The following is a 55,951-nucleotide window of genomic DNA, read 5'->3' as shown; positions in this document are numbered from 1 at the left end:
TTTGGTCGTGGACGGATCGATCCAGCCGATGTTTCCGTCGGGCCGGCGATAGACGATGTTGAGATGGTCGGTTCCGGCATTGCGGAAAACAAGCACGGGACTGTCCTTGGTATCGAGTTCGATGACGGCCGAGGCCACCGACATGGTCTTCAACGTCATGGTCGATTCGGCGACGATGGCCGGTGCGAAATCCTCCGGGATTTCCTCATCGTCATCGGCAAGCGGTGCCATCACCGTGTAAGCGATGTCGGTCAACTCGCCATTGCCATTGCCTGAATTGTGCGATTTCAGACGGCGCTTGTATCGCCGGAGCCGGGTCTCCAGCCGATCGGCCGCGGCCTCGAAGGCGAGTGTCGGGTCCTGGGCATCGCCGGTGGCCTGCAGCGAGGCGCCGGAATCCAGCCGGATCATGCAATCCGCGGAATAGCGCGAGCCCGATTTGATGACGGTGACATGCCCCGCGAAGCCACGATCGAAATATTTGCCGATCGCTTCACCGACACGATCGTTGATGCGTGTACGGAACGCATCGCCGATATCCATGTGCTTTCCCGAAATGCGCAGATTCATCTGAAAACTGACCTTCCTTGCTCAGGCTTCAAACTGGCCCGAGTTTATACTCGTGATCCGTGCGCACAAGCTTTGCGGCGTCACTCGCGCCGATTTAAATCCGAACTTTCCGGTTGATCACAAGCCGCCTTCTTGACCGTCCCGGGTCATTGTCGTGACGGACCATCCGCTAGCGGGCATCAAGCCCGTCTCATGCGGGCGGGCTTCTAGCCACTTCACCGTGGCTTGTCAATGAAACTTGAAAGCTGTGGAAATCGTGAACGCCTAGCGGCCGGCGCTGGCGAGCGCCCGTTTCTCGCGCCGGCGCTGTACCGACGAGGGAATATTCATGCCCTCCCGGTACTTGGCGACCGTGCGCCGGGCGATATCGACGCCGCTTTCCCTGAGCATGTCGACAATAGCATCGTCCGACAGCACATCGACGGGCTTCTCCTCGTCGATCATTTGCTTGATGCGATCACGCACCGCTTCCGAGGAATGCGCATCGCCACCACCCGATGCCGCGATCGAGGCCGTGAAGAAATAGCGCAGTTCGAACACGCCGCGCGGGGTGAGCATGTATTTGTTGGCGGTCACCCGGCTGACCGTCGATTCGTGCATGCCGATGGCGTCTGCCACCGTGCGCAGGTTGAGCGGCTTCAGGTGGCGCACGCCATGGACGAGGAAGGCATCCTGCTGGCGCACGATTTCCGAGGCCACTTTGAGGATCGTCTTGGCCCGCTGGTCGAGGCTCCGTGTCAGCCAGTTGGCGTTCTGCAGGCACTCGGCCAGGAAGTCCTTTTCCGCCTGGTTCTTCGCGTGCGGCGACACCTGGGCGAAATAGATGTGGTCGACGAGCACGCGCGGCAGCGTTTCGGCATTGAGTTCGACGGTCCAGCTGCCGTCATTGGCCGCCCGCACCTCGACATCGGCGACGATCGCATCGCTGGCGCCGCCAGAAAACGCCATGCCCGGCCGCGGGTCGAGCGCCCGGATTTCGGCCAGCATGTCCAGCAAATCCTCCTCGTCGACGCCGCAGAGCCGCTTCAGCGTCTGGAAATCGCGGCGCGCCAGCAGTTCGAGATTGGCGACCAGGGCCTTCATGGCCGGATCGAGACGGTCACGCACGGCAAGCTGCAGCGAAAGGCATTCCGCGAGGTCGCGGGCAAACAGGCCGGTCGGCTCGAAGGTCTGGCACACCGCCAGCACCTCGCCCACCGCCACCTCGTCGGTGCCAAGCCGCGCGGCGATCTCCGCCAGATCGGCCCTGACATAGCCGGCCTCGTCGAGCCCATCGGCAAGTTCTCCGGCGATCAGCCGCGCGACGGGATCGATGAAGGCGAGCGCGACTTGCTCGCCGACATGGTCGCGCAGCGTGATCCCGCTCGCAGCCATGTCGCCGGCGTCGAGCCCCTCGGACGAGGAGCCTCCACTGCCCGAAGCCGATTTCCATTGCGCCGTCAGGTCGGGGCCCAACCGCTCGCTGGTGCCGGGATCGTCGGGAAACAGGTTTTCCAGGGACGTATCGAGCTTTTCCGAGATGGCTTCGGCACTCCATCCCGCCTCGTTCTCGAACCAGTCGCCATCGGCGGCTGCTTGCGGCTCTACGTCGAGCTTCTGCGCCTGGTCGCTCGCGGCATCATCCTGCGGCTCGGCGCGCTCCAGAAGCGGGTTGCGCTCGATCTCCTCGTCGATGAAATGCTCTAACTCGGTATGGGTGAACTGCAGCAGCCGAATCGACTGCATCAGCTGCGGCGTCATCACCAGCGACTGCGACTGTCGGAGCTGTAGTTTGGCCGCCAATGCCATGGTTCGGTTTCAAACGCCTCCTATACGCGTCCCAACTTCCGGAAATGAATTTCACGGCCGGCCATAGAAACTGGCCCGGCTTTTGCTTGTCAAGGCAAAGCCTAGCAAAACCGGCTTACCGGAGCGTTATCCCGGAGCAAAATCGCGGAAAACAGGTCGCCGGCGCGCAAAAAATCGTATCAGAAAACAAATTTCACGCTCAGAGCGTAAAACCCTCGCCGAGATAAAGCCGCCGCACGTCAGGATTTGCCACCACTTCGTCGGCGCGGCCATGAGTGAGCACCTGGCCGGCGTGGATGATGTAGGCGCGGTCGATCAGGCCGAGCGTCTCACGCACATTGTGGTCGGTGATGAGGACCCCGATGCCGCGCGCCGTCAGGTGACGCACCAACTGCTGGATATCGGCGACGGCGATCGGATCGATCCCGGCGAAGGGCTCGTCGAGCAGCATGTAGGCCGGGCGCGTCGCCAGCGCGCGCGCGATTTCCAGGCGCCGCCTTTCGCCGCCCGAGAGCGACATGGACGGCGCCTTGCGCAGATGGCTGATGTGAAATTCCTCGAGCAGTTCGTCGAGGTTGCGCTCGCGGACCTTGCGATCCTTTTCGACCACTTCGAGCACGGCGCGGATGTTCTGCTCGACATTGAGCCCGCGAAAGATCGAGGCCTCCTGAGGCAGATAGCCGATGCCGAGGCGCGCGCGACGATACATCGGCATTGAGGTGACGTCGAAGCCGTCGATCTCGATCGTGCCTTCATCCACCGGCACCAGGCCGGTGACCATGTAGAAACAGGTCGTCTTGCCGGCGCCGTTGGGGCCGAGCAGCCCGACGGCCTCGCCGGCGCGCACGCCCAGCGTGACGCCGCTGACGACCTTGCGGCCCTTGTAGCTCTTGGTCAGACCCTTGGCGATCAAGGTTCCCTTGAACTTCGCCTTGTCGACCGTGGCCGGCGCCGAAAGCTTGCCTGCGGCCCGTCCCGGAAGACGCGCCGTCAGCGACGACAGGCTGACCATCAGGGGTTCGTCGCTCCCGATTTCGGCGGCGGTGTGATCGACATCTGCACACGCTGCCCAGCGCATGGATCGACCTGGGCCAGCCCGGTTTTCATCTGCACGGTGAGCTTGCAGCCGACCAGCACATTGTCGTTTTGCGAAAGGACGACCTTTTTGCCCGAAAGCACCAGCACCTGGCTCTTCATGTCGAAACTGCCCTGATCGCCGGTCGCGACCTGCTGATCCGACTTGATGTAGACCTTGTCGGAGATCTCCAGGTGATCGATGTTGGCCGAGCCGGTCATGGCTGCCGCCCCGGCGGCTTCGGCGCCCTTGGCGCCCGCATTGGGGTCCTTGACGTAGTAGACCATCATCTTGCCGGCCTTCATCAGCGTCGGCCCCTGGACGACGGTGACATTGCCGGTGAAGATCGCGACGCTGTCGGCCTGGTGGACTTCCAGCTTGTCGCTTTCGATCTGGATCGGCTTGTCGCCGGCCAGTTTGAGACCCGACACCTGGCTGGCCGCTCCCGACTGCGCCAGCGACGGCGCCAGGCTGAGCAGGAACAGCGCCGAAGTTGCGGCCGCAAGCCGTGTCGAATTATTGAGCCACATTCGCTTCTTCGCCCTTTGCCTCAGCCGCCTTCAGAACGGCGGGATCGATGTTGACACGAACCTTGTTCTCGAACACCAGGATCTTGCCATTGTCCTGGACCGACATCGAATCCGCCCTGATCTGCGACCCGCCACGGCTAACATCGACGGGATCATCCGTCTTCATAGTGCCTTTGCCCATGTCGAGGAAGACGGATTTGAACTTGGCCTGCATGCCGTCGGTGGTGCTGATGGTGACGTCGCTGTTCAGCTTCATCGTATTGCCGTCGCGATCGTAGGTACCGCGCGAGGCTTTAATCGCCGCGACATTGTCGGGGGCGATCGGCACCTTGGCGTCGATGCCTTCGAGTTCGATGATGCCTTGCGTGCTCACATCCTGGATGGCGCGCAGCGCCGTCATCGAATAGGGCTGCTTCTGCTTGGTGAAACCATTGAGTTTGGGATTGGCCATCACCAGCTTACCGTTCGAGAAGGCGGTGCCTTCGGCCTGCACCGCGACGGAAACGGGCGCGGCGAGGTAGGAATAGACTGGGAAGGCGACGGCGATCAATGCCGCGGCCAAGGGCACGGCGAATTTGAGTACGCGCACGCGGCGTGAATGACGCTGGGCGCGGTCGAAAGCTTCGCCCCGCGTCCAGTCATCCGCCGGGGGAGCCAACTCCGTCTCCGGGCTGGTCGGTTCATTCGGTCGCGCTAACATGACTGCTTTCTTCTAAAACCCTGCCCCGGGAGCACCGCCTATAGGTGGGACGCCAGCGCCCTCGCGCAAGCACAAGCCGACGAAAACCGCAAAAATGTGACAGCTGCCGTGCACAAACGAAACCCGGGTCAGCGCAACAGCCAGTGCTTCATAGCAGAAATAGACGCCCTTGCGTCTTTTTTCACCACCGAAGTTCTTCCCACTTACCTTGCGTCGCCCGCACAGGCCAGTCACAAAACAGACAACACGGACCGCCGCGCGCGGATTGCCGCGCCATGTGCGGGACGGAACTGCTTCCCGATCAAGACATCATGGTCTAAAAGCGTCTCTTCCCGATGACTGTGAGGCTGACGATGGCATTGAGAGCCGACGACCTGATCGACCGCCGCCGCTTGCGGCGCAAGCTGACTTTCTGGCGTGTCGCGGCCTTCGGCATCGTGGCGCTCGGGGTGATTGCGGTGTCGGCCTGGTTCTATGGCGACGATTTCGGCGGCTCCGCCGTCGACCACATCGCCAAGGTCAGGATCGAAGGCACCATCACCGAGGACGACGAACTGATCAAGCGGCTGGAGGCTATCCGCCAGTCGCCGAAAGTAAAAGGCGTGATCCTTGTGGTCGATTCTCCTGGCGGCACCACCGTCGGCGGGGAATCGATCTACGAGGAGGTGCGCAAGCTGGCCGCCGACAAGCCTGTCGTGGCCGAGGTCGGCACGCTCGCCGCGTCGGCGGGTTACATGATCGCCAGTGCCGCCGACCATATTGTCGCCCGCAAGACCTCGATCGTCGGCTCGATCGGCGTGCTGATCCAGTATCCCGACGTAAGCGGCCTGATGGACAAGCTCGGCGTCAAGCTGGAGGAGGTCAAGTCCTCGCCGCTGAAAGCCTCACCCTCGCCCTTCAAGCCGACCAATGACGACGAGCGCGCCATGGTCCGCAAGCTCATTCTGGACAGCTACGACTGGTTCGTCGGCATCGTCGCCGAACGTCGCAAGATGACCCACGAACAGGCGCTGGCGCTGGCCGACGGTTCGATCTTCACTGGCCGCCAGGGTGTTGCCAACGGGCTGATCGACGCCGTCGGCGGCGAGTCCGTGGCGATCGACTGGCTGGCGACCAAGGGTGTCGATGCCAAGCTCAAGGTGGTCGACTGGAAGGACACGGAACGGCGTGGCGGTTTCCTGTTCTCGAAGGCGATGGCACGCACGATCGCCGGCGCGCTCGGCCTGCCGGACTCCGGCGGCGACGTGATCCATGAACTTGGCGCCGACCGCTTGTTTCTTGACGGTCTCGTTTCCGTCTGGCACCCTTGAGACGCGTTGGGACAGCTGAAAAAGCAAATAAAATCATCCTGATAATTTTGGCCGAACTGCTTTCACGGGGACCCGTCTGATGATCAAGTCCGAGCTTGTGCAGATTATTGCCACGCGCAATCCGCATCTTTTCCTGCGCGACGTCGAAAACATCGTCGGCGCGATCTTCGATGAAATCACCGACGCGCTTGCCGAGGGCAACCGGGTCGAATTGCGCGGTTTCGGCGCTTTTTCGGTGAAGAACCGACCTGCCCGCACCGGCCGCAACCCGCGCACCGGCGAATCCGTCGAGGTCGAGGAGAAATGGGTGCCGTTCTTCAAGACCGGCAAGGAGTTGCGTGAAAGGCTGAACGGCGGCAAGTAGGCGCGTCAGCGCTGGACGGCTTTATCGGCCCGCTTGCGACGGAAAACATCATGCTCAATCGCTTCATACTCATCGTGGTCTTCGTGCCCCTGGCGATCATCCTGATCGCTTTGGCAGTCGCCAACCGCGAACTCGTCGCCTTCACGCTGGACCCGTTCAATCCCGGAAATCCGAAGCTGACGCTCACCTTGCCGCTGTTCATCTTCCTGTTCCTGGCGCTCGCCATCGGCATGGTCGTCGGCAGCCTGGCGACATGGGTGAAGCAGGGCCACTACCGCAAACTGGCGCGCCAGCGCGGTGTCGAGGCCGAAAACCTGCGCCAGGCAGTCAGCCGCACGCCCTCGGTGCCGCAGGCATCAGCCCAAGCACCGGCCCAAGGGTCGGCGTTGCCGAAGCCGACCAATTGAGCCGCAGGTCGGCGTTTCTTTTCACGGAGCTTTTCATGCTGACCATTTCGGCCGCTGAGGTCGATCGTGCGCTGACCTTTCCTGGACTGGTCGAGACATTGCGCACGGCATTTCGCGAGGGCGCGGTGCAGCCGGTCAGGCATCATCACACGGTCGAAAGGCCTGACGGCGCGGCGTCGACCTTGCTGCTGATGCCCGCATGGACCGATTTTCACGCCGTGGGCCGTTCCGCCGGCGGCCATATCGGCGTCAAGATCGTCACCGTCTCGCCCGACAACAACGCCGTCGGCAAGCCCGCCGTGATGGGGCTCTATCTCCTGCTCGATGTTAGCACCGGCGAGCCGGAAGCCCTGATCGACGGCCAGCGGCTGACGCAGTGGCGCACGGCGTGCGCCTCGGCCCTCGCGGCGTCCTATCTCGCCCGCGACGATGCCTCGCGGCTGCTCGTGGTCGGCGCCGGCGCGCTGTCACCCTTCCTGGCCAAGGCGCACAGCGCCGTGCGGCCAATCAAGACCATCCGCATCTGGAACCGCACCCCGGCCAACGCCGAGAAAGTCGCGGCCGATCTGCGCGCCGAGGGCTTCGCGGCCAGCGTCGCGACCGATCTCGATGCCGAGCTTGGCCAGGCCGACATCGTCTCCTCGGCGACAATCACCACCACGCCTCTGATCAAGGGCACGTTGCTGCGGCCCGGAACCCATGTCGACTTGGTCGGCGGCTTTACGCCTGCGATGCGCGAAAGCGATGACGACGCGATCATGCGCGCCCGCGTCTATGTCGACACCCGTGCCGGCGCCACCAAGGAAGCCGGCGACATCGTCCAGCCACTGGCCTCAGGCGTGCTAAAACCACAAGCCATCGTCGCCGACCTGCACGAACTGGCGCGCGGCCAAAAGGAAGGTCGCGGCAGCCCGGACGAGATTACGCTGTTCAAGTCGGTCGGTGCCGCGCTGGAGGATTTGGCCGCCGGCATTGCCGTCTACAAGGCGCTCAGGGGCTAGTCAAAGCGAGTTTGGCGCCCATCGTCTCCGCGATCAAAGCGAAATCTGCCACGCTGATCGGGAACAAGCCAAAGCGCAACGGGTAACCCCAGTTCGATTTGCCTGAGGTGAACTCCAGCCTCTCAAGCAATGGCTTGATCGGCGTTTCCTGTGCCTGCGCCCAGTCGACATCGCGGCGGAACGGTGTGAAGCCGCCGCCCATGTCGCCTTGATAGGGCTCTCCTTCCCGCACCATGCCGATCGCCGTGAACGCCTGCAGACCGTCTTTTTCGCTCAAAATTGTGGTCGGCGAATAATAGACAATGCCATCACCGGGCCTGACGCGGCGCGGCGGTGCCGCCTTGCCATGGTTGACCTGCATGAAGCCGCCCTTGCGGCCGCGCCGGACATGTTCGGCCGACGCCACGGCGATCCAATACGCGCTCATTTCTGTTCCTAATTGGCCAGTTGTCCGTCGGCCAACGCTTGCCCGCTAATCGGCCCGCAGTGCCGGAGCGCCAAACGATAGGGCTGGGGCCGCGGCAATGGCAAGTGCGGCCGTTCGGAACGGCTTCGGCCCGGAACCGTTGTTGCGTCATGCGACTATATGGCTTCCTGCTGTTCTGGTCTGTCTTGGCCACCATGATCGCTGCGCTCAGCCTCGGGCCGTCCTTCGCCCATGTCCTGGAATCGGTGCCCCGGCTCACCCGATGGTCCCCGGCGCTTTGGCGCGAGGCCACCGTTTTCAACGGCCAGTTCCTGCTCTTCGCAATCATTGGCGCGCCGCTGGATGTCGCGGCAATCATCTGCCCGGGACTGCTGGCGTGGCTGCTGCGCCAAGATCGGTCGGCGTTCTGGTTCGCACTCGCCGCCACCTTGCTCTATGCGCTATCCCTCGTACTTTGGTTCGTTCTCGTCAAACCGGCCAATTAAGTTCTCGCCACCTGGGTGCCAGGGCCGATTCCAGACAATTTCGACGCCATACGGCTGCGCTGGGAAACCGGCCACATGGCCGTCACGGCGGCCAAGGCTGCCGGCTTCGTTTCGCTGGTTGTCGCACTGCTTTCGATCGGGCGTGGCGGCTAAGCCATCCGCAATCGCCGCAATTGCCCCAATCGCCCCAATCGCGCAGTCGCAATGTCGCGCGGGTTTGTTGCGCCGATGGGCATAGCTGTGGCAGAAGCGGGCCGAACCGCCGGAGAAGCTGTCTCTTGAAGTCTTTTCGCGACAAACGCCGCGACGGCCGCCCGCACCAGCCGGGTAAAGGCGAAGCCGCGCAATCGCGTCCACCGGAAGGTCGCGGCGTGGCCAGGCCGGAGGTCAGGCCGCGGCAAGACCTGAAGCCGGACCAGCCCGCACCGAAATCCACGCCCCGCAACCTTGCCCGTCGCGACGGCGTCCTGCCCGCTGAGCAACTTCCGGTAATCCTCGAAGTGGCACCCAACGCGGATTACGCGCTGCTCGACAGCGGCGCTGGACAAAAGCTTGAACAATATGGCCCCTACCGCATCGTGCGGCCCGAGGGCCAGGCCATCTGGCAGAAAGCTCTGCCGGCAAAGGACTGGGAGCGTGCCGACGCGATCTTCACCGGTGACACCGACGAGGAAGGCATCGGTCGCTGGCGTTTTCCCAGGACGCCGCTCGGCGAAACCTGGCCGATGAAGCATGACGGCATCGACTATCTCGGCCGCTTCACCTCGTTTCGCCATGTCGGCGTCTTTCCCGAGCAGGCGTCGCACTGGGACCATATGGCCGGGCTGATCGCGGCCGCCAGGCGGCCAGTCAAGGTACTCAACCTGTTCGGCTATACCGGCCTTGCCTCGCTGGTGGCGGCGCGCGCCGGCGCCGAGGTCACCCATGTCGACGCCTCGAAGAAGGCGATCGGCTGGGCTCGCGAAAACCAGGAGATATCCGGACTTGGCGGCAAGCCGATCCGCTGGATCGTCGACGACGCGGTCAAGTTCGCCGAGCGCGAGGAGCGTCGCGGCAGCCGCTACGACATCATCCTGTTCGATCCGCCGGCCTATGGCCGCGGCCCCAAGGGCGAGGTCTGGCAATTGTTCGAAGATCTTCCCGATCTGACGGACCTCTGTCGCTCGATCCTGACCCCAAGACCGCTTGCCGTGGTGCTGACCGCCTATTCGATCCGTGCCTCCTTCTTCGCCATCCACGCTCTGGTGCGCGACACGTTCGCCGGCATGGGCGGCAAGGTTGAATCGGGTGAGCTGATCATCCGTGAAAAGTCCGCCGGCCGGGCGCTTTCGACGTCACTGTTTTCGCGCTGGGTGGCCTGACATGAACGAACGGCATGCCGGCGCGCCCGGTCAGGTGAAGGAAGTCACCAGCCTTGCCAATCCGCTGGTCAAGGACATCAAGGCACTTGCCTTGAAGAAATTCCGCGACCAGCAGAACGCCTTCATGGCCGAGGGGCTGAAGCTGGTCATCGATGCGCTCGACTTGGGCTGGCAGATAAGGACGTTGGTTTTCGCCAAGGCAGGACGCGGCAACGCGGCCGTGGAAAAGGTCGCGGCACGCACGGTCGCCGCCGGCGGCACCGTGCTCGAAGTATCGGAAAAGGTGCTTGTCGCCATCACCCGCCGCGACAATCCGCAAATGGTGGTCGGCGTCTTCTCGCAGAAATTCCTGGCCCTGAAGGACATTCGTGCCGACAATGGCGATGTCTGGGTGGCGCTCGACCGGGTGCGCGATCCCGGCAATCTCGGCACCGTCATCCGCACCGTCGATGCCGTCGGCGCCAAGGGCGTCATCCTGGTCGGCGACACCACCGATCCGTTTTCGGTGGAAACGGTGCGCGCCACCATGGGGTCGATCTTCGCCATACCGGTGGCCAAGGCAACGACGGAGGCATTCCTTGCCTGGCGCGGCGGCTTTTCAGGGCTGGTTGCCGGCACGCATCTGAAAGGCGCGGTCGACTATCGCTCGGTCGATTTTTCCCGCGGGCCGGTGCTGCTGATGATGGGCAATGAGCAGCAGGGCCTGCCCGAAAGCCTGGCGGCAAGCTGCGACAGGCTGCTCAGGATTCCGCAGGCGGGCCGTGCCGATTCGCTCAATCTGGCGGTCGCCACCGGCATCATGCTGTTCGAGATCCGGCGCGGCGCGCTGAAGCTCGAACCAATTTCGGACCAGCAATGAGGGTTGCCCAATCGTGAAATCATGGTCTCCCTACGCGCTGCTCGTCATCGTGGCCATCGCGCTCGACCAGTGGATAAAGACGCGGGTCGAAGCCGGACTGCCCTTCCAGGAAAAGCTCGACCTCCTGCCCTTCCTGGCGCTGTTTCGCACCTACAACACCGGCATCGCCTTCTCGATGTTCTCCTCCTTCGGTGACATCGGCCTGGTTGTCATCGCGGTGCTGGTCGTCGCTTTCGTGCTTTACCTCGCCACGCGCACGCCATCGGGCCATGTCATCGCCCGCACCGGCTTTGCCCTGATCATCGGCGGCGCGCTGGGCAATCTGATCGACCGCGCCGTCTATAGCCACGTCATCGATTACATCCTGTTCCACACGCCGGTCTGGTCCTTCGCCGTCTTCAACCTTGCCGATGCCTTCATTTCGGTGGGCGCGGCCCTGGTCGTCTTCGACGAACTCATCGGCTGGCGGCGTGAACCCACGCCTCCGAACGCCAAGCCTTCCGAGGATTGACCCCGCGCGGCCATCGCCGCACAGTCACGCCGAGCAAGTTCGCGGAGAAAAAGATGACCGAAACCTTCAAAGCCATCCTCGTTTCGCGCGATGCCGAGAAAAAACAGTCGGTCGCCGTGACCGATCTCACCGACGCCGATCTGATGGAGGGCGACGTCACCATCGCGGTCGAGGCGACGACGGTGAACTACAAGGATGGACTGGCGATATCGGGCAAGGCGCCGGTGATCCGTCGATGGCCACTGGTGCCGGGCATCGACCTTGCCGGCACCGTCATCTCCTCTACCAATCCCGACTGGCGCAAGGGCGATAAGGTCATCCTGAACGGCTGGGGCGTTGGCGAAACCCATTTCGGCGCCTACGCCGGGCGCGCCCGCGTCAAGGGCGACTGGCTGGTGCCCCTGCCGGAGGGCATGAGCGCGCATGATGCCATGGCGGTCGGCACCGCCGGCTACACGGCCATGCTCTGCGTCATGGCGCTGGAGCGGCACGGCATCCTGCCTGAGCGCGGACCTGTCGTGGTGACGGGTGCTGCCGGCGGCGTCGGTTCGGTCGCGGTCTCGATCCTGTCCAGCCTCGGCTACCATGTCATCGCGTCGACCGGCCGCAACGCCGAAAGCCCCTACCTGATCAACCTCGGCGCCGCCGAGGTGATATCGCGCGACGAACTCAACCAACCCGCCAAGCCGTTGGCCAAGGAGCGCTGGGCCGGCGGCATCGATTCGGTCGGCAGCCACACGCTGGCCAATGTGCTGTCGATGACCTCCTATGGCGGCGCGGTCGCGGCCTGCGGCCTGGCGGGCGGCATGGATCTTCCGTCGAGTGTCGCCCCCTTCATCCTGCGCGGCGTCTCCCTGCTCGGCATCGATTCGGTGATGGCGCCGAAAGCCGTACGCCTCGAGGCCTGGCGGCGCATCGGCTCCGATCTCGATGTGGACAAGCTCGCCAGCCTGTCCACGACCATCGGCTTCGACGGCATCATCGGTGCGGCACACGACATCGTCGACGGCAAGATCCGCGGCCGCGTCGTCGTCGACATGTGACCCGGCTCAGGGGTGGCAGGCGCCGGGCGGAATTGCCACATTGGTGGCAAATACGTCGCCGCCGGGCCAAAAACGCCCGATCCGCTAAAATTCGAACGATCCCCCGCAATTTTCCATAATCTCTGTCTGGCAAAGGATTTCGCATGATCGCGGAATCCGACAGCCAACAGGCCGACGCCGGCGACGACATCGATGCGGCATCGGCGCAACCGCCGGTATCGGCGCGGCGGTTTATCGCCCCCCCGCCGCTGGTCCCTGATCAGCAACCGGCCAAGCGCGAAGGCCTGCCGATCCTGACCTTCGTTGCCGTCATGCTGCTGGCCGGCCTCTCATCCCTGACCGGGGCGCCAGTCTTCATTAGCCTTGCCTTGCTGGCAACCGGCCTTGCTGGCCTGGCCATGCATCTGCGCGCCAGACGCAGCGTACGCCGCACCGCGGTCCTGCTCGGCGAAACCACCGCCCGCAACCGCGCCGAGATCGAGACGCTGGCCGACCGCATGTGGGAGATGCAGGAAAGCGAGGAGCGCTTTCGCGGTCTCATCGACGCGCTCGGCGATCTCGTCATCCATCGCGACCGCGACGGCTACATCGTCTACGCCAACAAGGTGTTCGCCGACCTCGTTGAAACCGATCCGCGCGATCTTGCCGGCAAGACGTTGGCCGAACTCGGCATCGAGGTCGGTATTGTTCCCGATGCGGCTTTCTCGGATCATGAATGCCTGAGTTCCACCGACGTCGCCATCCGCACGCCGACGGGCCCGCGCTGGTTCTCCTGGATCGAGCTGTCGGTGCGCGAAAAGGACAGCGGTGCCGTTTCGCATCGCGCCATCGCCCGCGACATCACAGCACGCAAGCGCGCAGAGTCGTCCATGATCACCGCGCGCGAGCGGGCCGAATTCGCGAGCCAGGCCAAGTCGCGCTTCCTCGCCACCGTCAGCCATGAGATCCGCACGCCGATGAACGGCATCATGGGCATGGCCAGGCTGCTCGCCGACACCAGCCTTTCTCCGGAGCAGCAGACCTATGTCGGCGCCATCTCGACCTCGGCCAGCGCCTTGCTTGCCCTGATCGAGGACCTGCTCGACTATTCCAAGATCGAGGCCGGACGCTTCGATCCTGAACCGCAGCCCATGTCGGTGCGCGAGATCGCCGACAACATCATCGAATTGATGGCCGCGCGCGCCTTCGCCAAGAATATCGGCCTCGGCTGCCATGTCGAACCGGATGTGCCGCAATTGATCACCGCCGATCCGGGCCGGGTCAGGCAGGTGCTGCTCAACCTCATCGGCAACGCCATCAAGTTCACCGACAGTGGGGGCGTGCTGGTCAGCGTAGCGCGCGCCCGAACCGAGACCAGCGACCGCATCTGCTTCACCATCGCCGATACCGGTCCCGGCCTGCGCGACGAGGACATGGAGCGCATCTTCGAGGAGTTCGAGCAGGCCGACGGCACCTCGACGCGCACGCATGGCGGTGCTGGACTGGGACTTGCCATCTCCAAGCGCCTGGTGGCCGCCATGGGCGGCACGATTTCGGTTTCCAGCCGGCTTGGCCAGGGATCGGAATTCGTCTTCGAGATTCCCGCCACATCAGCCACCGAGCCGCCGCAGGGCCGGTTGAACGCGCTTGCCGGGCGACGCGCCGTGATCGTATCCAAGAACACCGTCGAGGCCGACGCCATCGCCCGCACCATCCGCTCCAATGGCGGCGCGGCCGGAATCGCCACCACCGTGGCTCAGGCCGCATCCTTTGCCGACGGCTGCGACGTGCTTCTGGTCGACGCGGCCATGGAAGAGAGTGACGGAAGGCTGCTCAAGCGGCTTCGCCAGCATGGGTTTTCCGATTGCGAAGCCGTCACGCTGATCGCACCCACCGACCGCGGCATGCTGGGCGAGTTTCGTGCCAGCGGCTACGCGACTTTCCTTGCCCGGCCAGTGCGCGGAGGAACACTTTTGCGTGTCCTTTTGAGCAGCCACGCACCGGTCCTGGCCCAGCCGCAGCCGGAAAAACGCCGCGCACCGGCGCTTCGTGCCTCAGGCGAACGCCAGCAGGGCCTGTCCGTGCTGATCGCCGAGGACAACGACATCAATGCCATGCTGGCCCGCGCGACGCTGTTGAAGGCCGGGCATCGCGTCAAGGTGGTCGGCAACGGCAAGGCCGCCGTCGAGGCGGTCACCGGTGCCGGCCACAAGCACCGCTTCGACGTGGTGCTGATGGATCTTCATATGCCCGTCATGGACGGACTGGACGCCATTGCCGCGATCCGCCGCCATGAAGAGGAGGCCTCCGTGCCGCCGGTGCCGATCATGGTGCTGTCGGCCGACAGCCAGGAAAAGACCCGCCATGCGGTGCTCGCCCACGGCGCCAGCGGCTTCGTCACCAAGCCGCTCGACCCCGATGCGCTGGTCAGTGCCGTCGAGGGCCAGGTCGCCGCTTGAGCCATCTTTTCCGGGTGCGTGGCTGGTCAAGGCCGCCAAAAACCAGCCCATTTTCGGCGCCCGCGAACGCGACGCGCCTGGGGTCTTGTGACGCAACGTAGCCGGTTGACCGTTTTCGCCAGCCGACGAAGTATTGCCCGCGACGCCGTATCACGGTACTGTCACAATCCTGTTGCACCTACACCGTATCCCCGTGCCAAGAGGGATGGCTCGAAGGAGAATCACTCGTGCATACAGTTATGCCGGAATGTGACACTCGGCCGAACGCCAGCAGCGCCTTGCTCGCCGGACGTAATGTCGATTCCGTCATAAAGGGCGCGGCGCTCGGCCGTATCGGCAATCTCGAAGTGCGGCTCGCCCGCAACGAGGCCGAGATCGCGGCCGCGCAGGAAGTGCGTTACCGTGTATTCTATGACGAGCTTGGCGCCAGGAAGGATCTGTTCCAGGCGCAGGACCGCCGCGACGCCGACCGCTTCGACCCGCTCTGCGACCATCTGCTCGTCCTCGACACCACGCTTTCCGGCCCTGAGCACCGTCGCATCGTCGGCACCTATCGGTTGCTGCGGCAAGAAATCGCGGCAACCGCCGGAGGCTTCTATTCCGAAGGCGAATTCGAGCTGACCAAGCTCATCGCCCGCCATCCCAGCCAGCGTTTCCTTGAACTCGGCCGTTCCTGCGTCTTGCCGGAATACCGTTCGAAGCGCACCATCGAAGCGCTATGGCAAGGCATCTGGGCCTACATCAATCACTACGAGATCGGGGTGATGACCGGCTGCGCCTCGTTCCATGGCACCGTGCCGGCCGCGCATGCGGAGGCGCTCACCTATCTTGCCCATCACTGCCGCACCAACTCGGCCTGGGACGTGCGCGCTGTGTCGGGGCGCTATTGCTCCATGGACCTGATGCCAATCGAGGCGGTCAACACCAAGGCGGCGATCGCGGCGATGCCGCCTCTGGTCAAGGGCTATCTGCGGGTCGGCGCTCGCATCGGCGATGGTTGCGTCATCGACCGCGAATTCTCCACGGTCGACATTTTCGTCGTGATGCCGGTCAAGGAGATCGGTGCCCGCTACGTCAACTATTATGGCGGGGAAGCGCAGCGCTTCGCCGCGTGAGCGATTAGGCAGTAGTCAGTAGTCAAGACGACAGGATTCGCGCTTCGGCGACTACTGACCACTCCCCTACTCCCTCTCCTCACGGAATGTCTTCCGGCCGCCGGCCGGGCCGGCTCTTGTAGGCTGGAAAGGTCCAGCCGAAACGGAGCGCGCCGCCGCGAACCGCGAACGCCGCGGCGAAGCCGGCCAGCTCTGAAACGATCGGCGGCAATCCTGTGACGTCGCCAGCCGTGAAGATGGCAGCGCCCGTGAGAGCGGCCGTAACATAGATTTCCGGCCTCAGCAGCACCGAGGGTTCGCCGGCCAGCAGATCGCGCAGGATACCGCCGGACGTGGCGGTGAGCACGCCGGTGATGACGGAGACGACCGGCGAACCGGTAATGGCCAGTCCCTTGGCCGCACCCATCACCGAAAAAGCGGCCAGCCCGATGGCGTCGAGCCAGAGCAGCCATTTCCAGCGGGATTCGATACGGTGCGCGGCAAAGAAAACCAGCACAGCGGCCGCCGCGCAAATCAGCACGTAGCTGGAGTTGGCGACCCAGAAAACCGGCAGATTGAGGATGACGTCGCGAAGCGTGCCGCCGCCGATGCCGGTGACGCTCGCCAGGAACAGGAAGCCGATAATGTCGAGCTGTTTGCGCGACGCCGCCAACGCCCCCGTCGCCGCGAAGACGGCAACGCCGGCATAGTCGAGGAGAGCGATCGGGTTCATGGAGTGAGTAGTGAAGTAGTCAGTAGTGAATGGCAATTGGCGAAGCAGGCGCCTCCCCGGCCCGGTCCCTGCTACTCACAACTCTCTATCGCTACCCCACTAATCACGCATCCTTCTCGGCCTGCTCATTGACCGGCCCTGGCTCGACCGGCGCGTCGGCGGCGATTTTCGGACCGCCCTTGGCGACGCCGACCATGGCCGGGCGCAGCACCCGCTCGCCGATCGAATAGCCCGGTTGCACGACCTGGACCACGGTGTTGGCCGGAACATCGGGATTGGGCACTTCAAACATTGCCTGGTGGAAATTGGGATCGAACTTCTCGCCCTCGGGAGCGAGTTTCTTGACCCCATGCCGCTCCAGCGCCGACAGCATGGCGCGCTCGGTCAGGTCGACGCCTTCGATCAGCGCCTTGAAGCCGGCATCCCCCGATGCCTTGGCCTCGGCCGGAATGGCATCCAGGGCGCGGCGCAGATTGTCCGACACGGACAACATGTCGCGGGCGAAATTCGCCACCGCATAAGTGCGCGCGTCATGCACGTCGCGCGCGGTGCGGCGGCGCAGGTTTTCCATCTCGGCCGCGACCCGCAGCGCGCGGTCCTTCAGCTCTTCATTTTCCTTCAGCAGCCGTACAAGCGCTTCGTAGTCGCCATCGGTGCTGCCTTCCGTGCGCTCGGCATTGGCCTCGGCCGCCTCGGCTTCATTGGGCGTGCGTTCGTCTTTTGCCTGGTCGCTCATCGCCGTTTCCCGTCATCTCGAATGGTATGGATTTTGTGCCCGATATCGAGGTTCGCAGGCCAAAAATCAAGGGGAAAGCGACCGCAGGCGCCTGCGACCCGACCAGGAAAGCACGGTGGGGACGCTTCGATTTTAATTCAAATTTTACCGTACTTGCCGGCTTTGCTTGCCACGAGGCGGTGATGTGGGAACCATTCCGCTGCTGGGGGAGTTTCGGAGCCGACGCAGGATTTTTGAAATGATGACCCGCAACAAGCTTGAAAAAGGAGAAAGGCTCGCTGCGGAGGTTCGGCGCCAGTTCGGCGCCGAGGCAGTGACGCGCTTTCTGCGCACCTTGCCAGCCTTCCGCATCGAACCCGACATTCCGGACCGATTTGAGCAATTGCTCGAGCATCTCGACCGGGTCGAGGATGGCGACGCCGGCTGGCGACGGCAGTAGGATCGCCCGGACCTTACGCGACAATTACGCACAGTAACTTTGCGTGATCCCTGGCTTGCGGTGGCGGCGCACCCTGCCTATGCTTCCTGATGAACATGATTTCCCCCGAGGCAGCTGCCAACAGCAAGCGTGCCTGGCTCAAGATCCTGGCGCGCTACAAGAAGCCTGACAGGCGGCGTAGCACACTCGAACTCGCCATCACCCTCGTTCCTTTCGCCACGCTGTGGGCTCTGTCTTCCGCTGCCTATGCCTATGGTCATTGGTGGGGACTGGTGCTGATCCTGCCCGCGGCCGGCTTCCTGGTGCGGATTTTCATGATCCAGCACGATTGCGGCCATGGCTCCTTCTTTGCCAATCGCATTGCCGATGACTGGATCGGCCGGGCGCTGGGAATCCTGACGCTGACGCCCTACGACTGCTGGCGGCGTGCCCATGCCACCCATCATGCCAGCGCCGGCAATCTCGACGAACGCGGCATGGGCGACATCAGGACGCTGACCGTCGCCGAATACCGGCGGATGTCCTGGCGGGGTCGCCTGGCTTATCGCCTCTACCGCCATCCCCTGGTGATGTTCGGCCTGGGGCCGATCTGGCTGTTCATCTTCTCGCAAAGGCTGCCTATCGGCATGATGCGTGGCGGCCTGACGCCCTGGGTGTCGTCAATGACCACCAATCTTGGCATCGCGCTTGCCGCGGCCATCCTCATCTGGGTCATCGGCCCCGGCGCGTTCCTGATCGTCCATCTGCCGATCGTCATTCTCGCCGGTTCGGCCGGCATCTGGCTGTTCTATGTCCAGCACCAGTTCGAGGAGACCGAATGGGCGAAGGATGAGGAATGGGAGTTCCAGCGCGCCGCCCTGCATGGCTCGTCCTATTACGACCTCCCGCCGGTGCTGAACTGGTTCACCGGCAATATCGGCGTTCACCACGTCCACCACCTCTCCGCCAAGGTGCCCGGCTACCGGCTGCAGGAAGTGCTGCGGGATTATCCCGAGTTGCGCGGCATCGGCCGCGTCACGCTGCTCGAGAGCCTGCGCTGCGTCAAACTGGCCTTGTGGGACGAAAGCAGCCACAAACTGGTGTCGTTCCGCGAAGCGCGGATGGCGGCGTAGAGCATACCGCCGCGCCAGCGCGCGGCGGTATTTCCCAAACCTTTCTCAGGCCGCTTGCCGCTCGTCGCGCATCAGGATCTGGCCATGGCGGATCTCCGTGCCCAGCACCTTCAGGCATTCGCGGATGAAATTGGACAGGCCCGGCCAGCCCTTGGCCGAAACGAGATTGCCGTCGACATGGGCCCCGTTCGGCGCGACGTCGATATAGATGCCGCCGGCCAGCGTGACTTCCGGCTCGCAATAGTGAAGCGCCGCCACTTCCCTGCCCCGCACCACGCCGTCGACCGCGATCAGGATCTGCACGCCATGGCAGATGGTGAAGATCGGCTTGCCTGTCTCATGGAAGTGCCGCACCAGCGCCTGCACGCGCTTGTCGATACGGATGTACTCGGGACCGCGCCCGCCCGCCGCGTAGACGGCATCGTACTGGGCCGGATCCACCTCGGAAAACGTCTTGTTGAGGATGTAATCGTGTCCGGGCTTCTCGGTGTAGGTCTGGTGGCCTTCGAAATCGTGCAGCGATGTTTTCAGCACATCGCCCGCCTTCTTGTCCGGGCAAACGACATGCACGGTATGGCCGACCGCATGCATGGCCTGTTCAAAGACGAAAATCTCGTATTCCTCGCTGAACTCGCCAACGAGCATCAATATCTTCTTGCCAGCCATTCCCGGTTCCTCCCTTTGTGGCCATTTATTTCGGGTCGCGAAATAACAGCGGTATCCTAAGGGCAAGATGCCGGAAGGAAAAGCGCAAATCGCACAATTGGTACGACCAGTTTCGGGTGAGAGGGCCTTCGGTCTTCCTAGTTTACAAAAAGCATCAGCTGTTGCGAAGGCGCCGCCAGGAATATTTCGGACCCTTGGTCTCCGTTATGGCGGCCGGCTGGTAATAAAGCCCCAACCCGCCGGTGCGGCCTTCTTCCAGACGCTTCAAGAGCACTGGATTCGAGATCTCGAATTCATCGAAGCCAAGCCGCAGCATGTGCGGCAACGGGTCGACCAGGACCTGCCCAGTGGCACGCAGCGCGCCCGTGAAATGATAACGGCTGCGCAGCAGTTCGCCCTTGGAGAAGGAGCGGCCGTCGCCGAAAGCCGGGAAGGCCAGCGCCACCAGCGACAACTGGTCGAGCAGGTCGGCGATCTTCTCGAGCTGGTCGCCGGGCTGCAGGACGACGCCGAGCCGCTCCTTCGCCGAGCGGCGCACCTCCGGGTCGAGATCGAGGAAGGCCTGCAGCGGCAAGATGAATCGGCCATTGCCGGAAAGCGCGTCGGCGCTTTCGGCATGGCTCCACTCGTCCTCGCGAAAACCCTCCGGGGTCCAGAGCCGGGTCTCCGGTGTCGTCAGTCCAGTCATCAAAATTCCTAAAATTGGAAGAGCTCGAGCGTGTGTTGAAATTCAGGTCAGGTTGCGTCGAAAACGGCTGCTTGCGAGAACCGGAGCGAAACGTACTTGAAGTCCGTGAGCACCGGAAGCTGCCGTTTGCAGCCCGGCCTCACCTGAATTGCAACATACCTTATAGTGATGCGTCGGTCAGCGACACTTCCAGTCCCGACAGATGAATGCCGCACTCGGTCTTGGCGTGGCCGGCCCAGCGGCCGCTGCGCGCATCCTCGCCCGGCTGCACCGGCTGCGTGCAGGGAAAGCAGCCAATCGACAGGTAACCATAGGCAACCAGTGGGTTTTCGCGCAGCGCATGCGCGCGCATGTAGTCGGCCTGGTCCGACGTCGTCCAGTGCGCCAGCGGATTGATGCGAATGCGAGGGCCGACGGCCTCGAACACCGGAAGTGCGGCCCGTGTCGGGGCCTGGAAGCGTTTGCGGCCCGTGAACCAGGCGCGAAAGGGTGCGACGCCACGTGCCAGCGGCTCGACCTTGCGCGCGTCGCAGCAGGCATCGGTATTGTTCTGGTGCAGATTGCCGGTCGGGTCGATCCGTTCGAGCGCCGCTTCGTCCGGCTTGATCACCCGGATGTTGGTCAATCCGAAATCGGCGACCAGCGCGTCGCGATAGCCGAGCGTCTCCTCGAAATGCTTGCCGGTATCGAGGAAGATGACCGGCAGCGTGCGGTCGATCTTGGCGATCATATGCAGCAGCACCGCCGAATCCGCGCCGAACGAAGACACGGCGGCGATCTCGTCGTGAAACAGATCGTTGGCCGATCGTTCGATGATCTCGATCGGGCTGAGATGACCGTAGAGCGCGTCAAACCCCGCCGCTTTGGCGGCGATGCCGTCATCGGCATCGGCAATATGGTCAAGCGGCCTTGGCTTCGCCAGCATAGAGCGCCTCCTTGAACGGCGCGGGACCGACACGGCGGTAGGCGTCGATGAATTTTTCCTGCGGGTTGAGCCGAAGGCCGAGATAGGTGTCGACGATCTGCTCGATGGCGTCGGTGATTTCTTCCGAAGAGAAGCCACGGCCGATGATCTCGCCGACCGAAGTGTTCTCGTCGGCCGAACCGCCCAATGTCACCTGGTAGAGTTCGGAGCCCTTCTTCTCGACACCGAGGATGCCGATATGGCCGACATGGTGGTGGCCGCAGGCATTGATGCAGCCGGAGATCTTCAGCTTCAATTCGCCGATCTCGCGCTGCCGCTCCAGCGAGGCGAAGCGGCGCGAGATTTCCTGTGCGATCGGGATCGAGCGTGCCGTCGCCAGCGCGCAATAATCGAGGCCCGGGCACGAGATGATGTCCGAGATCAGGTTGGAATTAGCCGTCGCCAGCCCGATGTCGACCAGCGCGTCATAGACCGCCTTGAGGTCGGCACGCGCCACATGCGGCAGGATCAGGTTCTGCTCGTGGCTGACGCGAAGCTCGTCGAAGGCATATTTCTCGGCAATGTCGGCGACCGCTTCCATCTGGCTGTCGGTCGCATCGCCCGGCACCTCGCCGAAACCCTTGAGCGAGATCGTCACCGCCGCGTAGTCGGGGTGGCGGTGCGTCACCACGTTCTGGTCGAGCCAGTCCGAGAAGCCCTTGGAATCCAGCCGCGCCACCTTGACGGCTGCGTCGCCGTCCGGCCGCCCGGTCAGCGCCGGCGGTGCGAAATAGGCCTCGATCGCGCGGATGTCCGCCTCGGGCAGCTTCAGCTCCGCGTCCTTCAATTCCTGCCACTCGGCCTCGACCTGCCGGGTGATTTCCTCGGCGCCGGTCTCGTGGACCAGGATCTTGATGCGCGCCTTGTACTTGTTGTCGCGGCGGCCATAGAGATTGTAAACGCGCAGGATCGCCGTGCAGTAGGAGAGAAGGTCGGCTTCGGGCAAGAAGTCGCGGATCTTCCTCGCCACCATCGGCGTGCGGCCCTGGCCACCACCGACATAGACGGCGAAGCCGAGTTCGCCGGCGGCGTTCTTCTTCAGGTGCAGGCCGATGTCGTGTGTCTGGATGGCGGCGCGATCGCGCTCGGCTCCCGTCACCGCGATCTTGAACTTGCGCGGCAGGAACGAGAATTCCGGATGCACCGAAGACCACTGCCGCAGGATTTCCGCATAGGGACGCGGATCGGCGACCTCGTCGGCGGCAGCCCCGGCAAAATGATCGGCGGTGACATTGCGGATGCAGTTGCCGCTGGTCTGGATGGCGTGCATCTCCACGCTGGCCAGGTCCGCCAGAATTGCCGGAATGTCCGACAGCGCCGGCCAGTTGAACTGGATGTTCTGGCGCGTGGTGAAATGGCCGTAGCCCTTATCGTATTTGCGGGCGATGTGGCCGAGCATGCGCAACTGCTTGCCGTTCAGCGTGCCGTAGGGCACCGCGATGCGCAGCATGTAGGCGTGCAGCTGCAGATAGACGCCGTTCATCAGCCGGAGCGGCCGGAACTGGTCCTCGGTGATCTCGCCGGACAGCCGGCGCTCGACCTGGTCGCTGAACTCGGCGACGCGGGCCTGGACAAAATCGTGGTCGAACTCATCGTAACGGTACATGCTTCGTCTTTCAGGGCGCGTCCGCCCGTTCACCTGGTGTCCTGGCTATGCCGCCCGCTCGGCCTGCTTGCCGAGGTCGTTGCGGATGGTCGGGCCGGCGGCGCGGATCTTCTCGCGCAGCCGCACCGGCTCGACAACGCCATCGACGATGTCCGCGTCGATCAGATTGACGTCGACCACTTCATTGTCGGCATGGGCCTTGGCGCCGATCGCCTCCAGCCGATCCTCGGCCGCCTTGTCCTGGGCAAGGTCCGCATGGTCCACCGTCTCGGCCCAGCCGCCATCGGCGTACCACACGGCAATGCCGTCGCCGAGGCGATTGGCGGTCAGTATCTTCATGGCTGAACTCCCTCGGCGGCTGCTACGGGTGCGCTCTCGTGCCTGTGTGCCGCGAGCGGCTCGGACCGCTCGAAATTGGCGCCGGCGACGGCGTCGCCGATGATGGTCATGACCGGGCCCGACAGATCGGCGCGCGCTTCCAGCGACGGCAGGTCGGCAAGTGTGCCGTGGAAGCGTCGGCGATTGGCCAGGCTGGCATTCTCGACCACGGCGACCGCCGTGTCCGGCGACAAGCCCGCCTCGATCAGCCGGCCGGCAACTTCGGCCGCGACCGAGCGGCCCATGTAGACGGCAACGGTAGCGCCGGAAATCGCGAGCTTGGCCCAATCCGGCAGTGAATTGCCCTTGAGATCGTGGCCGGTGGTGAACACCATCGAGGAGGAAACGCCGCGCAGCGTCAACGGCAGTTCGAAATCGGCGGCAGCGGCAAAGGCCGCTGTGACGCCTGGAACCACCTCATAGGCGATGCCGGCGTCACGAAGCGCGGCCATCTCCTCGCTGGCGCGGCCGAACACCAGCGGATCGCCCGATTTCAGCCGCACGACGCGCTTGCCCTGACGACCGAGATCCACCAGCAACGCATTGATTTCGGCCTGGCTCTTGGTATGGCAGCCCTTGCGCTTTCCCACCGGCAGGCGCTCGGCATCGCGGCGGCCCATGGCGACGATCGCCTCCGGCACCAGCGCGTCATGGACGATGACATCGGCCTCCATCAGCAGACGATGCGCCTGCAGGGTCAGCAGGTCCTCGGCGCCGGGACCGGCGCCCACCAGGGCGATGTGGCCGCGAATGGGCGCGTCGGACAACAGCAGATCGGTGGCGGCTTCGCGCGCCTGTGAAAATTCGCCGGCCTCGACGGCGCGTGCTGGCGCTCCGCCGAAGAAGTCGCTCCAGAAACGGCGGCGTACATTGCCCCTGGGCAATCTCTCGGCGGCATTGCGGAATGACGCCGCAAGCGCTGCCAGTGGCCCGAGCGAGGGCGACAGCATGCGGTCGATGCGGCTGCGCAGCATCTGGGCAAGCACGGGCCCCGCGCCTTCGGTACCGATCGCCACGGCGACCGGTGCGCGGTTGACCAGCGCCGGAGTGAAGAAATCACAGAGGTCCGGCCGGTCGACGGCATTGACGGGAATGCCCAGCCGGCGCGCGTCGGCGGCGACGCGACGGTCGAGCGCCTCGTCGCCGCTGGCGGCAAACACCATCACGGCGCCTTCAAGCTGCGAAGCATCATACGCGCCGGGCATATGGTTCGCGCCCGTCTCGGCGATGAAGGCCAACAGATCCGGTTCGGCATCCCCAGCGATGATGTGCAGGACCGCGCTCGACTGGGCGATCAGCCGCGCCTTGGCCAAAGCCTCCTCGCCGCCGCCGACAATGGCCACGGCTTCGCCCTCGACCCGCATGAAGACGGGGAAGGCGTTGAGCTTGGTGGTGGCTTGCGACATGACAAAGCAGATCCGGGAACAGGGTCGCAGTTTTACGCCCAAGCGTAAAAAAGCAGAAGCAAAGCACTCGCGCATCCGGTGATGGCAGGCAATCGCTTTTCCGCAACCGCGAAGGGCAGGAGAAAAATATTCCATGCCCATGCACCGGGAGCGCCGGGGCTGCTGAAACGCGCCTTGATTTCAGGCACTTTTAGCTGCCGGCGACCGATCCCACAAAACAGTTTTTTCTAATTTCTACCAATTCAGTAGATTAAAGTCGTCCGGTGGTGATTTCGTATTCAGCGCCTGTCTGCACGGCCACTCGGTCCTCCGTTCGGGTGGAACGTTGACGGGTCAAAATGCGTTCCCGGTATAGCCACCACTCAACAAGGAGCGTCCCTATGAACACGATCAAACTGAAGCATGGCATTTGGGTTTTGGTGGCCGACGGCGAAAAGGCGCTCCTGCTCAAGAACGCCGGCGACACCAAGTTTCCCAACCTTGAAGTCGTGCAGGTGATGGAACAGGAGAACCCGCCCACACGCGAACAGGGAAGCGACAGCCCCGGTCGATACAATGACGGCCCATCCGTGCATCGCAGCGCGGTCGAGGAGACCGACTGGCATCGCATCGGCAAGGAACGCTTCGCCGAGGAGATTGCCGCCCGCCTCTACAAGCTTGCACATGAGGGTGCATTCGACAGCCTTGTGCTTGTCGCCCCGCCCATGGTGCTCGGCGCGATGCGCAAGAAGCTGCATAAGGAGGTTGGCGACAAGGTGACGGCCGAAATCCCGAAGACCATGACCAACCACGCCATTTTCGAGATCGAGGCGTTGCTGCAGGCAGCCTGACCACGCGCGGCGAAGGCGCCTATCGGGTCGCAGCACGGTCGCCACTGATCCCAGGCACCTGACCGGCAGTCACTCAGCTGCCGGTCAGATTTTTGCCGTCTCGACGTTGATTCGCGGCTTTGCGGGTTGCATCGCCGACACCCCGTCCACCATATTGCAAACAGGCGGCGGCTTAGGGCGGCGCATATCCGACATCGCTGGCTTGAAAGGCGCTCCATAGACAATGCCGCATGACACGCCCCTTATCGCCACCATCGTCGCCGGTCTGGGGCTGGCTTTCGTCTTCGGCGCCCTCGCCAATCGGTTCCGCATTCCGCCACTGGTCGGCTATCTCGTAGCCGGCGTGCTGGTTGGGCCGAACACACCCGGTTTTGTCGCCGACGCCGGCCTTGCCAACGAATTGGCCGAAATCGGCGTCATCCTCCTGATGTTCGGCGTCGGCCTGCATTTTTCGTTGAAGGACCTTCTGTCGGTCCGCGCCATTGCCGTGCCGGGCGCCATTGTCCAGATCGGCTTTGCCACGGCGCTCGGCGCCGGGCTGTCCTGGATGCTCGGCTGGTCGATGGGGGCGGGCGTGGTGTTTGGCCTGGCGCTATCGGTCGCCTCGACCGTGGTGCTGCTGCGCGCGCTTCAGGAACGCCGCTTGATCGAGACCGAGCGCGGCCGCATCGCCGTTGGCTGGCTTATCGTCGAGGATCTGGCCATGGTGCTGGCGCTGGTGCTGTTGCCGGCCCTTGCCGGCGTACTCGGCGGCCAGGAACAGGCCGATGCCCATTCGAGCGGCCTGCTGGCGCTGCCGGCCAGTTACGGCATCTGGGGTGTCGTCGGCATCACGCTGGCGAAGGTCGCCGCCTTCGTCGTCGTCATGCTGGTGGTCGGCCGCAGGGTCATTCCCTGGATCCTGCACTATGTCGCCCATACCGGGTCGCGCGAACTGTTCCGCCTCTCGGTGCTGGCAATAGCGCTCGGCGTCGCCTTCGGCGCGGCAAAACTGTTCGGCGTCTCGCTGGCGCTGGGCGCCTTCTTCGCCGGCATGATCATGAGCGAATCCGAGCTCAGCCACCGTGCCGCGGAAGAATCGCTGCCGCTGCGAGATGCTTTCTCGGTGCTGTTCTTCGTCTCCGTCGGCATGCTGTTCGACCCGTTCAGCCTGTTCAGCAACGGCCTGCCGATCCTGGCGACGCTGGCCATCATCGTCATCGGCAAGTCGCTGGCGGCGTTCGTCATCGTCGTCGCCTTCGGCTATCCGCTGGCCACGGCCTTGATGATTTCGGCCAGCCTTGCCCAGATCGGCGAATTCTCCTTCATCCTGGCCGAACTCGGCGTCGGGCTGAAACTTCTGCCCGAACAGGGACGGGACCTCATCCTGGCCGGCGCCATCCTGTCGATCGTGCTCAACCCGCTGATGTTCCTGGTCATCGATTGGATGAAGCCGTGGCTCGAGGCCCGCGCCGCCAGGACGGCGCCGCCGGCGGACGCCAAGCCGGTTGGTCCTGCGACGGAACCAGGCCATGTCGCCTCGGTCGCCATGGCATCCAAAAAGGAAGACGGCCCGCCACCAAGGACGGCGCTCACCGGTCATGCCATCCTGATCGGCTACGGCCGCGTCGGCGGCATCGTCGGTGCCGCGTTGAAAGAAGCAGCACGGCCTTTCCTGGTCATCGAGGATGCCGACAAGACGCTGGCGAAGCTGAAAGCAGACGGCATCGAAACCGTCGCCGGCAACGCCGCCAACGCCGAAGTCTTCGCCGCCGCAAATCCCGAAGGCGCCACGCAGCTGATCCTTGCCATTCCCAACGCGTTCGAGGCCGGCCAGATCGTGCTGCGGGCACGCGCCGCCAATCCCAACATCAACGTCGTCGCCCGCGCCCATTCCGACGCCGAGGTCGAGCATCTCAAGGGGCTCGGCGCCGATACGGTGATCATGGGCGAACGCGAGATCGCGCGCGGCATTGTCGAAGAGGTGCTTGGCCACAAGCCGCGGGTCGCTGAACCGTCCGCTGCCTGAGCCGGCGCTGCCCACAGGCGCGTTGATCAAGCCACGAATGAACTGCGAAGGCTGTTGTCACCCTGGCCAGATGAGCGGACCTTGGCTCGACCAGTTCACACGTGCTGGCCGCCATTGATGTGGATTTCCGAGCCGGTCACGTAGGACGCTTGGCTCGAGCACAGGAAGAAGATGATATCGGCCACCTCAGCCGTGGTGCCCAGGCGCCGCAGTGGGATGGTCTCGACGATTTTTTCCGTGCCCGGCGACAGGATCGCGGTGTCGATCTCGCCTGGCGCGATGGCGTTGACACGGATGCCGTGGGGGCCGAAATCATGCGCCATCTCGCGCGTCAGCGAGCCGAGCGCGGCCTTCGACGTCGCATAGGCGGTGCCGGCGAAGGGATGCACGCGGGTGCCGGCGATCGACGTCACATTGACGATCGAGCCCTTGGCCGCCGCCAATTCCTTGAATAGGCCGCGCGCCAGCATGATCGGCGCGAAGAAATTGACCTGGAACACGTCGCGCCAGACATGCATCGGCGTGTCGATCGAGTTCATGCGGCTGTTGCCGTCCTTGAGCTTGGGCGAAATGCCTGCATTGTTGACCAGCGCGTGCAACTGGCCACCATGTGCTTCCAGCCGATGGCGGATTTCCGAGACCGCGATGCCGACATCCTCCTGGTCGGCGAGATCGACCTTGATGTGATCTTCCGGCCCTGCCGGCCACGGACAATCCTCGGCAAAAGCCTGGCGCGAGCAGGTGATGACGCGCCAGCCCTCGCGCGAAAAGCGCTTGACGGTGGCATGGCCGATACCGCGGCTGGCGCCGGTCAGCACGATGGTTTTTCTGGTGCCGGTCTCGGTCATGTCGCGGTCTCCGGGCTGGACATGTAGCCGAATGCCGCCGAGGTGGCGAGAGGCGGATTGACGCCGCCAGCCGGCTGCTCAGCCGCCGCCAAGGATATCCAGGATCGACGTCTGCCGTTTCTTGAGCCGACCGCCGACGCTGCCTGGCGGCACCGGATGTCCGACCGAAGCGGTGGTGCCGTCATCCGCCGGCATATCGAAGCCATCGGCATCGACGGTCTGGGCAGGCCGCGCCGCACGGACCGGCCCTGGCGTCGCCTGTGCCGCGGCCTGCGCGGCTGGCGCCTGCTGGCCGACGGACGCCGACGGAACCGGTGCCGGCTGGTTGTTGCTGGCAGAGGGAATCTCGTCGGGGACGATGGTGTCGGCCGGCGTCGATTTCCAGGTGCCGGGCAGCGGCCGCACCGGCACGCCCTCATGCGCGGCGACCATGAACTCGTGCCAGGCCTGCGCCGGCAGCGCGCCGCCGGTGACCTTCTTCATCGCCGTGCCGTCATCATTGCCGAACCATACGCCGGTGGTCAGATTGGCGGTGTAGCCGACGAACCAGGCGTCGCGCGAATTCTGGCTGGTGCCGGTCTTGCCGGCCGACGGCCAGGCGAAAGCCGCCTTCCTGGCGGTGCCGACCTCGACCGTGCCGGTCATCATCGAATTCATCATGCCGACGATCTCGGGCTTGATCACGCGCGGTGCGCTGCCGCCGGCGCTGTCGTAGAGCACCTTGCCGTCTGACGTCGTCACGCGGCGGATGAAATGGATGTCCGGCTTGTAGCCGCCATTGGCGAAGGGCACATAGGCCGAAGTCAGCTCCAATGGCGTCACTTCCGAGGTGCCGAGCGCGATCGAGGTGTTGGCCTGCAGGTCGGACTGGATGCCCATGCGGTGCGCGGCTTCCACCACCGCGTTCGGGCCGACTTCCATGGTCAGCTGCGCGGCAACCGAGTTCAGCGATTTTGCCAGCGCTGTCGCCAAGGTGACCTTGCCAAAGTACTTGCCGCCGTAATTGTCCGGCGTCCAGTTGCCGATCTTGATTGGCGCATCGTTGCGGATGCTGTCAGGCGTGCGGCCGGCCTCAAGTGCCGCCATATAGACAAACGGCTTGAACGCCGAGCCCGGCTGCCGGCGCGCCTCCGAGGCACGGTCGAACTGGCTGGTCGAATAGTCGTAGCCGCCGACCATGGCGCGTACCGCGCCGGAATCGTCGATCGATACCAGCGCGCCCTGGGTGACGTTGAGCTTCTTGCCGCTGTCGTCGATCAGCCGGCGTATCGACTTTTCGGCAAGTTTCTGCAGGTTCAGGTCCACGGTAGAATCGATGACGATATCGCCGCGCACGTCGCCGATCAGGTCGGGCAATTCTTCCATGATGGTGTCGGCGACATAGTTTTCCGAACCGGTCCAGTAGGATGGCGAGCGCGTCGCCGGTGCGCTGAGCGCCGTTTTCAACTCTTTCTCGCTGATCTTGCCCTCCTCGCGCATGGCGCCGAGCACCAGCTGCGAACGCTCCTCGGCGGCCTTGGGATCGCGCGCCGGCGACAGCCGCGAGGGCGCCTTCAAGAGGCCGGCAAGCAGGGCGGCTTCGGACAGCGTGACGTCGCGTGCGCTCTTGCCGAAATAACGGCGCGAGGCCGCCTCGACGCCATAGGCGCCGGAGCCGAAATAGACCCGGTTGAGGTACATTTCGAGGATCTGGTCCTTGCTGTGCTTGTGCTCGAGCCACAGGGCCAGCAGCACCTCCTGCACTTTACGCTCCAGTGTACGATCCGGCGTCAGGAACAGGTTCTTGGCCAATTGCTGCGTCAGCGTCGAACCGCCTTGCGAGAAATGCCCGCCGATGAGGTTGGTGACCATGGCGCGCGACAGGCCGATCGGATCGACACCGAAATGCGAATAGAAACGGCGGTCCTCGATGGCGATCACCGCCTCGGGAATATAGGGGGACATTTCGTGCAGGCCGACCGCCTCGCCGCCGCTCATGCCGCGATTGGCGAGCAATTGTCCATCGGCCGAGACGATCTTGATGTTGGGCGCACGATCGGGGATCGACCAGGTCGTGGCCGCCGGCATCTTGGCGCCGTAGTAGATGACGACGCCGGCCACCGCGATGCCGCCCCAGATGGCGAGCACGAAGCACCAGTAGAACAGCCGGCCGAGCACGCCGAACAGCCCGCGCCCGCCTCCGCCGCGCCTCCCCCGCGGCGATTTCGCCTTCGATGATTTGCGTTTGGCGGAGGCTTTGCGGTTGCTCGGCACGACGCGGTCCTCCTCGCTCACCGAAAGACCCGTCTGGGATCTCGCTCGCGGCGGTCCCTCGAAGCTGGGCTCGATGCGACTGTCTCTGCGGTTCGCCATGCGCTGCGCTTGATGTCCCCGGTGCCAATGGCGCTCGGGTTGAAGAGTAGATGCGGCGATTTAAGGGCGGGTTAAGCAGGCCTTCGACCAAACCTCTGAATTCCGTAGGGATTTGTTAATCCTCTTCTCTCCGACACCGTCGGTTCGCCACCGGGAAACGTCCGGCGCTCAGCCTGCGCTTAAAAGCGCGCCAAGCCTGGCTCGATCCCCGAGCTTGCCGTTCCGACAATCGACGCCGGCGGATAGAAGGCCAGCGCCTGCTCCTCGCAGGTGACAGCAACGACATTGTTCGAGCGGTCGACGGACCCCGATCCTTCTAGATCGGCTCGAACTTCACATCCAGATGGTCAGGACCCGCAGCTTGCCGCAACAAGGCGACAAGTTGTTCGCGCCTGTCAACCGGCTGCCTTCGCCAGTTCGAGGCATTGGTTACATGCAGCCAGCCGTCGACCGACATGAAGAAATCCTCGTGCTCGTCATCGCCCTCGCCGCAGCGCAGCAACTTGTTCTCGGTAAATCTGACCAGCGCCTGGTCGACCGTGCGGTAGAGCAGCGGCCAGTTGCCGCCACCCGAGTCCATACGGAATTTGTAGCTCGGCGCGAAATCCAGCCGCTGCCGCAACAGGCTTCCGTCGAAAAAACAGAAGGCGGGCCACAAGAACCAGCCGCCCGGCGTCGGAGTGTCGCGCCGGACACTGCCGTAAACGCTCTTGCCCTTCAGCCGGTCGCGGATTGAAAAAGATTCCGTCGGAAAGATGTCATGGTCGATGAAGCCGAAGACCTTCGGGGCCAAGCCGGTCATGAAATTGCGCACGATCCAGTTGAGCGCCTGGCCGTGCGATCTGCTGACCGTCAGCCTGTTCCTCGGCAACGCTACATAGGGGACGTGCTGGCGCAGGCAGAGGTCGCGGATGGCTTCCCTCGCCTCCTCCTTCTTGCTGTTGTCGAAGACGATATAGCTCTCGTGCTCGGCCAGGTGTCGGCGCACGAGGTGGATCTGCCATGCGATCACATCAGGCCGGTTGAAGGCAACGCTGGCGACGATCGCGTCACGGAACGATTGCTGTCGTCCCTGCAATTCGCTGACCGGCGCGGATGTCCTCAGGAAGCGAAAAGTCCGCCAGTAATAGCGCAGCAACGCCTCGCGTCGTGGCGGCCGGTTCAGCCTCTCCCATTCCGCCACGGTAATCCTGGGCCGCTCTCCGCTCTGCCACGCGTCGGAAGCCCCCATGTCACGCTCCTGGATCCCGGCGGGTTCAGTTCTGCTGGATTGAAATGCCCTTGTCGTCGATCTTGAGTTCGACGCCTTTCGGCCTGGCCTGCTCGCGGTAGACGTAGACGCCCAGCGCGACGACCACGACGATGAGCGCGCCAATGATGAGATAGAGCGTATTCTGCTTCATGGCGCGCCTTTTGTCGTGCCGAACCTCAGGCTCGTTTCAGCACCCTGACCAGAACCAAAAGGATGATGGCGCCGATCGTGGCGTGGATTATGGAGGCGATGATGCCACCACCGATCGAGAAGCCGATGCGCGGAAACAGCCAGCCGGCGATGAACGCGCCGATAATGCCGACGATGATGTTGCCGATCAGGCCGAAGCCGAAACCCGAAACGATGAGACCGGCGAGCCAGCCGGCGATGGCACCAATGAGGATGAAGACGAGAAGGCTTTCGACACCCATGGCGGGTTCCTCCGTGCAAGAGGGCGGGTGCGGAGCGGAAGGCTCCGAATCGGCCCCGATATTAACGGCTTCAGGCTAGTCGAAAGCAGCCGGCCTCGCCAGCGGCGCTCACTGGTCGTCGTCGCTGGCAGCAGGCCGCCAGCTGGTCGGCTCGACCTTCTTCTGCGTATGGCTGTCGGTGTAGACCCACCAGCCGCCGTCGCGGTATTGCGCTATGGATTCGTTGAGGACGCCGTCGCTGTCCTTCCAGGTGACGGTGACCTTGGAGCCGTCGGTCGGCGCAGTCGATATCGGCTTTCTGTCCGCCATTTCATCCCTTTTCTCAACTGTGAGCGAAGATATCCTCTTCGCCCCAGCCCATCAGGTCAAGCTTGGCCCGCGTCGGCAGGAAGCGGAAACAGGCATCCGCCTCCTTCGTGCGGGCCTCGCGCGCCAGCCGTCCCGCCAGCGCATCGCGCAAACGATGCAGATAGAGCACATCGGAGGCGGCGTATTCGAGCTGTTCGGGCGACAGCGTTTCGGCCGCCCAATCCGACGATTGCTGCGCCTTGGACAGACCGACGCCGAGAAGCTCGAAACAGATGTCCTTCAGCCCGTGCCGGTCGGTGTAGGTGCGCGTCAGCCGCGAGGCGATCTTGGTGCAGAACACCGGCTCGGCCATCACGCCAAACGCGTGGTAGAGCACAGCGAGGTCGAAGCGACCGTAGTGGAACAGCTTGGTCACCCTGTCGTTTGCCAGCAGCTTGACCAGGTTTGGTGCTTCCTTCTGGCCCGGCGCGATCTGGATGACATCGGCGCTGCCGTCGCCAGGCGAGATCTGCACCACGCAGAGCCGGTCTCGGTGCGGGTTGAGGCCAAGCGTTTCCGTATCGATCGCCACCGCCGCGACATCGTAATGCGAAAGGTCGGGCAGATCGTTTTTATGGAAGCGGATATCGCTCATCGTTTTCTCCGGGTCGCGGCGTTACCCGTCCTCGCCGCGATCCGGTGAAAAATCAACAAGAAAACGTGTTTTCCGCACTCAGCGTGTCAGCGCATCCAGAATGCGCGCCCAGGAGCGCTGGCCCTTGTGGAAGGAGCTAAGCTCGTATTTCTCGTTGGGCGAGTGGATGCGATCGTCATCGAGCCCGAACCCGACCAGCAGCGATTCCATGCCGAGATAGGTCTGGAAGTCGCCCACCACCGGAATGGAGCCGCCGCTGCCGGTCGTCACCGCGGGCTTTGGCCATTCGTCGGAAAGCGCTGTCTTGGCCTTGGCCAGGAAGGGCGAGTCGTAAGAGAGCTGGATTGCCGGTGAGCCGCCATGGGCATGGAATTCGACCGAACAATCGGCCGGGATGCGTTCCTTGACGAATTTCTGGAAGGCCGCGCGGATCTTGGCCGGATCCTGCTTGTGGACAAGGCGGAACGAGATCTTTGCCGAGGCTTCCGCCGCGATGACGGTCTTGAAACCCTTGCCGGTATAGCCGCCGATGATGCCGTTGAATTCGGCGGTGGGTCGCGCCCAGGTCAGTTCCAGCACCGAGCGGCCTTTTTCGCCCGATGGGATGGACAAGCCGACAGGCCCAAGGAAGGTCTCGGCCGTCTCGCCCAGCGTCTCCCATGATTTCAGCACCTGCGAGGGGGTTTCCTCGACGCCGTCATAGAAGCCCGGGATGGTGATATGGCCGTCCTTGTCGTGGATGTCGGCCAGTACCTTGGCCAAGATGCGGATCGGGTTGGCGGCAGCCCCGCCATACAGGCCCGAATGCAGGTCGCGGTCGGCGGCCTTCACCGTGATCTCCTCGCCGACCAGACCGCGTAGCCCGACGCAGATCGACGGCGTGTCGCGGTCCCACATGCTGGTATCGCAGACCAGCGCGAAGTCGGCCTTGAGCTCCTCGGCATTGGCCTCGAGGAACGGCTTCAGCGAGGGCGAGCCGGATTCCTCCTCGCCTTCGAACAGGATGGTGACCCGGCACGGCAGGCTGCCGTGCACCTGTTTCCAGGCACGGCATGCCTCGACGAAGGTCATCAGCTGGCCCTTGTCGTCGGCCGAGCCGCGCCCGGTGATGATCTTGTGACCAGGTCCCACCTCCTTGATCGCGGGGGCGAAGGGATCGTTTTCCCACAATTCGATCGGGTCGACCGGCTGCACGTCGTAGTGGCCGTAGAACAGCACATGCGGCGCGCCAGCCGGCCCATCATGATGCGCAACCACCATGGGGTGGCCGGGCGTGTCGCGCACACTGGCGTCGAAGCCGATCAGTTTGAGTTCCGCCACCAGCCATTCCGCCGCCTTGCGGCAGTCGGCGGCGTAGGCTGGATCGGTGGAGATCGACTTGATCCCGAGCAGGCCGAAGAGCCGTTCCAGGCTCTGGTCGAGATTCTTGTCGAGACGGTCGAGGACGGGGGAGACTGCGGACATTTGCAATAGCCTTTCGGTTCAGTGTCGGAACCGTAAAGGCAGAGCGGCGAAACGAAAAGCCCGGGACGATTGGACCACGACCCGGATGGCCGCCGCGGGCAAAAAAATGCCGCCGTGGTGGAGGGGGAACCACGGCGGCCTTTTACTCGAAACGATGCGGCAGCCCGGAGAGGGGGGATAGGCTGCCGCAATTGTCCGGTATAGGCGGGGGACGGGCCTTGCTCCGGACTTCGGCGAAAACTGCCGATGACGTGTATTTGGGTCTGTGAACGTGGCGATTCAAGGGCGTCAACGTTACACTTTTGTAACGTGCCCGTGAGCGGGCCTGTATGCCTCCGATCGGTCAGGGTCGCGATCTGTCAGGGTGTTGTATCTGGCGATGTCTTTGGCATGGACCAAGCCATCGCGCCGCGCTATCCCTGCCGCATGAAAAAAGGCGATCATCTCTTCCTCATCGACGGCTCGGGCTACATCTTCCGCGCCTATCATGCGCTGCCGCCGCTGACCCGCAAGTCGGATGGCCTGCCGGTCGGTGCGGTTTCCGGCTTCTGCAACATGCTGTGGAAGCTAATGCAGGACGCCCGCAACACCGATGTGGGAATTGTGCCGACGCATTTCGCCGTCATCTTCGACTATTCCTCGAAAACCTTCCGCAACGACCTTTATCCCGAATACAAGGCCAACCGTTCGGCTCCGCCCGAGGATCTGATCCCGCAGTTCGGCCTGATCCGCCAGGCTACCAGGGCGTTCAACCTGCCCTGCGTCGAGATGGAAGGCTTCGAGGCCGACGATCTCATCGCCACCTATTGCCGGCTGGCCTGCGAGGCCGGCGGCGACACCACCATCATCTCCTCCGACAAGGACCTGATGCAGCTGGTTGGCGAAACGGTCGGCATGTACGACCCGATGAAGGACCGGCAGATCGGCATCCCCGAAGTCGTCGAGAAATGGGGCGTGCCGCCGGAAAAGATGATCGACCTGCAGGCGCTGACGGGCGACTCAGTCGACAATGTGCCTGGCGTGCCCGGCATCGGGCCAAAGACCGCGGCGCAACTGCTCGAGCAGTTCGGCGACCTCGACGGATTGCTCGCCCGCGCCGGCGAGATCAAGCAGGAAAAAAGGCGGGAATCGATCATCGCCAACGCCGACAAGGCGCGGATCTCGCGCCAGCTGGTGACGCTGAAGAACGATGTGCCGGTGGCAGAAGGACTGGACGATTTCGTCCTGCATGCCCCCGACGGACCAAAGCTGATCGGCTTCCTCAAGACCATGGAATTCACCTCGCTGACGCGCCGTGTGGCGGAAGCGACCGGCACCGAGGCCGGCGACGTCAAGGCTGTCGCGGTGCCCGTCGAACGCGCCGATAACGCCCATGGCCCCGATGTCGGTGCCGGAACACCGCCCGTTGCCCGGAACGGGACGGGCTCCGAGCCTGGCCAGGCTGCTGAAATCGAGACGACGGAGACGCCAAAACAAGGTGACACCCCTTCCCTCCTGGCCGCATTGCGGCTGGAGAGAGCGGCGACCGCCAAGATCGATACCTCCGCCTATCAGTGCATCCGCGATATCGCGACGCTGAAAGCCTGGGTCGCGGAGGCGCGGGAGGCCGGTATCGCTGCCTTCGACGTCAGGGCCACCTCGGCCGATCCGATGCAGGCCGAACTGATCGGCTTGGCCATGGCCACAGCGCCTGGCCGCGCCGGCTATATTCCCTTCGCCCATAAGAGCGGCAATGGCGACCTGCTTGGCGGCGGCACGCTCGAAAACCAGATTCCGCTTCGCGAGGCTCTGGCGGTCCTCAAACCCCTGTTCGAGGACAGGTCGGTCCTGAAGATCGCGCAGAACCTGAAATATGATCTGGTCATCCTGAGCCGCTACGGCATCGATGTCGCGCCGTTCGACGACACCATGCTGATCTCCTACGTGCTCGACGCCGGCACGCCGCATGGCCACGGCATGGATGCCCTTGCCGACAAATGGCTTGGCCATAAACCCCTTCAACTCAAGGACGTGACCGGTTCCGGCAAGAACTCTGTCGGTTTTGACCAGGTCGATATCGACAGGGCGACCGCTCACGCCGCCGAGGATGCCGACGTGACGTTGCGGCTGTGGCGGGTGCTGAAGCCCCGGCTTGCCGCCAAGGGCCTGGTCTCGGTCTATGAACGCCTGGAGCGGCCACTGGTGCCGGTGCTGGCGCGCATGGAACAGCGCGGCATTTCGGTCGACCGGCAGATCCTGTCGCGGCTGTCGGGGGAACTGGCGCAAGGTGCGGCCCGGCTCGAGGAGGAAATCTACCTGCTCATCGGCGAGCGCATCAACATCGGCTCACCCAAGCAGCTCGGCGACATATTGTTCGGCCGCATGGGCCTGCCCGGCGGCTCCAAGACCAAGACCGGCCAGTGGTCGACCTCGGCGCAGCTGCTCGAAGACCTTGCCGCGGAAGGGCACGAACTGCCGCGTAAGATCGTCGATTGGCGCCAGCTGACCAAGCTGAAATCGACCTACACCGACGCCCTGCCCGGCTTCGTCAATCCCGACACGAAACGCGTCCACACCTCCTACGCGCTCGCCGCGACGACGACGGGCCGTCTGTCGTCTTCCGACCCGAACCTGCAGAACATTCCGGTGCGCACGGCTGAAGGCCGCAAGATCCGGACCGCCTTCATCACCGACAAGAGCCTCCGGCTGGTGTCAGCCGACTACAGCCAGATCGAACTGCGCGTGCTCGCCCATGTCGCTGAAATCCCGCAATTGCGGCAGGCCTTTGCGGATGGCGCCGACATCCACGCCATCACAGCGTCTGAAATGTTCAACGTGCCCGTGGAGGGTATGCCGTCGGAAGTGCGCCGCCGCGCCAAGGCGATCAATTTCGGCATCATCTATGGCATCTCGGCCTTCGGTCTCGCCAACCAGCTGTCGATCCCGCGCGAGGAGGCGAGCGCCTACATCAAGAAATACTTCGAGCGCTTTCCCGGCATCCGCGATTATATCGAGGAGACCAAGGCCTATGCCCGCGAGCACGGCTTCGTCGAAACGATCTTCGGCCGCCGCATCCACTATCCCGACATCAGGTCCTCGAACCCGTCGCTGCGCGCGTTCAACGAGCGCGCCTCGATCAACGCCCGCCTGCAAGGCACCGCCGCCGACATCATCCGCCGCGCCATGATCCGCATGGAGGAAGCCTTGGACAAGGCCAGGCTGTCGGCCCGCATGCTCCTGCAGGTGCATGACGAACTGATCTTCGAAACGGTCGAGGCGGAAGTCGAGGCGACGATCCCCGTCGTGCGCCATGTCATGGAAAACGCGGCGATGCCGGCGGTCTCGATGTCGGTGCCGCTGCATGTCGACGCGCGGGCCGCCAGCAACTGGGACGAGGCACACTGACGCGCTGGCGAAGGCCCTCAGGCCGCTTGCGCCAAACATTTCGCGCAGGTCCCGCGAAATTCGATCACCGCCTTCTTGGCGGCGAAGCCGGTCGAGTTGACCCATTCGTTCAGCCGGTGATCGACGTCGTGATCGGACATTTCGGTCACCTGCCCGCAAGTATCGCATATGGCGAAGGCGGTCATCGAGTGGCTATGGTCGTGCGGCTCGGCGCAGGCGACGAAGGAATTAATGCTTTCCAGCCGGTGCACGAAACCTGATTTCACCAGCGTGTCGAGCGCGCGATAGACCTGCAATGGGGCGCGAAAACCGCGCTCGCGAAGCTGATCGAGCAAGGTGTAGGCGCTGAGCGGCCCGCTGGCGATCTCGAGTTTCTCGAGCACGCACAACTGGTTTTTCGTCAGCACATCCCTTGCCGCCATGGTCCTGTTCCACTTGTCCTGCACTGTTGGCGGGCTGTCTGCGCATGCAAACGGCCCGATCCCATTCAGATAGCGACGAACCGCCCTCTTTGCTACTCTTCTGTTGTTGTCCCGGGCCAATCGATGACGCGCGGGCACATTGGCAGAAATCTCGACGAGGGTAGCCAAGGGTGTGCTAGGCACCATTGGCCTGCCGACCCACGCGGCGATCAACGCCGCCTCAGGGAGGCCGGCCACGCCCTGACTTGACTTCATCCGCGAAGGCCGGCGCGAGCAATTCCGCCAGCCTTCATTAGCCGGCTTCAGCTATTTCCTCGGCGGGCCTTTGCGCTCGGCGGAAGCAGCCCACAGGTTGATGTCGGACTCGCGCGCGTATGTATCGATTTCGGCCAGTTCGGCGTCGCTGAAGTCGAGCACCTTCAGCGCCCCGACGCAGTCCTCGACCTGCTCGGGCCGGCTGGCGCCGATCAGCGCTGAGGTAACCCGGCCCCTGCGCAGCACCCAGGCCAAGGCCATCTGGGCCAGCGTCTGGCCGCGCTTGCCGGCGATCGCGTTGAGCGCCTTGATGTTGGCAATGGTGCGATCGTTGATGAAAGCTGTTTTCAGCGACTTGCCCTGGGAGGCCCGGCTGCCATCGGGAATGCCGCCGAGATATTTGTCGGTCAGCATGCCTTGCGCCAGCGGCGAGAACACGATGGAGCCGACGCCGAGCCCCTCGAGCGTGTCGAGCAGTCCGTCCTCCTCGACCCAGCGGTTCAGCATCGAATAGCTCGGCTGATGGATGACGCAGGGCGTACCGAGTTGCCTCAATATGTCGGCGGCCTCGCGGGTGCGCTGCGAATTGTAGGACGAGATGCCGGCGTAGAGCGCCTTGCCCGAACGAACCGCATGGTCGAGCGCGCCCATGGTTTCTTCGAGCGGCGTATCGGGATCGAAGCGGTGCGAATAGAAGATGTCGACATAGTCGAGGCCCATCCGCTTCAGGCTCTGGTCGAGGCTGGCCAGCATGTATTTGCGCCCGCCCCATTCGCCGTAGGGGCCGGCCCACATTTCGTAGCCGGCCTTGGTCGAGATGATCAGTTCGTCGCGATAGGGGGCAAAATCAGTACGCAGTATCTCGCCGAAAGCCGTCTCGGCCGAGCCGGGCGGCGGCCCATAATTGTTGGCGAGGTCGAAATGGGTGATGCCAAGATCGAAGGCCTTTCGCACGATCGCCTGCTTGGTCCGATGCGGCGTGTCGTCGCCGAAATTGTGCCACAGCCCGAGCGAGATCGCCGGCAGCTTGAGGCCGGACCGACCGCAGCGGTTGTAGATCATTTTCTCGTAGCGGTTTTCAGCGGCGATATAGGGCATCGGGAAATCCTCGAATCTGAACGGACAGGGCACCGTCATCGCAGAGGCGATGGGCATGCCCGTACCCGTACCCCATCCTTTACCCCCTCCCCGGAGGAACGGGGAGAGGGGTAAGGCAAAATTATCGATAATCCATGCGACTACTTCTTCTTGGCCAGCAGCTCCTTGGCCTGCTTGACGCCAAGCGCGGCCGGACGCTCGCAAGTGGTCTGCATGGCGACGAACTTGCCGGTTTCGCCGGAGCGCAGGAGGCCGGTCATGACATCGACGGCATGCAGCGCGAGCTCCATCGAGCAGCGGTGCGGCCGCCCTTCGGCGATCGCCAGCGCCATGTCGGCCAGGCCCGCCGTGCGGTAATTGGCCATCATGCCCTGGCCATGCATCTCATTGGGAACGCCAAGCGGATGCTTCCATTTCGGCAGCTTCTTGACCGGCTTGCCTTCTTCGGTGAAGCGCACGTCGCCGCCGAAGAAGTTCGGATCCGGCACGAACACCGTCCCGGCCTCGCCATAGAGTTCCATCGGCGCGTGGCCGTGAGCCCACACATCCCAGCTTGTGTTCAGCGTCACCACGGCGCCGTTCTCGAATTCCAGCAGGCCATGGATGGTGGTCGGCGTGTTGACCGGGATTTTTTCGCCCGCGCGCGGCTTTGAGCTGATGGTCCGTTCCTTGGCGGGGGTCGTCGCGAAAGCCGCCACCTGCTTCACCGGCCCGATCAGCTGGATGAGATTGGTGATGTAGTACGGTCCGATGTCGAGCACTGGTCCCGCGCCGGGCTGGAAGAAGAAGTCGGGATTGGGGTGCCAATGCTCCATACCGTGGCCCATGACGTGGCAGGTGCCGCTGGTGATCTTGCCAAGCTTGCCCTCGTCGATCAGTTCGCGCACCAGCTGGTGCGCGCCGCCGAGGAAGGTGTCCGGCGCAGAGCCTATGCGCAGCCCCCTCTTCTGGGCCCGCGCCTTGAGGTCCTGACCCTCCTTGAGCGACAGCACGAACGGCTTTTCGGAATAGACATGCTTGCCGGCATCGAGCACCTGCTTCGACACCTCGTAATGCACGGCCGGAATGGTCAGGTTGACGATGATGTCGATATCGTCGGCCTTGAGCAGATCCTCGACGGTCTCGGCGCGCAGCTTGAATTCCTTCGCCCGCGCCCTGGCCGCGTCCATGTTGATGTCGGCGCAGGCGCGCATCTCGATGCCGCGAAACAACGGCGCCAGCGAAAAATACGCCTTCGAGATGTTGCCGCAGCCGATGACGCCAACACCCAATTTCCCAGTACCCAGCTTCTTTGCCATGGTGGTTGTTCCTAGTAGCTCTTGACGGTTGCGATCGAGCGGCGGGCGAAGCGCTCGATGTCGTTGGGATTGTCCTGTTCCATGACAAAGTATTTCGCCGCGCTCTTGGCCCGCAGCACCTTGATCAGGCCGGCCCAATCGATCGTGCCGTGGCCGACATCCGACCAGCCATCCTCATCCAGCCCCTCGCCCGCCTTCGCCATGTCCTTGACATGGACGGCGACGATGCGCTGGCCCTGCTTTTCGATCCAGGGCAGCGGGTCGGAGCCGCCGCGCACTACCCAGGCGACGTCCATTTCCCAGCCTATATCGGGCGCGGACGACAGGATATGGTCCTGCGGCACCGAGCCGTCGGCGAGTGTCTTGAACTCGAAATCATGGTTGTGCCAGGCGAAGCCATAGCCGGCCTTCGAGGCGACCTCGCCGACCTTGGCCAGCCGCTCGCCGAAGCCGCGCCAGCCGGCGGCGTCGGATGGCCTGTCCTCGGCCATCAGATAGGGACAGATCAAAAGCTTGACGCCGAGCGTTTCGGCGATCCGGCGCACGCCGTCGAAATCATTCTCCAGCGCATCGATGGAAAAATGCCCGGTCGGCATGGCAAGGCCGTTCTTGTCGAGCTCGGCGCGGAAGGCCTTGGGATCGTCATAGACGCCGCCGAACCCTTCGACCTCGGCGTAGCCGAGCTTGCCGAGCATTTCGAGCACATCGGTCCAGGGCAAGAAATTGCGGGCACTGTAAAGTTGGAATGACCAGTTCATCATCTCTGTCCGTTCTGCTTGGGGATTGTCCTTGGGAGGATGGTTTCTTGGGAGCTACATCCGGTTGCCGGATGGAGTATCGAACAGCGAGGCGCGGGCAGGATCAAAGCCGATCCGGATCGGGTCGCCATTGCGCAGCGTTTTTTCCGCCTCGACACGGAAGGAGAAAATGCGGCCGCCGAGCTTCGTCCACACCAGCGTATCGGAGCCCATCGGCTCGACGATCTCGACGGCGGCATCGGTGGCGAAGGGCATCGAATTCGCGGCCTCGCCAAAGGCAACGTGCTCGGGGCGAATCCCGAACACGCAAGGCCCGCTCTTGTTGCCGGCGCCGTCGAAGCCATAGCGATCGAGCGGTATGGCCAAATCCCCGGTCTTGAACACCGCCGTCGTGCCGGTCTCCAGCTGCCCCTCGACGAAATTCATCGCAGGCGAACCGAGGAAGCCGGCGACAAACCGGTTGACCGGGCGGTTGTAGATGGTCTGCGGCGCGTCGAGCTGCTGGATGACGCCGCCCTTCATCACCGCGATGCGGTCGGCCAGCGTCATCGCCTCGATCTGGTCGTGGGTGACATAGATCATCGTGTTCTGCAGCTTGCGGTGCAGAAGCTTGATCTCGACACGCAGCTCCGAACGCAGCTTGGCATCGAGATTGGACAGCGGTTCGTCGAACAGGAAGACGTCGACATCGCGCACCAGCGCCCGTCCGATCGCCACGCGCTGGCGCTGGCCGCCGGAAAGGGCCGCCGGCTTGCGCTGCAGCAACGGCTCGATCTGCAGGATCTCGGCGGCGCGCGCGATGCGCTTGGCGATCTCGTCCTTGGCGATGCCGGCGACACGCAGCCCGAAGGACAGGTTCTTCTCCACCGTCATTTGCGGATAGAGCGCATAGGACTGGAAGACCATGCCGATGCCGCGGTCCTTGGGCTCTTCCCAGGTGACGTTCTTGCCCTTGATGAAGATGCGGCCTTCCGAAATGTCGAGCAGGCCAGCGATGCAGTTGAGCAAGGTCGACTTGCCGCAGCCGGAGGGTCCGAGCAGCACGATGAACTCGCCTTCGGCGACATCGAGATTGAGCGTCTGCAGCACCGAGACCGCGCCAAAGTTCAGCGACAGGTCCTGGATCGAAACGCTGGTGCCGTTCGCCGCCATCGCCATCACCCTTTCACCGCGCCGGCGGCGATGCCGCGCACGAACAATTTGCCGGAAATGAAATAGACGATCAGCGGCACCAACCCGGTCAGGATGGTGGCGGCCATGTTGACGTTGTATTCCTTCACGCCTTGCACCGAATTGACGATGTTGTTGAGCTGCACCGTCATGGGATAGGTGTCGGGACGGGTGTAGACGACGCCGAACAGGAAGTCGTTCCAGATGCCGGTCACCTGCAGGATGATGGCGACGACGAAGATCGGCAGTGACATCGGCAGCATGATGCGCAGGTAGATGCCCCAGAAGCCGGCGCCATCGACGCGCGCCGCCCGGAACAGTTCCTCCGGCATGGATGTGAAATAATTGCGGAACAGAAGCGTCAGGATCGGCATGCCGAAAATGGAATGCACGATCACCAGGCCGGTAAGGCTGCCATAGAGGCCGATCTCGCGCAGGATGATGACGATGGGATAGATCATCACCTGATAGGGAATGAAGGCGCCGACGATCAGGATGACGAAGAAGGTGTCGGCGCCCTTGAAGCGCCAGTTGGCCAGCGCGTAGCCGTTCACCGAGGCGATTGCGATCGACAGGATCACCGAGGGAACGGTGATGCGCACCGAATTCCAGAACCCGCGCGAGAGCCCGTCGCAATTGAGGCCGGTGCAGGCCTGCGACCACGCCTTGACCCAGGGCTCGAAGGTGATCTCGAGCGGCGGCGAGAAAATGTTGCCGAGGCGGATCTCCGGCATGCCCTTCAGCGAGGTGACGACCATCACATAGAGCGGCAGAAGATAGTAGAGCGCCACCACGATGAGCGTGCCGTACAGGAAAATGTTCCGGCGCGAGAACACGTGCCGCGGCTTTGGTCCGCTCGGGCCGGAGGCGCCAGCCCGGAGGTTTGACGACGTGGCGGACAAGGAGACGGCATGATCAGACACGCTTGCGGCCTCCGAATTCGAGATAGGCCCACGGCACGATGACGATCATCACCGACAGCAGCATCATGGTCGAGGCGGCAAAGCCCTGGCCGAGATTCTGGGCGAAGAACATGTAGTCGTAGACGTATTTGGCCGGCACTTCGGAGGCGATGCCCGGCCCGCCGCTGGTCTGCGCGACGACGAGGTCATAGACCTTGACGATGCCGGACGCGATGATCACCAGCGTGGTGATGAACACCGGCCGCATCATTGGGATGATGATGAACAGATAAGTCTTCCACATGGGAATCCCGTCCACCCGTGCGGCCTTCCAGATGTCCTCGTCGATGCCGCGCAGGCCCGCCAGCATCAGGCACATGATCAGCCCTGTACCCTGCCAAAGCGCCGCGATCGATATGCCGTAGATGACGATGCTGGAATTGTAGAGCGGATTGAAATCGAAGCTGGCCCAGCCGAGGCTTCGTACTACGCCCTGGACGCCGAAATCCGGATTGAGCAGCCATTGCCAGACAAGGCCGGTGACGATGAAGGAGAGCGCGAAGGGGTAGAGGAAGATGGTGCGGAACGTGTCCTCGAAACGGATCTTCTGGTCGAGCAGGGCCGCCAGCAGAAAACCGATCACCAGCGAGAACACCAGTGAGATCACACCGTAGATCAAGAGGTTCTCGATCGAAATCAGCCAGCGCGGCGTCGCCCACAGCCGGTAATATTGGTCGAGCCCGACGAAATTCAGCCGCGGCAGCAGCTTCGAATTGGTGAAGGAGTAGAGCACCGTCCACGCGGTGCCGCCGACAAAGACCACCATTGCGGTGAGGATCATCGGGATCGAAGCGACCTTCGCATTGAGATTGCGGAAGAGTTGGCTCGGGCGTTCGCTCTTGCTCATCGGTACAGCCGTGCTGGATCGGATAAGGGCGGAAAGTCAGCACGCCTTGGCTCCCGGCCCTGCCTGGCAAGGTCGGGAGCGGACGGCTCGTCGGTCGTCAATCAGCCGAAGCGATGATGTCGGCGAAGCGCTTCTGCGCCTCTTCGAGGCTCATGTCGGGCTTGGCGAAGAACTCCGAGAACAGGTCCTCCTTCTGCTTCTGGCTGTCCTGCGAGAGCAGCTGGTCCGTCCATGGGATGACCGCGCCCTTGGCCAGGATAGCGAGGCCTTTCTTCATGCAATCGTTGGCCGCGTTGAGATCGACGTCGCCGCGCACCGGCAGCGAGCCCTTCTTGAGGTTGAAGGCGACCTGGGTCTTGGGATCGAGCAGCGTCTCGGCCAGCACCTCCTGCGCCTTGGCCTTGTCGGCGTCCTTGAGCAGCGGGAAATAGAAGGCGTCGCCCCCTGTAGCGATGACCTCGTTCAGGCCGAGGCCGGGAAGGCAGGTGTAATCCTTGCCGGCGGTCTTGCCGGCGACCTGGAACTCGCCCTGTGCCCAGTCACCCATGATCTGGCCGCCGGCCTTGCCGGTGATGACCATGTTGGTGGCCTGATTCCAGTCCTGCACATTCGTGTTCTTGGCCATCTTGCGCGCATCGTCGGCCGCTTTGAACACCTTGGCGACTTCAGGACCGGCTGCGAACTTGGCGTCCTTGTCCTTGTAGACCTTGAGGAAGGTGTCGGTTCCGCCGACCGCGGCAAGCAGCACGTCGAAGGCGCCCGATGCCTGCCAGGCCTGCCCACCGACCGCGAGCGGCACGATGCCTGCCTTCTCCAGCGCCGGAGCGGCGGCCACATACTCGTTCCAGTTCTTCGGCACCGGCACGCCGGCCTTCTCGAACGCCGCGTTCGACAGCCACAGCCACTGCCAGGAATGGATGTTGACCGGCACGCAATAGATCTTGCCGTCGATGGTGCAAGAGTCGAGCAGGCTCTTGGGCCGTACCACTTCCGTCCACTTGCCCTTGGTGGCGACATCGGTGAGATCGCGCATCAGGCCAGCCTGAACCAGCTCTTCCGCTTGCCTGCCGTGATTGAACTGCGTGGCCCCCATCGGATCGCCGCCGGTGATGCGGCTGATCATGATCGGCCGCGCCGTGCCGCCGGATCCGGCGATGGCGCCGTCGACCCAGTGATTGCCGGTGGCGTCGAATGCCTTGGCGAGTTCGGCGACCGCCGCCGCCTCGCCGCCGGAGGTCCACCAATGGGTGACTTCCAGATCGGTCGCGGCCGCCGGCCCGGCAAAGTTGAGAGCAACCGTCGCGGCAAAGGCAGCGGTCAGGAATTTGTATCGCATTTCGGCTTCCTCCCAGAAATCTGAAACGTTACAGATTTTCGATACGGCAATTGAAGACCATACGCAACCCCTTCCGGCAGAATGTCACTTTGACATTTTTCGAGCTGCGAACAAAATCATCTCGCTGCCGCGGCATTGTGCGATGCATTATGCAAAACTGCACCGCGCTCTAGGCAAAAGCCGCAAGAAACTTGCCAGAAGCACGTTTCCCTCTGAATCCCAACGTTTTTTCGCCTCGCGGCTGACGGCGTCTTTTTGCGTCCGCCAGCGCCCGTGTACACCGATCGTGACAAACTGTAACGTTTCAGTATACTGCTTCCACTGCAGGTGACGCGCCATGGGGAGCGGCCGCAACATTGCCGGGCTGCCCGGCGGCTGCTATGCGCCTGATGGGCGGGACGGATGGACAAACAGCGCATGGCCAGGGATGACGAGGCGACGGCACAGGAGCGGCCGACGCTGAAGACGCTTGCCTTCATGACCGGGCTCGGCGTCACCACCGTCTCGCGGGCCTTGAAGGACGCGCCCGAGATCGGCGCCGAGACCAGACGCCGAGTCCAGCTCGTGGCCAAGCAGATCGGCTATCGGCCGAACCGCGCCGGCGTGCGCCTCAGGACCGGCAAGACCAATGTCATCAGCCTCGTGCTCAACACTGAGCACGAACTCATGAGCTTTGTCTCCGACATCATCTATGGCGTCACGGAAGTCATCGCCGACACGCCCTACCACCTGATCGTGACACCCTATTCGCGCTCGCAGGATCCGCTGGATCCGGTGCGCTATCTCGTGGAGACCGGCTCCGCCGACGGCGTCATCATTTCACGCACCGAGCCGAACGACCCCCGCGCCCGCTACATGCTGGAGCGCGGCATTCCCTTCGCGACCCACGGCCGCACCGATATGGGGCTCGTGCATCCCTATCATGATTTCGACAATTACGCCTTCGCGGCCGAGGCGGTGCGCCATCTGGCCGGCCTGGGCCGCCGCCGGCTCGCTTTGGTGACGCCGCCGGTGGGTTTGAGCTACTACCGCCACACGGTCGACGGCTTTGCCGACGCTCTGAGCGAAGTCGGCGCCAGCGAGGTACCGTTCAACACCGTTTCGATCGACCACTCGATCGAACAGATCAGGACGAGGACCGCGCAGCTGATGCGGCGCGACATCAGGCCGGACGGCATCGTCAGCAGCGCCGCCGCCGCGACCCTCGCCATCGTCGCCGGCATCGAGGACGCCGGCCTCAAGCTCGGCCGCGACGTAGACGTGGTGTCGAAGCAATCGTCGGAACTGCTGCATCTGTTCAGGCATGAATTGCTGGTCGTCAACGAAGACTTCCGCCTGGCCGGGTCCGAACTCGCCCGCTCGGTGCTCGGCTGGATCGGCGGCGCCGCGCCCGGCTCGCTGCAGAGCCTGAGCGAACCGAAGGGCGTCGTGGCCTATCGGCGCTCTGACTGAGCGTCTGCCCGGATCTGATCGGGCAAGTCCACATGCATCCCGTCAAACCAGGAACCGTTCTGGTCGGTAGCCCCGCGGTTCACATGAAGTCCGAAGCCGGTTGCTCCCGGATCGGCTAGTTCGGCACGAAGCCGCATGCTCGGGACCAGATAATCGCCACCATTCTGCCGCCGATAGGGAATGGGCGCAGTGGTCGCCAGTGTCCGCATCCGTTCGCGCAGGCGCTCGGCGACAAGCTCGAAGCCAGCTGCATCGAGACGGTCCGCGCTGTAGATCACGAACGGCGGAAGCACGTTGTACCCCGGATAATAGAGGATTCCGTGATTGATCGGGAACAGCAGGTCGTCGATCGGTCCGTTGACGCCGCGCGGGGAATAATGATCCTCCCAACCGCCGGCTGTCACAATCAGCATCGCTCGCTTGCCCGCGAGTGTGCCCTCGCCGTACCGGTCACCCCATCGCTTGTCGCTATGTTCGCCGACGCCATAGGCGAAGCCGTAGGCGAAGACCCGATCGACCCATCCTTTCAAAATCGCCGGCATGGTGAACCACCACAGCGGAAACTGCAGGATCAGCGCATCGGCCCAAAGCAGCTTCTCGATCTCGGTCTTGACGTCTCCGGTCAGCGCATTGGATTCGTATGCTTGTTTGGAGGCAGCCACCGGCACCAGCCGCGCGCCTGGCGAAAGCTCGGGGAAGTCAGCACGGTCGACCTCCGATTTCCAACCGTCCGCATAGAGGTCGGACACCCGAACCTCGTGGCCTTGAGCTGTGAGTTCCTTGACGGCGACGTCACGCAGCGTGCCGTTGAGCGACCGTGGCTCGGGATGGGCAAAGACAAGTAGGACTTTCATGATTCGTCGATCCTCTGTTGGAAACATTGACCCTGAGATAGCCAACAGCCGCATCATCCGCTACATGTCGAGAATGCATAATATTCTGCCGATTAATGGATAAATCAGCTGTCACGCTCGAGCGCATGCGCACCTTTGTGCGCGTTGCTGAACGAGGCAGTCTGTCGGCGGTCGCGCGTGAACTCGGGATCGGCCAGTCGACAGTCACGCGCCATTTGAGGGAACTGGAGGAGGCCGTCGGCGTCGCCCTGCTCAGCAGGACCACCCGGCGTGTCACGATGACCGATGAGGGCAGCCGCTATTATGCAGACAGCGTGCAGATCCTGCGCCTTGTCGAACAGGCGGGCGACGAGGTTCGCGGCACGCGCGCGGCGCCCGCGGGCACGATCCGGCTCTCCTGCACCGCCGCCATTGGGGTGCTGCATGTCAGCCGGCTTATCTTCGCGTTTCAGGACCGCTATCGCGACATCGGCGTCGATCTCAGCCTCACCGACGAACGCATCGACCTCGTCATGGAAGGCGTCGACATCGCGCTTCGTCTCGGCCCGCTCACCGACAGTTCCATGAAATTGCGAGCGCTCGGCCAATCCCGGCGACTGCTCGTGGGGGCGCCCGACTATCTCGCTGAACGCGGCAGGCCTGAAGGTCCCGGGGACCTGGCCGATCACGAAGGTATCCGGATGTCAAACGTTGCCGGCAGCGACACCCTTGTGCTGCAAGGACCAGACGGCAACCGCCATACAGTGCCGTTTGCAGGGCGCCTCCGGGTCGACCACGGGCTTGCCGCACGCGAAGCCCTGCTCGCCGGGCGCGGCATTGCGCCCGCCCACCAATGGCTTGTCGGCGATCTCCTGGCGTCCGGCCGGCTTGAAGCGATTCTGCCGGACTATGCGCTGCCTTCGGTTCCGCTCAGCATGCTGATCGTCCCCGAACGGGCGGGCATCGCCCGGGTCCGGCTGCTGGTCGATTTTCTTGCCCAACAGGTCGGCGGCATCCCCGGAATCGAGAAGCCACATGTGGAGCGGTGAGTATTCCGGCACGGCAGCCAAGCTAAGCCGGATGTCTTCATAGCGTGATCTAGCCAGCCGCGCCGCTGCCCCACGGTCCGTGGAACGCGCCCTGCTCGCCGATGCGCTCGAAACCATGCGCCCCGAAGAAGTCGCGCTGCGCCTGGATCAGGTTCGAGGTGCCGCGGCCCTGGCGGTAGCTGTCGAAATAGGCAAGAGCCGAAGACAGTGCAGGCACCGGCGCGCCGGCTTCGGAAGCCCTCGCCACGACGCGCCGCAGCGACGGATGCGCCTCCTGCATCAGGCTGATGAAGGCAGGCGCCATCAACAGGTTGGTGGAAGCGCCACCACTGAAAGCCTCGGCCATCGTGTCGAGCATCTGCGAGCGGATGATGCAGCCGGCGCGCCAGATCTTGGCGATGGTCGGCATCGGCAGGTTCCAGTTGAACTCCTTCGAAGCGCCGCTCATCACCGCGAAGCCCTGCGCGTAGGCGGCGATCTTGCCGGCGAACAGCGCCAGTTCGAGGTCTTTCAGCAGCGCGTCCTTGTCGCCGGAAATCCTGGTCACGCCGATATTGCTATAGGCCTTTTCCGCCGCCTGCCGCTCGTCCTTGATCGACGACAGCACGCGCGCCGCCACCGCCGCTTCGATCGCGGTTGCCGGAATGCCGAGCTGCTGCGCCTCGATGACGGACCATTTGCCGGTGCCCTTCTGGCCGGCGCGGTCGAGGATGATGTCGACCACCGGCTTCCCGGTCTTCGGATCGTCGGCGGCGAGCACCTTGGCGGTGATCTCGATCAGGTAGGAATTGAGCCGGCCCTTGTTCCAGTTGGAAAATACCGTGGCGATCTCCTTCGGCCCCATGCCCAGGCCGTCACGCAGGATGCCGTAGATTTCGGCGATCATCTGCATGTCGGCATATTCGATGCCGTTATGGATGGTCTTGACGAAATGCCCGGCGCCGTCGGTGCCGAGCCATGCGGCGCAAGGTTCCTCCTTGAACTTGGCGGAGATCGCGGTCAGCACCTTCTCGACGCGCTTCCAGGAGTCTTCCGTGCCGCCGACCATGATCGAGGGTCCGTGGCGCGCGCCCTCCTCGCCGCCGGAGACACCCATGCCGATGAAGGTCAAACCCGAGCCAGAGAGCTCGGAGAAGCGCCGCATCGTATCGCGGAAATTGGCATTGCCGGCATCGATGACGATATCGTTGTCGGACAGCACGCCACGCAGCGCTTCGATCTGCTCGTCGACCGGCTTGCCGGCCAGCACCATGATGATGATCGGACGCGGCGGCCGGATCGCGGCGGCGAGTTCCTCCAGGCTGTAGCAGGGGACGACCATGTCCCTGAGCGCACCGGAATTCTCGACGAAAGCGTCGGTGCGTGCCCTTGTGCGGTTGAAGACGGCGATGCGGTGCCCGTGCTCGGCGATGTTCAGCGCCAGGTTGGAGCCCATAGTGCCAAGGCCGATCAGGCCGATTTCGGCTTTTTCCATCGTTTCTTCCCTGCTTTCGGATCTGGTGTTTTCGAGCTTGCGCTCATTGTTGCTTGAATGATTGACGGCCCTTCAGGCCCGCGTCAACCGCCTCGCCCAATTGTGTGGCTGGGGCGTTACGGTCTGATGTCGACCGGCGCCTCGATCTTCACCATCTCGAAGTCCGAGACCAGGATGTCTATGCGCACCATCCAGCGGCCGGGTACCGGGATGATGAGGTTGTCGACACGCCAGCTGCCGTCGCCGGGCCTGGTCGCCGCGCGCTTCAGCGGTTCGATGCCGGAATCGGGCTTCGACAGCACCAGCGTCACCTCCTTGGCGTCGAGCGGTCCGAAATCGCCGGTCATGATGATCATCGAGGCGACCACCGGCCCCGCATGGCCTGGCGTGATGCTGAGATCGGCCATCGCCTGCAGCGCATGGATGTGGACCGAAACCGGCTGCGCCGCCGCGATCGCCAGTGCTCGTGGCGGCGGCGTGAAGCGCCAGCCCGCGGCGACTCCGAAGATCGCCAGCACGATCAGCACTTCGACGCTGACCGAGCGGGTGAGCCTGCGTTGCACCTCGGTCGCTCCCGCCTCGGCCGAAGCAGTGAGCTTCCAGCGATTGACGGCAGCGAGCATGAACAGGAAGACCAGCAACGCGAGCTTGACCAGCAGCAGCCGGCCATAGGCTGTGTCGGCCAGCGCCGAGGGTATCTGCACCTGGATCACGGCCAACACGATGCCTGCCGCGGCAAGCAAGGCCACCACAGGCAGGATTGCCCATGAGAAGTGGTGCAGGAATTCGACGGCGCCCGCCGCTTGACGCTTCAGCGCGAGACCGAGCGGCACCAAGGCGCCGGCCCAGAAAGCGATGCCGACGCCATGCAGGAAGACCAGCGGCCGTGTCAGCCATTGCGGCTCGGCCGCACTGGCATGGCCGCTGGCGGCGAGTGCGACGCCGACGCCAGCCAGTCCGGCAAGGGCAAGCGGCCTGGCGGCCGCGCGCGGTCCGGCCAGCGACAGCAGGCCAAGTCCCAAGGCGACCAGGGCGATCAGCACCGTCCAGCTGAAGCTGGTGCCGAGCCCGGTGCGCCAGATCACCGGCTGCGCCAGATGGGAGAGCGGCGCCCCCAGCGCATCGAGACCCTGAAAGCCCAGCGACAAGGGTGCCGCCACCAGCCCGCACAAGATCGCGGCCGCGACGAAGCGCTGGCCGGCACGGCCAGCCCCGGCCAGCCAGGCAAAGGCGAACGCGCCGCCAATGCCGAGGAAAAGGCCTATGTAGAGAAAAACCTTGCCGATCCAGATCGCCGACCGCAGTGGCCAGTCAATCGCCTCGGAGACGGCCGGCGGCTCGCTTGGCGCGCCGATGGAAAACAGCAGCGAGCCGCCGACCGGATGGCCGTCGGCGGAAATGACACGCCAGCTCAGCACATGCGTGCCGGATTTGAGCGCCCGCGGATTGTCGATCTCGACCGTCTGGTCGCCGAGACGGAAGTCGGTCAGCGGAACCGGGGTGCCGTCGGGCATCACCAACGTCAGCACCAACGGCGAGACCGGCTCGCTGAAGGTCAGCGAGAACCGCGCTGGCGCCTGCGCCAGCACCGCACCGTCGGCCGGATCGGTCTTGATCAGCGCCGCATGGGCAAGGGCCTGGCTTGTCGAGGCCATGACGATGAGCGCCATGGCCGCGGCGAGCAGCCCGCCGGCAATCCAGCCGACGAGCTTGCTGTTCGTATCGACTATCCAGGAAGGTATTGCGATCATGCCATGCCATGGGGATGCGGCGCTCCGACAGGCAGAGCGCCAGGGAGAAAAGCTATTTCTTCGGCGTGAGCTTGATGCCGGGCGCCGGGTTCTCCAGCGCGTCCTCATCCTGTCCGGCCGCCGGAATCTCGATCCAGCGGGCGGCGGCATCGCCGCATTCCTGCACCACCGGGAAGTACAGCTTCTGGCCGGCGGGCAGGTCGGCCGTCAGCGTCGCCCGGAAGATGAACTCATCGTAGAATTCATCCGGCAGATTGCCGCCGCTCCAGTCGACTTCCTTGACCCCATCGGCAACCGCCTGACCATAGAGCTGGTAGGATTTCTCGTACTTGCCCTTCTTGGTCTGCAGCGTCCAGCCCGACTTGGGCATCGGCTTCACCGCGATCACCCCTTCCGGGATCTGCACGCGCACCGCCGTCGTGGCCTTGCCGTCGCAACCGTGCGGCACGCGCAGCACAGCCTTGTAGGTCGAGCCGACTGCCGCCTCCTGGGTCTCGAGCGTGATGTGCGCGAAGGCGGCATTTGTCCCCAGCACGAGAAACGCGCCGGCCGCCAAAAGATATTTGTTCATGATGGTCCCTCAGATTCAAAATTGGTGATTGGCGCGATCAATTGGCGTGGTCGTCCATGCCGCCCATTTCGCCCATCCCTTCAACGGCGAACTCGACATTGACCGTGCCGGCCTTCTCGAAGGTCAGCGTGGCGGCGAATTTTTCACCCTGCTTGGGTTGCCGCTTCAGGCCGATGAACATCAGGTGGTAGCCACCGGGCGCCAGCGCGACCTTGCCGCCTGCCGGGACTTCCAGGCCACCATCCACTGGCCGCATGGTCATGACGCCGTCCTTGACGCCCATTTGATGCAGCTCGGCCTTTTCCGAGACGTCGGAGGAAATCGACAGCAGCCGGTCCGGTGTACTGCCCTTGTTGACGATGGTGAAATAGCCGCCGGCCACCTTGGCGCCGGCTGGCGTGGCGCGCGACCAGGGGTGTTCGATTTCGAGACCGCCGACCTTGAATTCATGCGCCAGGACGGCCTGGGCGCCCAGGAAGACAAGCGCGAGGGCCAACGCGGCAATGCCGAAATCGGCTTTGAAGCGGGACAGGGTGCGGCCGAACACAGTGCCCGCCGATATACGGAAAGAATGGGACATGGTTGCTCCACGACGTGATGATCGCGCCGTCGCCGGTCGCGAATGCTTGATCTTGGATGAGTACGCTCGCGAAAGGTTCCGCAAGCAAGCAGGCTCAAGCCGCCAGTGGCGGCGCGCGCGGGTTCGATGGGGAGCGTTCGCGGGCGAAGTCGAGATGCGTGGTCGCCGGGAAGACGAAGGCGACGGTCTCGAAGGAAAGGGACGCAAGTGCAAGCCCGGCATCGGCCGGCGGCGCATAGGCCGGCGAAAACATGCTGCAGCCGAGTGTGCAGCAGGCCGGCGGATGGGACGGGTGCTGGTCGCCGCCGGGAAGCTGTGTGGCGCCATCGTGGGTACAGATGACGTTGCCGAAGGCATCGAGCTGCGCGGTATCAGGCCCGATGCTGAAGGCGAACGCACCAAGTGTCGACTGGAGCAACAGCAGACAGGCCGCGACAAGCGCGACCGGCATGCTCCAGCGTCTCTCCCGGCGGTTCACCATTTGCCTCTTCAAATCGATGACTATCCCTACCACGGCAGCCAGAGGTCGAAAATCGTCAATTCCATGCTGCGGCAACACGGCAGGATCAGTTCTTTTGGGATGGCCGGCTTTCCGGGATGGAGGTCAGCAATGTCTGGCGGGCCGACTTCAGGTGCTTGCGGCAGGCGGCATCGACCTTGCCGAGATCGCGCGACTTGAGCGCCTCGATATAGGCAAGATGCTCGCCGATCGCGACTTCGTTGCGCTCGCGTTCCTGTGCCTTGTTCCACTGGTAGTGGTAGTGGAAGATCATGGCGATGACGTCGTAGAAATCGACGATGAAGCGGTTGCGTGAGGCGCGATGAATGAGCCGGTGCAAGCGCTCGTCCAGCTCCGAGAACTCATTGAAACGCGTCGCGATCTCGCGTGCCAGAACGCGGTGTTCCCCTTCCAGCCGATCGAGATCGCCCCATACCGGACTGTCCTGCGGCAGCGCCGTGAAGGCGGCGGCCGAGCGCAATTCGAACATTTCGCGGATCTCGGTCAGTTCCAGCGCGAAGGCCCGCGTGAAGCCTTTCAGCACCCAATGGCTGTTGCGGCGTTTTTCGATCAGGCCGAAGCGGGAGAAGCGGATCAGGAACTCGCGTACGCTGGTGGTGCCGACGCCGATCTCGCGCGCCAGTTCGAGCTCGTTGATCTGCATGCCGGCCTCGGCGCCGCCGGCCAGCAGCCTGCGCATGAAGGACCGTTCGATGATCTCGGCCAGCGTGTCGGTCTCTTCCTCGGGAAAGAAATCATCCGAACGTGGATTGCGCAGCACCGTCTTGGCGCGCTTGTTCCAGGCGATCAGCCCGGTCTCTTCCATGCGCGCCAGGATGCTGCGCACGGTCGTGCGGCTGACTCCCAGCAAGGCGCCAAGTTCCGGTTCCGAAGGCAGGCTGCGCGTCTCGTCGAGCAGCCTCAGACAACGGTTATAGGCGTCCTTGTAGACGTTGTTGCTCTTCGACATCCCTGACCCGTTGCACGCCAGCGCTTGCAGCGGCCGGCTTGAAGCGCAATATGACGTTCCATCGTCTGCAGCGCCACCACTTACCCAGAGCGGAACCGCCGTGAAAAAACAATTGACGCAAAACTGTTTTTTCACGATAAAAGACATTATCTCTTAATAGGCGCGTGTCAATCCGCGCATCCAGGATCACCCAGGAAACCGCCCGTGAACGTCTCGAATACCATTCTTCTGTCCCCCGCCGACAATGTCGCCGTTGCCAATGGCCGCATCGAGATCGGCACCGCGCTGCCGGGCGGTGCGCTCGCTGCCACCGTCATCGAGCCCGGCCACAAGGTGGCGATCAAGCCGATTGCCGCGGGTGAAGCCGTGGTCAAATACGCTCAGGCGATCGGTCGCGCCACGCAGGACATCGCGCCCGGCGAG

General features: G+C 63.6%; 55 protein-coding genes and 1 pseudogene (2 of these 56 running past the window's edge). 19 read left to right on the top strand and 37 right to left on the bottom strand.

Annotated features, from left to right (window positions below; translation table 11 throughout):
- From hpf to lptC, 5 genes are all read right to left on the bottom strand, one after another.
- Window positions 1-570: the 5' portion of a ribosome hibernation-promoting factor, HPF/YfiA family gene (gene hpf, locus LB571_RS16890; protein ID WP_015315719.1), read on the bottom strand. The gene continues 15 nt to the left of window position 1, outside the view; 570 of the gene's 585 nt are visible here — the first part of the coding sequence; the start codon lies at window positions 568-570; its stop codon lies beyond the left edge, outside the window.
- Window positions 571-834: 264 nt separating this feature from the next.
- Window positions 835-2,358, bottom strand: a complete 1,524-nt coding sequence (rpoN, locus tag LB571_RS16885) for an RNA polymerase factor sigma-54 (protein ID WP_224596148.1) — start codon at window positions 2,356-2,358, stop codon at window positions 835-837.
- A gap of 199 nt (window positions 2,359-2,557) precedes the next feature.
- Complete coding sequence (gene lptB, locus LB571_RS16880; RefSeq protein ID WP_015315717.1) at window positions 2,558-3,370, bottom strand: LPS export ABC transporter ATP-binding protein; 813 nt, start codon at window positions 3,368-3,370, stop codon at window positions 2,558-2,560.
- Entirely contained in the window at window positions 3,370-3,963 is a 594-nt protein-coding gene (locus LB571_RS16875) for an LptA/OstA family protein (protein WP_015315716.1), read from the bottom strand. The genes lptB and LB571_RS16875 overlap by 1 nt, the downstream gene beginning before the upstream one ends.
- Window positions 3,950-4,663, bottom strand: coding sequence for an LPS export ABC transporter periplasmic protein LptC (gene lptC, locus LB571_RS16870; RefSeq protein WP_140661709.1), 714 nt, complete (start codon window positions 4,661-4,663; stop codon window positions 3,950-3,952). Before lptC ends, LB571_RS16875 begins: the two co-directional genes overlap by 14 nt.
- A 353-nt stretch (window positions 4,664-5,016) precedes the next feature.
- Here lptC and sppA point away from each other — a divergent pair, with 353 nt between their 5' ends.
- The 4 genes from sppA (at window position 5,017) to LB571_RS16850 (ending at window position 7,745) form a co-directional block, all read left to right on the top strand.
- The gene (gene sppA, locus LB571_RS16865; protein ID WP_224596145.1) at window positions 5,017-5,973 is read left to right on the top strand and encodes a signal peptide peptidase SppA; all 957 of its coding nucleotides are present in this window, start codon (window positions 5,017-5,019) and stop codon (window positions 5,971-5,973) included.
- A 79-nt stretch (window positions 5,974-6,052) separates the two neighbouring features.
- Window positions 6,053-6,337: an integration host factor subunit beta gene (locus LB571_RS16860; protein ID WP_006200394.1), complete on the top strand. Its 285-nt coding sequence runs from the start codon at window positions 6,053-6,055 to the stop codon at window positions 6,335-6,337.
- Between the two features lie 50 nt (window positions 6,338-6,387).
- On the top strand, window positions 6,388-6,744 hold the full coding sequence (locus LB571_RS16855; RefSeq protein WP_224596142.1) for a DUF1049 domain-containing protein: 357 nt from the start codon (window positions 6,388-6,390) through the stop codon (window positions 6,742-6,744).
- Between the two features lie 35 nt (window positions 6,745-6,779).
- Complete coding sequence (locus LB571_RS16850) at window positions 6,780-7,745, top strand: ornithine cyclodeaminase family protein (protein ID WP_224596136.1); 966 nt, start codon at window positions 6,780-6,782, stop codon at window positions 7,743-7,745.
- Here the strand turns inward: LB571_RS16850 and LB571_RS16845 are convergent.
- Entirely contained in the window at window positions 7,735-8,172 is a 438-nt protein-coding gene (locus tag LB571_RS16845; RefSeq protein ID WP_224596133.1) for an EVE domain-containing protein, read from the bottom strand. The two genes, LB571_RS16850 and LB571_RS16845, sit on opposite strands and share 11 nt — an antisense overlap.
- Before the next feature lie 149 nt (window positions 8,173-8,321).
- Between LB571_RS16845 and LB571_RS16840 the strand changes: the two are divergent.
- From LB571_RS16840 to LB571_RS16810, 7 genes and pseudogenes are all read left to right on the top strand, one after another.
- Window positions 8,322-8,810 (top strand): annotated as a pseudogene (locus LB571_RS16840) (DUF1772 domain-containing protein).
- 125 nt (window positions 8,811-8,935) lie between these two features.
- A complete protein-coding gene (locus LB571_RS16835; RefSeq protein WP_015315709.1) occupies window positions 8,936-10,018 on the top strand; it encodes a class I SAM-dependent rRNA methyltransferase in 1,083 nt (360 codons plus the stop codon).
- Window position 10,019: 1 nt separating this feature from the next.
- Window positions 10,020-10,877 (top strand): TrmH family RNA methyltransferase, encoded by an 858-nt coding sequence (locus LB571_RS16830; RefSeq protein ID WP_015315708.1) that lies wholly within the window; start codon window positions 10,020-10,022, stop codon window positions 10,875-10,877.
- A gap of 13 nt (window positions 10,878-10,890) precedes the next feature.
- Window positions 10,891-11,388, top strand: coding sequence for a signal peptidase II (gene lspA / locus LB571_RS16825; RefSeq protein WP_015315707.1), 498 nt, complete (start codon window positions 10,891-10,893; stop codon window positions 11,386-11,388).
- A 53-nt stretch (window positions 11,389-11,441) separates the two neighbouring features.
- A complete protein-coding gene (locus LB571_RS16820) occupies window positions 11,442-12,431 on the top strand; it encodes an MDR family oxidoreductase (protein WP_224596130.1) in 990 nt (329 codons plus the stop codon).
- A 143-nt stretch (window positions 12,432-12,574) separates the two neighbouring features.
- Window positions 12,575-14,869 carry a PAS domain-containing hybrid sensor histidine kinase/response regulator gene (locus LB571_RS16815; RefSeq protein ID WP_224596127.1) on the top strand — a complete coding sequence of 765 codons (2,295 nt, stop codon included), beginning with the start codon at window positions 12,575-12,577 and terminating at the stop codon, window positions 14,867-14,869.
- Between the two features lie 239 nt (window positions 14,870-15,108).
- Window positions 15,109-15,984 (top strand): GNAT family N-acetyltransferase, encoded by an 876-nt coding sequence (locus tag LB571_RS16810; protein ID WP_041163320.1) that lies wholly within the window; start codon window positions 15,109-15,111, stop codon window positions 15,982-15,984.
- 79 nt (window positions 15,985-16,063) lie between these two features.
- Here LB571_RS16810 and LB571_RS16805 read toward each other — a convergent pair whose 3' ends face one another.
- Window positions 16,064-16,696, bottom strand: coding sequence for a trimeric intracellular cation channel family protein (locus LB571_RS16805; RefSeq protein WP_140618884.1), 633 nt, complete (start codon window positions 16,694-16,696; stop codon window positions 16,064-16,066).
- Window positions 16,697-16,799: 103 nt separating this feature from the next.
- Window positions 16,800-17,432: a nucleotide exchange factor GrpE gene (gene grpE, locus LB571_RS16800; RefSeq protein ID WP_015315702.1), complete on the bottom strand. Its 633-nt coding sequence runs from the start codon at window positions 17,430-17,432 to the stop codon at window positions 16,800-16,802.
- A gap of 238 nt (window positions 17,433-17,670) precedes the next feature.
- Between grpE and LB571_RS16795 the strand changes: the two genes are divergently transcribed.
- Together LB571_RS16795 and LB571_RS16790 are read left to right on the top strand one after the other, a co-directional pair.
- Entirely contained in the window at window positions 17,671-17,871 is a 201-nt protein-coding gene (locus LB571_RS16795; RefSeq protein ID WP_023781176.1) for a hypothetical protein, read from the top strand.
- Between the two features lie 89 nt (window positions 17,872-17,960).
- Window positions 17,961-18,983 (top strand): fatty acid desaturase, encoded by a 1,023-nt coding sequence (locus LB571_RS16790; protein WP_140713196.1) that lies wholly within the window; start codon window positions 17,961-17,963, stop codon window positions 18,981-18,983.
- 45 nt (window positions 18,984-19,028) lie between these two features.
- Here LB571_RS16790 and LB571_RS16785 read toward each other — a convergent pair whose 3' ends face one another.
- From LB571_RS16785 to cysG, 6 genes are all read right to left on the bottom strand, one after another.
- Window positions 19,029-19,649: a DJ-1/PfpI family protein gene (locus tag LB571_RS16785; protein ID WP_015315699.1), complete on the bottom strand. Its 621-nt coding sequence runs from the start codon at window positions 19,647-19,649 to the stop codon at window positions 19,029-19,031.
- A 154-nt stretch (window positions 19,650-19,803) separates the two neighbouring features.
- Window positions 19,804-20,337, bottom strand: a complete 534-nt coding sequence (locus LB571_RS16780; protein ID WP_140713194.1) for a DUF934 domain-containing protein — start codon at window positions 20,335-20,337, stop codon at window positions 19,804-19,806.
- A 160-nt stretch (window positions 20,338-20,497) separates the two neighbouring features.
- Entirely contained in the window at window positions 20,498-21,262 is a 765-nt protein-coding gene (locus LB571_RS16775; protein ID WP_224596122.1) for a phosphoadenylyl-sulfate reductase, read from the bottom strand.
- Window positions 21,237-22,907: a nitrite/sulfite reductase gene (locus LB571_RS16770; RefSeq protein ID WP_224596118.1), complete on the bottom strand. Its 1,671-nt coding sequence runs from the start codon at window positions 22,905-22,907 to the stop codon at window positions 21,237-21,239. The genes LB571_RS16775 and LB571_RS16770 overlap by 26 nt, the downstream gene beginning before the upstream one ends.
- Before the next feature lie 45 nt (window positions 22,908-22,952).
- Window positions 22,953-23,246: a DUF2849 domain-containing protein gene (locus LB571_RS16765; protein WP_224528917.1), complete on the bottom strand. Its 294-nt coding sequence runs from the start codon at window positions 23,244-23,246 to the stop codon at window positions 22,953-22,955.
- On the bottom strand, window positions 23,243-24,691 hold the full coding sequence (gene cysG / locus LB571_RS16760; RefSeq protein WP_224596115.1) for a siroheme synthase CysG: 1,449 nt from the start codon (window positions 24,689-24,691) through the stop codon (window positions 23,243-23,245). Before cysG ends, LB571_RS16765 begins: the two co-directional genes overlap by 4 nt.
- Window positions 24,692-25,071: 380 nt before the next feature.
- Between cysG and LB571_RS16755 the strand changes: the two genes are divergently transcribed.
- Both LB571_RS16755 and LB571_RS16750 read left to right on the top strand, forming a co-directional pair.
- On the top strand, window positions 25,072-25,521 hold the full coding sequence (locus LB571_RS16755; RefSeq protein WP_015315693.1) for a host attachment protein: 450 nt from the start codon (window positions 25,072-25,074) through the stop codon (window positions 25,519-25,521).
- Between the two features lie 223 nt (window positions 25,522-25,744).
- Window positions 25,745-27,529 carry a cation:proton antiporter gene (locus tag LB571_RS16750; protein ID WP_224596112.1) on the top strand — a complete coding sequence of 595 codons (1,785 nt, stop codon included), beginning with the start codon at window positions 25,745-25,747 and terminating at the stop codon, window positions 27,527-27,529.
- Window positions 27,530-27,624: 95 nt separating this feature from the next.
- Here the strand turns inward: LB571_RS16750 and LB571_RS16745 are convergent, their stop codons facing one another.
- The 8 genes from LB571_RS16745 to LB571_RS16710 form a co-directional block, all read right to left on the bottom strand.
- Window positions 27,625-28,377 (bottom strand): SDR family NAD(P)-dependent oxidoreductase, encoded by a 753-nt coding sequence (locus LB571_RS16745; RefSeq protein WP_224596095.1) that lies wholly within the window; start codon window positions 28,375-28,377, stop codon window positions 27,625-27,627.
- Between the two features lie 78 nt (window positions 28,378-28,455).
- Window positions 28,456-30,729, bottom strand: coding sequence for a transglycosylase domain-containing protein (locus LB571_RS16740; RefSeq protein WP_224596092.1), 2,274 nt, complete (start codon window positions 30,727-30,729; stop codon window positions 28,456-28,458).
- A gap of 316 nt (window positions 30,730-31,045) precedes the next feature.
- Complete coding sequence (locus LB571_RS16735; protein ID WP_224596088.1) at window positions 31,046-31,960, bottom strand: hypothetical protein; 915 nt, start codon at window positions 31,958-31,960, stop codon at window positions 31,046-31,048.
- Window positions 31,961-31,985: 25 nt separating this feature from the next.
- Window positions 31,986-32,132 (bottom strand): hypothetical protein, encoded by a 147-nt coding sequence (locus tag LB571_RS16730; protein WP_015315688.1) that lies wholly within the window; start codon window positions 32,130-32,132, stop codon window positions 31,986-31,988.
- 25 nt (window positions 32,133-32,157) lie between these two features.
- Window positions 32,158-32,412, bottom strand: coding sequence for a GlsB/YeaQ/YmgE family stress response membrane protein (locus LB571_RS16725; protein ID WP_015315687.1), 255 nt, complete (start codon window positions 32,410-32,412; stop codon window positions 32,158-32,160).
- Between the two features lie 108 nt (window positions 32,413-32,520).
- Window positions 32,521-32,721 (bottom strand): hypothetical protein, encoded by a 201-nt coding sequence (locus tag LB571_RS16720; RefSeq protein WP_140713186.1) that lies wholly within the window; start codon window positions 32,719-32,721, stop codon window positions 32,521-32,523.
- 13 nt (window positions 32,722-32,734) lie between these two features.
- Window positions 32,735-33,355 (bottom strand): ribonuclease D, encoded by a 621-nt coding sequence (locus tag LB571_RS16715; RefSeq protein WP_224596086.1) that lies wholly within the window; start codon window positions 33,353-33,355, stop codon window positions 32,735-32,737.
- Window positions 33,356-33,433: 78 nt separating this feature from the next.
- Window positions 33,434-34,819, bottom strand: coding sequence for a M20/M25/M40 family metallo-hydrolase (locus LB571_RS16710; RefSeq protein WP_224596085.1), 1,386 nt, complete (start codon window positions 34,817-34,819; stop codon window positions 33,434-33,436).
- Window positions 34,820-35,245: 426 nt separating this feature from the next.
- On the opposite strand from LB571_RS16710, the gene polA reads away from it, so the two are divergent.
- Entirely contained in the window at window positions 35,246-38,203 is a 2,958-nt protein-coding gene (polA, locus tag LB571_RS16705; RefSeq protein ID WP_224596498.1) for a DNA polymerase I, read from the top strand.
- A gap of 17 nt (window positions 38,204-38,220) precedes the next feature.
- On the opposite strand, the gene LB571_RS16700 is transcribed toward polA, so the two are convergent.
- From LB571_RS16700 to LB571_RS16665, 8 genes are all read right to left on the bottom strand, one after another.
- Window positions 38,221-38,625, bottom strand: a complete 405-nt coding sequence (locus LB571_RS16700; protein ID WP_015315682.1) for a Fur family transcriptional regulator — start codon at window positions 38,623-38,625, stop codon at window positions 38,221-38,223.
- Between the two features lie 306 nt (window positions 38,626-38,931).
- Window positions 38,932-39,978, bottom strand: a complete 1,047-nt coding sequence (gene mgrA, locus LB571_RS16695) for an L-glyceraldehyde 3-phosphate reductase (RefSeq protein WP_224596496.1) — start codon at window positions 39,976-39,978, stop codon at window positions 38,932-38,934.
- A 140-nt stretch (window positions 39,979-40,118) separates the two neighbouring features.
- Complete coding sequence (locus tag LB571_RS16690; RefSeq protein WP_224596083.1) at window positions 40,119-41,276, bottom strand: Gfo/Idh/MocA family protein; 1,158 nt, start codon at window positions 41,274-41,276, stop codon at window positions 40,119-40,121.
- A gap of 11 nt (window positions 41,277-41,287) precedes the next feature.
- A complete protein-coding gene (locus tag LB571_RS16685) occupies window positions 41,288-42,034 on the bottom strand; it encodes a sugar phosphate isomerase/epimerase family protein (RefSeq protein WP_224596080.1) in 747 nt (248 codons plus the stop codon).
- A 54-nt stretch (window positions 42,035-42,088) separates the two neighbouring features.
- Complete coding sequence (locus LB571_RS16680; RefSeq protein ID WP_411961376.1) at window positions 42,089-43,192, bottom strand: ABC transporter ATP-binding protein; 1,104 nt, start codon at window positions 43,190-43,192, stop codon at window positions 42,089-42,091.
- A complete protein-coding gene (locus tag LB571_RS16675) occupies window positions 43,192-44,127 on the bottom strand; it encodes a carbohydrate ABC transporter permease (protein ID WP_224596079.1) in 936 nt (311 codons plus the stop codon). Before LB571_RS16675 ends, LB571_RS16680 begins: the two co-directional genes overlap by 1 nt.
- Window positions 44,120-45,013 (bottom strand): carbohydrate ABC transporter permease, encoded by an 894-nt coding sequence (locus LB571_RS16670; RefSeq protein ID WP_140661686.1) that lies wholly within the window; start codon window positions 45,011-45,013, stop codon window positions 44,120-44,122. Before LB571_RS16670 ends, LB571_RS16675 begins: the two co-directional genes overlap by 8 nt.
- A gap of 97 nt (window positions 45,014-45,110) precedes the next feature.
- Window positions 45,111-46,349 (bottom strand): ABC transporter substrate-binding protein, encoded by a 1,239-nt coding sequence (locus tag LB571_RS16665; RefSeq protein WP_015315675.1) that lies wholly within the window; start codon window positions 46,347-46,349, stop codon window positions 45,111-45,113.
- Window positions 46,350-46,751: 402 nt separating this feature from the next.
- On the opposite strand from LB571_RS16665, the gene LB571_RS16660 reads away from it, so the two are divergent.
- The gene (locus LB571_RS16660) at window positions 46,752-47,801 is read left to right on the top strand and encodes a LacI family transcriptional regulator (RefSeq protein ID WP_224596073.1); all 1,050 of its coding nucleotides are present in this window, start codon (window positions 46,752-46,754) and stop codon (window positions 47,799-47,801) included.
- On the opposite strand, the gene LB571_RS16655 is transcribed toward LB571_RS16660, so the two are convergent.
- Window positions 47,783-48,655 carry an NAD(P)H-dependent oxidoreductase gene (locus LB571_RS16655; protein ID WP_224596070.1) on the bottom strand — a complete coding sequence of 291 codons (873 nt, stop codon included), beginning with the start codon at window positions 48,653-48,655 and terminating at the stop codon, window positions 47,783-47,785. The genes LB571_RS16660 and LB571_RS16655 overlap by 19 nt on opposite strands.
- Window positions 48,656-48,750: 95 nt before the next feature.
- On the opposite strand from LB571_RS16655, the gene LB571_RS16650 reads away from it, so the two are divergent.
- Window positions 48,751-49,683: a LysR family transcriptional regulator gene (locus LB571_RS16650; RefSeq protein ID WP_015315672.1), complete on the top strand. Its 933-nt coding sequence runs from the start codon at window positions 48,751-48,753 to the stop codon at window positions 49,681-49,683.
- Window positions 49,684-49,732: 49 nt separating this feature from the next.
- Here the strand turns inward: LB571_RS16650 and gndA are convergent, their stop codons facing one another.
- The 6 genes from gndA to LB571_RS16620 form a co-directional block, all read right to left on the bottom strand.
- Window positions 49,733-51,157, bottom strand: coding sequence for an NADP-dependent phosphogluconate dehydrogenase (gndA, locus tag LB571_RS16645; RefSeq protein ID WP_224528964.1), 1,425 nt, complete (start codon window positions 51,155-51,157; stop codon window positions 49,733-49,735).
- A gap of 116 nt (window positions 51,158-51,273) precedes the next feature.
- On the bottom strand, window positions 51,274-52,908 hold the full coding sequence (locus LB571_RS16640) for a copper resistance CopC/CopD family protein (protein ID WP_224596067.1): 1,635 nt from the start codon (window positions 52,906-52,908) through the stop codon (window positions 51,274-51,276).
- A gap of 52 nt (window positions 52,909-52,960) precedes the next feature.
- Window positions 52,961-53,479 carry a YcnI family protein gene (locus LB571_RS16635; protein WP_140721101.1) on the bottom strand — a complete coding sequence of 173 codons (519 nt, stop codon included), beginning with the start codon at window positions 53,477-53,479 and terminating at the stop codon, window positions 52,961-52,963.
- A gap of 37 nt (window positions 53,480-53,516) precedes the next feature.
- Window positions 53,517-54,059, bottom strand: a complete 543-nt coding sequence (locus LB571_RS16630) for a copper chaperone PCu(A)C (RefSeq protein ID WP_224596065.1) — start codon at window positions 54,057-54,059, stop codon at window positions 53,517-53,519.
- 94 nt (window positions 54,060-54,153) lie between these two features.
- Window positions 54,154-54,510, bottom strand: coding sequence for a DUF2946 family protein (locus LB571_RS16625; RefSeq protein WP_224587523.1), 357 nt, complete (start codon window positions 54,508-54,510; stop codon window positions 54,154-54,156).
- A gap of 115 nt (window positions 54,511-54,625) precedes the next feature.
- Complete coding sequence (locus tag LB571_RS16620; RefSeq protein ID WP_224596063.1) at window positions 54,626-55,528, bottom strand: GntR family transcriptional regulator; 903 nt, start codon at window positions 55,526-55,528, stop codon at window positions 54,626-54,628.
- Window positions 55,529-55,732: 204 nt separating this feature from the next.
- On the opposite strand from LB571_RS16620, the gene LB571_RS16615 reads away from it, so the two are divergent.
- Window positions 55,733-55,951 carry the beginning of a UxaA family hydrolase gene (locus LB571_RS16615; protein WP_015315665.1) on the top strand. 1,287 nt of this gene lie beyond the right edge of the window, so only the first 219 of its 1,506 coding nucleotides appear in the window; it begins with the start codon at window positions 55,733-55,735; the stop codon falls past the right edge of the window.

It is taken from the genome of Mesorhizobium sp. BR1-1-4 (assembly GCF_020165375.1).
Taxonomy (GTDB): domain Bacteria; phylum Pseudomonadota; class Alphaproteobacteria; order Rhizobiales; family Rhizobiaceae; genus Mesorhizobium; species Mesorhizobium australicum.
Note: the sequence above shows the minus strand (reverse complement) of the source record. Positions and strands in the feature narration are given on the sequence as shown.

Excerpts from the sequence above, each read along its gene's own strand:
- LB571_RS16750 (WP_224596112.1), top strand. The coding sequence starts at position 25,745 with ATGCCGCATGACACGCCCCTTATCGCCACCATCGTCGCCGGTCTGGGG.
- LB571_RS16725 (WP_015315687.1), bottom strand. The coding sequence starts at position 32,412 with ATGGGTGTCGAAAGCCTTCTCGTCTTCATCCTCATTGGTGCCATCGCC.
- LB571_RS16850 (WP_224596136.1), top strand. The coding sequence starts at position 6,780 with ATGCTGACCATTTCGGCCGCTGAGGTCGATCGTGCGCTGACCTTTCCT.
- LB571_RS16690 (WP_224596083.1), bottom strand. The coding sequence starts at position 41,276 with ATGGCAAAGAAGCTGGGTACTGGGAAATTGGGTGTTGGCGTCATCGGC.
- LB571_RS16790 (WP_140713196.1), top strand. The coding sequence starts at position 17,961 with ATGAACATGATTTCCCCCGAGGCAGCTGCCAACAGCAAGCGTGCCTGG.
- LB571_RS16685 (WP_224596080.1), bottom strand. The coding sequence starts at position 42,034 with ATGAACTGGTCATTCCAACTTTACAGTGCCCGCAATTTCTTGCCCTGG.
- LB571_RS16640 (WP_224596067.1), bottom strand. The coding sequence starts at position 52,908 with ATGATCGCAATACCTTCCTGGATAGTCGATACGAACAGCAAGCTCGTC.
- mgrA (WP_224596496.1), bottom strand. The coding sequence starts at position 39,978 with ATGCCCTATATCGCCGCTGAAAACCGCTACGAGAAAATGATCTACAAC.
- rpoN (WP_224596148.1), bottom strand. The coding sequence starts at position 2,358 with ATGGCATTGGCGGCCAAACTACAGCTCCGACAGTCGCAGTCGCTGGTG.
- cysG (WP_224596115.1), bottom strand. The coding sequence starts at position 24,691 with ATGTCGCAAGCCACCACCAAGCTCAACGCCTTCCCCGTCTTCATGCGG.
- gndA (WP_224528964.1), bottom strand. The coding sequence starts at position 51,157 with ATGGAAAAAGCCGAAATCGGCCTGATCGGCCTTGGCACTATGGGCTCC.
- LB571_RS16860 (WP_006200394.1), top strand. The coding sequence starts at position 6,053 with ATGATCAAGTCCGAGCTTGTGCAGATTATTGCCACGCGCAATCCGCAT.
- polA (WP_224596498.1), top strand. The coding sequence starts at position 35,246 with ATGAAAAAAGGCGATCATCTCTTCCTCATCGACGGCTCGGGCTACATC.
- LB571_RS16810 (WP_041163320.1), top strand. The coding sequence starts at position 15,109 with ATGCCGGAATGTGACACTCGGCCGAACGCCAGCAGCGCCTTGCTCGCC.
- sppA (WP_224596145.1), top strand. The coding sequence starts at position 5,017 with ATGGCATTGAGAGCCGACGACCTGATCGACCGCCGCCGCTTGCGGCGC.
- LB571_RS16720 (WP_140713186.1), bottom strand. The coding sequence starts at position 32,721 with ATGGCGGACAGAAAGCCGATATCGACTGCGCCGACCGACGGCTCCAAG.
- LB571_RS16795 (WP_023781176.1), top strand. The coding sequence starts at position 17,671 with ATGATGACCCGCAACAAGCTTGAAAAAGGAGAAAGGCTCGCTGCGGAG.
- LB571_RS16665 (WP_015315675.1), bottom strand. The coding sequence starts at position 46,349 with ATGCGATACAAATTCCTGACCGCTGCCTTTGCCGCGACGGTTGCTCTC.
- LB571_RS16830 (WP_015315708.1), top strand. The coding sequence starts at position 10,020 with ATGAACGAACGGCATGCCGGCGCGCCCGGTCAGGTGAAGGAAGTCACC.
- LB571_RS16740 (WP_224596092.1), bottom strand. The coding sequence starts at position 30,729 with ATGGCGAACCGCAGAGACAGTCGCATCGAGCCCAGCTTCGAGGGACCG.
- LB571_RS16655 (WP_224596070.1), bottom strand. The coding sequence starts at position 48,655 with ATGAAAGTCCTACTTGTCTTTGCCCATCCCGAGCCACGGTCGCTCAAC.
- LB571_RS16875 (WP_015315716.1), bottom strand. The coding sequence starts at position 3,963 with ATGTGGCTCAATAATTCGACACGGCTTGCGGCCGCAACTTCGGCGCTG.
- LB571_RS16735 (WP_224596088.1), bottom strand. The coding sequence starts at position 31,960 with ATGGGGGCTTCCGACGCGTGGCAGAGCGGAGAGCGGCCCAGGATTACC.
- LB571_RS16755 (WP_015315693.1), top strand. The coding sequence starts at position 25,072 with ATGAACACGATCAAACTGAAGCATGGCATTTGGGTTTTGGTGGCCGAC.
- LB571_RS16730 (WP_015315688.1), bottom strand. The coding sequence starts at position 32,132 with ATGAAGCAGAATACGCTCTATCTCATCATTGGCGCGCTCATCGTCGTG.
- LB571_RS16635 (WP_140721101.1), bottom strand. The coding sequence starts at position 53,479 with ATGAACAAATATCTTTTGGCGGCCGGCGCGTTTCTCGTGCTGGGGACA.
- LB571_RS16815 (WP_224596127.1), top strand. The coding sequence starts at position 12,575 with ATGATCGCGGAATCCGACAGCCAACAGGCCGACGCCGGCGACGACATC.
- LB571_RS16780 (WP_140713194.1), bottom strand. The coding sequence starts at position 20,337 with ATGACTGGACTGACGACACCGGAGACCCGGCTCTGGACCCCGGAGGGT.
- lptC (WP_140661709.1), bottom strand. The coding sequence starts at position 4,663 with ATGTTAGCGCGACCGAATGAACCGACCAGCCCGGAGACGGAGTTGGCT.
- LB571_RS16745 (WP_224596095.1), bottom strand. The coding sequence starts at position 28,377 with ATGACCGAGACCGGCACCAGAAAAACCATCGTGCTGACCGGCGCCAGC.
- LB571_RS16855 (WP_224596142.1), top strand. The coding sequence starts at position 6,388 with ATGCTCAATCGCTTCATACTCATCGTGGTCTTCGTGCCCCTGGCGATC.
- LB571_RS16650 (WP_015315672.1), top strand. The coding sequence starts at position 48,751 with ATGGATAAATCAGCTGTCACGCTCGAGCGCATGCGCACCTTTGTGCGC.
- LB571_RS16715 (WP_224596086.1), bottom strand. The coding sequence starts at position 33,355 with ATGAGCGATATCCGCTTCCATAAAAACGATCTGCCCGACCTTTCGCAT.
- lptB (WP_015315717.1), bottom strand. The coding sequence starts at position 3,370 with ATGGTCAGCCTGTCGTCGCTGACGGCGCGTCTTCCGGGACGGGCCGCA.
- grpE (WP_015315702.1), bottom strand. The coding sequence starts at position 17,432 with ATGAGCGACCAGGCAAAAGACGAACGCACGCCCAATGAAGCCGAGGCG.
- LB571_RS16785 (WP_015315699.1), bottom strand. The coding sequence starts at position 19,649 with ATGGCTGGCAAGAAGATATTGATGCTCGTTGGCGAGTTCAGCGAGGAA.
- LB571_RS16775 (WP_224596122.1), bottom strand. The coding sequence starts at position 21,262 with ATGCTGGCGAAGCCAAGGCCGCTTGACCATATTGCCGATGCCGATGAC.
- LB571_RS16620 (WP_224596063.1), bottom strand. The coding sequence starts at position 55,528 with ATGTCGAAGAGCAACAACGTCTACAAGGACGCCTATAACCGTTGTCTG.
- LB571_RS16700 (WP_015315682.1), bottom strand. The coding sequence starts at position 38,625 with ATGGCGGCAAGGGATGTGCTGACGAAAAACCAGTTGTGCGTGCTCGAG.
- LB571_RS16805 (WP_140618884.1), bottom strand. The coding sequence starts at position 16,696 with ATGAACCCGATCGCTCTCCTCGACTATGCCGGCGTTGCCGTCTTCGCG.
- LB571_RS16710 (WP_224596085.1), bottom strand. The coding sequence starts at position 34,819 with ATGTCCGCAGTCTCCCCCGTCCTCGACCGTCTCGACAAGAATCTCGAC.
- LB571_RS16765 (WP_224528917.1), bottom strand. The coding sequence starts at position 23,246 with ATGAAGATACTGACCGCCAATCGCCTCGGCGACGGCATTGCCGTGTGG.
- LB571_RS16680 (WP_411961376.1), bottom strand. The coding sequence starts at position 43,192 with ATGGCGATGGCGGCGAACGGCACCAGCGTTTCGATCCAGGACCTGTCG.
- LB571_RS16770 (WP_224596118.1), bottom strand. The coding sequence starts at position 22,907 with ATGTACCGTTACGATGAGTTCGACCACGATTTTGTCCAGGCCCGCGTC.
- LB571_RS16670 (WP_140661686.1), bottom strand. The coding sequence starts at position 45,013 with ATGAGCAAGAGCGAACGCCCGAGCCAACTCTTCCGCAATCTCAATGCG.
- LB571_RS16630 (WP_224596065.1), bottom strand. The coding sequence starts at position 54,059 with ATGTCCCATTCTTTCCGTATATCGGCGGGCACTGTGTTCGGCCGCACC.
- LB571_RS16625 (WP_224587523.1), bottom strand. The coding sequence starts at position 54,510 with ATGCCGGTCGCGCTTGTCGCGGCCTGTCTGCTGTTGCTCCAGTCGACA.
- LB571_RS16820 (WP_224596130.1), top strand. The coding sequence starts at position 11,442 with ATGACCGAAACCTTCAAAGCCATCCTCGTTTCGCGCGATGCCGAGAAA.
- LB571_RS16845 (WP_224596133.1), bottom strand. The coding sequence starts at position 8,172 with ATGAGCGCGTATTGGATCGCCGTGGCGTCGGCCGAACATGTCCGGCGC.
- LB571_RS16660 (WP_224596073.1), top strand. The coding sequence starts at position 46,752 with ATGGACAAACAGCGCATGGCCAGGGATGACGAGGCGACGGCACAGGAG.